The 56,137-nt window shown below is 72.2% G+C and carries 54 protein-coding genes; 23 read left to right on the forward strand and 31 right to left on the reverse strand.

Annotated elements, in window-relative coordinates; translation table 11 throughout:
• Positions 1-175: 175 nt before the first annotated feature.
• From ACFC1X_RS22590 to ACFC1X_RS22610, 5 genes are all read right to left on the reverse strand, one after another.
• Complete coding sequence (locus tag ACFC1X_RS22590) at positions 176-1,174, reverse strand: TerC family protein (protein ID WP_376356297.1); 999 nt, start codon at positions 1,172-1,174, stop codon at positions 176-178.
• A gap of 256 nt (positions 1,175-1,430) precedes the next feature.
• Positions 1,431-3,470 (reverse strand): TerD family protein, encoded by a 2,040-nt coding sequence (locus ACFC1X_RS22595; protein ID WP_376356299.1) that lies wholly within the window; start codon positions 3,468-3,470, stop codon positions 1,431-1,433.
• Between the two features lie 125 nt (positions 3,471-3,595).
• On the reverse strand, positions 3,596-4,174 hold the full coding sequence (locus ACFC1X_RS22600; protein ID WP_376356301.1) for a TerD family protein: 579 nt from the start codon (positions 4,172-4,174) through the stop codon (positions 3,596-3,598).
• 141 nt (positions 4,175-4,315) lie between these two features.
• Positions 4,316-6,457: an excinuclease ABC subunit UvrB gene (gene uvrB / locus ACFC1X_RS22605; RefSeq protein ID WP_376356303.1), complete on the reverse strand. Its 2,142-nt coding sequence runs from the start codon at positions 6,455-6,457 to the stop codon at positions 4,316-4,318.
• Positions 6,458-6,497: 40 nt separating this feature from the next.
• Complete coding sequence (locus ACFC1X_RS22610; protein ID WP_376356305.1) at positions 6,498-7,376, reverse strand: MHYT domain-containing protein; 879 nt, start codon at positions 7,374-7,376, stop codon at positions 6,498-6,500.
• A 290-nt stretch (positions 7,377-7,666) separates the two neighbouring features.
• Here ACFC1X_RS22610 and ACFC1X_RS22615 point away from each other — a divergent pair, with 290 nt between their 5' ends.
• Together ACFC1X_RS22615 and ACFC1X_RS22620 are read left to right on the forward strand one after the other, a co-directional pair.
• Complete coding sequence (locus ACFC1X_RS22615; protein WP_376356307.1) at positions 7,667-8,560, forward strand: glycerophosphodiester phosphodiesterase; 894 nt, start codon at positions 7,667-7,669, stop codon at positions 8,558-8,560.
• Positions 8,561-8,639: 79 nt separating this feature from the next.
• Positions 8,640-9,194, forward strand: coding sequence for a methylated-DNA--[protein]-cysteine S-methyltransferase (locus tag ACFC1X_RS22620; RefSeq protein ID WP_376356309.1), 555 nt, complete (start codon positions 8,640-8,642; stop codon positions 9,192-9,194).
• A gap of 33 nt (positions 9,195-9,227) precedes the next feature.
• On the opposite strand, the gene ACFC1X_RS22625 is transcribed toward ACFC1X_RS22620, so the two are convergent.
• Positions 9,228-9,656, reverse strand: coding sequence for a VOC family protein (locus ACFC1X_RS22625; RefSeq protein ID WP_376356311.1), 429 nt, complete (start codon positions 9,654-9,656; stop codon positions 9,228-9,230).
• 120 nt (positions 9,657-9,776) lie between these two features.
• Between ACFC1X_RS22625 and ACFC1X_RS22630 the strand changes: the two genes are divergently transcribed.
• Together ACFC1X_RS22630 and ACFC1X_RS22635 are read left to right on the forward strand one after the other, a co-directional pair.
• Positions 9,777-10,685 (forward strand): pseudouridine-5'-phosphate glycosidase, encoded by a 909-nt coding sequence (locus ACFC1X_RS22630; protein ID WP_376356313.1) that lies wholly within the window; start codon positions 9,777-9,779, stop codon positions 10,683-10,685.
• Positions 10,682-11,599 (forward strand): carbohydrate kinase family protein, encoded by a 918-nt coding sequence (locus ACFC1X_RS22635; RefSeq protein WP_376356315.1) that lies wholly within the window; start codon positions 10,682-10,684, stop codon positions 11,597-11,599. Before ACFC1X_RS22630 ends, ACFC1X_RS22635 begins: the two co-directional genes overlap by 4 nt.
• An 84-nt stretch (positions 11,600-11,683) precedes the next feature.
• Here ACFC1X_RS22635 and ACFC1X_RS22640 read toward each other — a convergent pair whose 3' ends face one another.
• Positions 11,684-12,478, reverse strand: coding sequence for a methyltransferase (locus ACFC1X_RS22640; protein ID WP_376356317.1), 795 nt, complete (start codon positions 12,476-12,478; stop codon positions 11,684-11,686).
• A gap of 247 nt (positions 12,479-12,725) precedes the next feature.
• Here ACFC1X_RS22640 and ACFC1X_RS22645 point away from each other — a divergent pair, with 247 nt between their 5' ends.
• On the forward strand, positions 12,726-13,853 hold the full coding sequence (locus tag ACFC1X_RS22645) for a magnesium and cobalt transport protein CorA (protein ID WP_376356318.1): 1,128 nt from the start codon (positions 12,726-12,728) through the stop codon (positions 13,851-13,853).
• Positions 13,854-13,885: 32 nt separating this feature from the next.
• Here the strand turns inward: ACFC1X_RS22645 and ACFC1X_RS22650 are convergent, their stop codons facing one another.
• Together ACFC1X_RS22650 and ACFC1X_RS22655 are read right to left on the reverse strand one after the other, a co-directional pair.
• Positions 13,886-14,329 carry a PPOX class F420-dependent oxidoreductase gene (locus ACFC1X_RS22650; RefSeq protein ID WP_376356320.1) on the reverse strand — a complete coding sequence of 148 codons (444 nt, stop codon included), beginning with the start codon at positions 14,327-14,329 and terminating at the stop codon, positions 13,886-13,888.
• Between the two features lie 66 nt (positions 14,330-14,395).
• Positions 14,396-15,028, reverse strand: coding sequence for a uridine kinase (locus tag ACFC1X_RS22655; RefSeq protein WP_376356322.1), 633 nt, complete (start codon positions 15,026-15,028; stop codon positions 14,396-14,398).
• Between the two features lie 163 nt (positions 15,029-15,191).
• Between ACFC1X_RS22655 and ACFC1X_RS22660 the strand changes: the two genes are divergently transcribed.
• Positions 15,192-15,671 carry a DUF1772 domain-containing protein gene (locus tag ACFC1X_RS22660; RefSeq protein WP_376356324.1) on the forward strand — a complete coding sequence of 160 codons (480 nt, stop codon included), beginning with the start codon at positions 15,192-15,194 and terminating at the stop codon, positions 15,669-15,671.
• 178 nt (positions 15,672-15,849) lie between these two features.
• Entirely contained in the window at positions 15,850-17,340 is a 1,491-nt protein-coding gene (locus tag ACFC1X_RS22665) for a glutamate synthase subunit beta (RefSeq protein ID WP_376356326.1), read from the forward strand.
• Between the two features lie 97 nt (positions 17,341-17,437).
• Here ACFC1X_RS22665 and ACFC1X_RS22670 read toward each other — a convergent pair whose 3' ends face one another.
• Positions 17,438-17,713, reverse strand: a complete 276-nt coding sequence (locus tag ACFC1X_RS22670; RefSeq protein ID WP_161330137.1) for a DUF397 domain-containing protein — start codon at positions 17,711-17,713, stop codon at positions 17,438-17,440.
• Positions 17,714-18,574, reverse strand: a complete 861-nt coding sequence (locus tag ACFC1X_RS22675; protein ID WP_122615049.1) for a helix-turn-helix transcriptional regulator — start codon at positions 18,572-18,574, stop codon at positions 17,714-17,716.
• 271 nt (positions 18,575-18,845) lie between these two features.
• Between ACFC1X_RS22675 and ACFC1X_RS22680 the strand changes: the two genes are divergently transcribed.
• The 3 genes from ACFC1X_RS22680 (at position 18,846) to ACFC1X_RS22690 (ending at position 22,151) form a co-directional block, all read left to right on the forward strand.
• Entirely contained in the window at positions 18,846-19,508 is a 663-nt protein-coding gene (locus ACFC1X_RS22680; protein ID WP_376356328.1) for an ATP-binding protein, read from the forward strand.
• Positions 19,499-19,939, forward strand: coding sequence for a hypothetical protein (locus tag ACFC1X_RS22685; RefSeq protein ID WP_376356330.1), 441 nt, complete (start codon positions 19,499-19,501; stop codon positions 19,937-19,939). The genes ACFC1X_RS22680 and ACFC1X_RS22685 overlap by 10 nt, the downstream gene beginning before the upstream one ends.
• 346 nt (positions 19,940-20,285) lie before the next feature.
• Positions 20,286-22,151, forward strand: a complete 1,866-nt coding sequence (locus tag ACFC1X_RS22690) for an ABC transporter ATP-binding protein (RefSeq protein ID WP_376356624.1) — start codon at positions 20,286-20,288, stop codon at positions 22,149-22,151.
• Between the two features lie 9 nt (positions 22,152-22,160).
• Here the strand turns inward: ACFC1X_RS22690 and ACFC1X_RS22695 are convergent, their stop codons facing one another.
• From ACFC1X_RS22695 to ACFC1X_RS22730, 8 genes are all read right to left on the reverse strand, one after another.
• Positions 22,161-22,346: a hypothetical protein gene (locus tag ACFC1X_RS22695; protein WP_355835515.1), complete on the reverse strand. Its 186-nt coding sequence runs from the start codon at positions 22,344-22,346 to the stop codon at positions 22,161-22,163.
• A 168-nt stretch (positions 22,347-22,514) separates the two neighbouring features.
• Complete coding sequence (locus ACFC1X_RS22700) at positions 22,515-23,204, reverse strand: DUF899 domain-containing protein (protein ID WP_376356332.1); 690 nt, start codon at positions 23,202-23,204, stop codon at positions 22,515-22,517.
• Positions 23,205-23,316: 112 nt separating this feature from the next.
• On the reverse strand, positions 23,317-24,681 hold the full coding sequence (locus tag ACFC1X_RS22705) for an amidohydrolase (protein ID WP_376356334.1): 1,365 nt from the start codon (positions 24,679-24,681) through the stop codon (positions 23,317-23,319).
• A gap of 53 nt (positions 24,682-24,734) precedes the next feature.
• Positions 24,735-26,591, reverse strand: a complete 1,857-nt coding sequence (locus ACFC1X_RS22710; protein WP_376356336.1) for an FUSC family protein — start codon at positions 26,589-26,591, stop codon at positions 24,735-24,737.
• Positions 26,592-26,740: 149 nt separating this feature from the next.
• Positions 26,741-27,049: a hypothetical protein gene (locus ACFC1X_RS22715; protein WP_376356338.1), complete on the reverse strand. Its 309-nt coding sequence runs from the start codon at positions 27,047-27,049 to the stop codon at positions 26,741-26,743.
• 370 nt (positions 27,050-27,419) lie between these two features.
• Positions 27,420-27,674 (reverse strand): hypothetical protein, encoded by a 255-nt coding sequence (locus ACFC1X_RS22720; RefSeq protein ID WP_376356340.1) that lies wholly within the window; start codon positions 27,672-27,674, stop codon positions 27,420-27,422.
• 41 nt (positions 27,675-27,715) lie between these two features.
• The gene (locus tag ACFC1X_RS22725; protein ID WP_376356342.1) at positions 27,716-28,342 is read right to left on the reverse strand and encodes a hypothetical protein; all 627 of its coding nucleotides are present in this window, start codon (positions 28,340-28,342) and stop codon (positions 27,716-27,718) included.
• Positions 28,343-28,354: 12 nt separating this feature from the next.
• Complete coding sequence (locus ACFC1X_RS22730; protein ID WP_376356344.1) at positions 28,355-28,903, reverse strand: hypothetical protein; 549 nt, start codon at positions 28,901-28,903, stop codon at positions 28,355-28,357.
• A gap of 186 nt (positions 28,904-29,089) precedes the next feature.
• Here ACFC1X_RS22730 and ACFC1X_RS22735 point away from each other — a divergent pair, with 186 nt between their 5' ends.
• Positions 29,090-30,208, forward strand: a complete 1,119-nt coding sequence (locus ACFC1X_RS22735) for a hypothetical protein (protein ID WP_376356346.1) — start codon at positions 29,090-29,092, stop codon at positions 30,206-30,208.
• Positions 30,209-30,300: 92 nt separating this feature from the next.
• Here ACFC1X_RS22735 and ACFC1X_RS22740 read toward each other — a convergent pair whose 3' ends face one another.
• Entirely contained in the window at positions 30,301-31,077 is a 777-nt protein-coding gene (locus ACFC1X_RS22740) for a nucleotidyltransferase domain-containing protein (protein WP_376356348.1), read from the reverse strand.
• Positions 31,078-31,228: 151 nt separating this feature from the next.
• On the opposite strand from ACFC1X_RS22740, the gene ACFC1X_RS22745 reads away from it, so the two are divergent.
• Together ACFC1X_RS22745 and ACFC1X_RS22750 are read left to right on the forward strand one after the other, a co-directional pair.
• Positions 31,229-31,642 carry a RidA family protein gene (locus ACFC1X_RS22745; RefSeq protein ID WP_376356350.1) on the forward strand — a complete coding sequence of 138 codons (414 nt, stop codon included), beginning with the start codon at positions 31,229-31,231 and terminating at the stop codon, positions 31,640-31,642.
• Positions 31,639-32,109, forward strand: a complete 471-nt coding sequence (locus tag ACFC1X_RS22750; protein WP_376356352.1) for a GNAT family N-acetyltransferase — start codon at positions 31,639-31,641, stop codon at positions 32,107-32,109. Before ACFC1X_RS22745 ends, ACFC1X_RS22750 begins: the two co-directional genes overlap by 4 nt.
• 61 nt (positions 32,110-32,170) lie before the next feature.
• On the opposite strand, the gene pip is transcribed toward ACFC1X_RS22750, so the two are convergent.
• A complete protein-coding gene (gene pip / locus ACFC1X_RS22755) occupies positions 32,171-33,136 on the reverse strand; it encodes a prolyl aminopeptidase (protein WP_376356354.1) in 966 nt (321 codons plus the stop codon).
• A 42-nt stretch (positions 33,137-33,178) separates the two neighbouring features.
• Positions 33,179-33,892: a uracil-DNA glycosylase gene (locus ACFC1X_RS22760; protein ID WP_376356356.1), complete on the reverse strand. Its 714-nt coding sequence runs from the start codon at positions 33,890-33,892 to the stop codon at positions 33,179-33,181.
• A 73-nt stretch (positions 33,893-33,965) separates the two neighbouring features.
• Between ACFC1X_RS22760 and ACFC1X_RS22765 the strand changes: the two genes are divergently transcribed.
• Positions 33,966-34,505 carry an RNA-binding S4 domain-containing protein gene (locus ACFC1X_RS22765; protein WP_376356358.1) on the forward strand — a complete coding sequence of 180 codons (540 nt, stop codon included), beginning with the start codon at positions 33,966-33,968 and terminating at the stop codon, positions 34,503-34,505.
• Between the two features lie 21 nt (positions 34,506-34,526).
• Here the strand turns inward: ACFC1X_RS22765 and ACFC1X_RS22770 are convergent, their stop codons facing one another.
• Together ACFC1X_RS22770 and ACFC1X_RS22775 are read right to left on the reverse strand one after the other, a co-directional pair.
• Complete coding sequence (locus tag ACFC1X_RS22770; RefSeq protein ID WP_376356360.1) at positions 34,527-34,949, reverse strand: DoxX family protein; 423 nt, start codon at positions 34,947-34,949, stop codon at positions 34,527-34,529.
• Between the two features lie 122 nt (positions 34,950-35,071).
• Positions 35,072-35,758 carry a class I SAM-dependent methyltransferase gene (locus ACFC1X_RS22775; protein WP_376356362.1) on the reverse strand — a complete coding sequence of 229 codons (687 nt, stop codon included), beginning with the start codon at positions 35,756-35,758 and terminating at the stop codon, positions 35,072-35,074.
• A 172-nt stretch (positions 35,759-35,930) separates the two neighbouring features.
• Between ACFC1X_RS22775 and ACFC1X_RS22780 the strand changes: the two genes are divergently transcribed.
• Positions 35,931-36,188, forward strand: a complete 258-nt coding sequence (locus ACFC1X_RS22780) for a DUF6343 family protein (RefSeq protein WP_376356364.1) — start codon at positions 35,931-35,933, stop codon at positions 36,186-36,188.
• 3 nt (positions 36,189-36,191) lie between these two features.
• Here ACFC1X_RS22780 and ACFC1X_RS22785 read toward each other — a convergent pair whose 3' ends face one another.
• From ACFC1X_RS22785 to rpsA, 4 genes are all read right to left on the reverse strand, one after another.
• A complete protein-coding gene (locus tag ACFC1X_RS22785; protein WP_122615035.1) occupies positions 36,192-36,572 on the reverse strand; it encodes a M48 family metallopeptidase in 381 nt (126 codons plus the stop codon).
• A 49-nt stretch (positions 36,573-36,621) separates the two neighbouring features.
• Positions 36,622-37,242, reverse strand: a complete 621-nt coding sequence (coaE, locus tag ACFC1X_RS22790) for a dephospho-CoA kinase (RefSeq protein ID WP_376356366.1) — start codon at positions 37,240-37,242, stop codon at positions 36,622-36,624.
• Positions 37,243-37,299: 57 nt separating this feature from the next.
• A complete protein-coding gene (locus ACFC1X_RS22795) occupies positions 37,300-38,238 on the reverse strand; it encodes a PAC2 family protein (protein ID WP_376356368.1) in 939 nt (312 codons plus the stop codon).
• 184 nt (positions 38,239-38,422) lie between these two features.
• On the reverse strand, positions 38,423-39,931 hold the full coding sequence (gene rpsA / locus ACFC1X_RS22800; RefSeq protein WP_376356370.1) for a 30S ribosomal protein S1: 1,509 nt from the start codon (positions 39,929-39,931) through the stop codon (positions 38,423-38,425).
• 225 nt (positions 39,932-40,156) lie between these two features.
• Here rpsA and ACFC1X_RS22805 point away from each other — a divergent pair, with 225 nt between their 5' ends.
• Positions 40,157-41,128 (forward strand): class I SAM-dependent methyltransferase, encoded by a 972-nt coding sequence (locus ACFC1X_RS22805; RefSeq protein WP_376356372.1) that lies wholly within the window; start codon positions 40,157-40,159, stop codon positions 41,126-41,128.
• A 67-nt stretch (positions 41,129-41,195) separates the two neighbouring features.
• Entirely contained in the window at positions 41,196-43,727 is a 2,532-nt protein-coding gene (gene hrpB / locus ACFC1X_RS22810; RefSeq protein WP_376356374.1) for an ATP-dependent helicase HrpB, read from the forward strand.
• A gap of 78 nt (positions 43,728-43,805) precedes the next feature.
• Here hrpB and ACFC1X_RS22815 read toward each other — a convergent pair whose 3' ends face one another.
• A complete protein-coding gene (locus ACFC1X_RS22815; protein ID WP_376356376.1) occupies positions 43,806-45,599 on the reverse strand; it encodes a lytic murein transglycosylase in 1,794 nt (597 codons plus the stop codon).
• A 269-nt stretch (positions 45,600-45,868) separates the two neighbouring features.
• Here ACFC1X_RS22815 and ACFC1X_RS22820 point away from each other — a divergent pair, with 269 nt between their 5' ends.
• On the forward strand, positions 45,869-46,723 hold the full coding sequence (locus tag ACFC1X_RS22820) for a DUF4184 family protein (RefSeq protein WP_376356378.1): 855 nt from the start codon (positions 45,869-45,871) through the stop codon (positions 46,721-46,723).
• Here ACFC1X_RS22820 and ACFC1X_RS22825 read toward each other — a convergent pair.
• Positions 46,644-46,991, reverse strand: coding sequence for a hypothetical protein (locus ACFC1X_RS22825; RefSeq protein ID WP_376356380.1), 348 nt, complete (start codon positions 46,989-46,991; stop codon positions 46,644-46,646). The genes ACFC1X_RS22820 and ACFC1X_RS22825 overlap by 80 nt on opposite strands.
• Before the next feature lie 644 nt (positions 46,992-47,635).
• Positions 47,636-50,362 (reverse strand): DNA polymerase I, encoded by a 2,727-nt coding sequence (polA, locus tag ACFC1X_RS22830; protein WP_376356382.1) that lies wholly within the window; start codon positions 50,360-50,362, stop codon positions 47,636-47,638.
• A 207-nt stretch (positions 50,363-50,569) separates the two neighbouring features.
• Here polA and ACFC1X_RS22835 point away from each other — a divergent pair, with 207 nt between their 5' ends.
• The 5 genes from ACFC1X_RS22835 (at position 50,570) to ACFC1X_RS22855 (ending at position 56,005) form a co-directional block, all read left to right on the forward strand.
• Positions 50,570-52,849 (forward strand): FdhF/YdeP family oxidoreductase, encoded by a 2,280-nt coding sequence (locus ACFC1X_RS22835; RefSeq protein ID WP_376356384.1) that lies wholly within the window; start codon positions 50,570-50,572, stop codon positions 52,847-52,849.
• A gap of 77 nt (positions 52,850-52,926) precedes the next feature.
• Positions 52,927-53,406 (forward strand): PaaI family thioesterase, encoded by a 480-nt coding sequence (locus ACFC1X_RS22840; protein WP_376356386.1) that lies wholly within the window; start codon positions 52,927-52,929, stop codon positions 53,404-53,406.
• 72 nt (positions 53,407-53,478) lie between these two features.
• Positions 53,479-53,883 (forward strand): hypothetical protein, encoded by a 405-nt coding sequence (locus ACFC1X_RS22845; protein ID WP_376356388.1) that lies wholly within the window; start codon positions 53,479-53,481, stop codon positions 53,881-53,883.
• Positions 53,874-54,482 (forward strand): Tat pathway signal sequence domain protein, encoded by a 609-nt coding sequence (locus tag ACFC1X_RS22850; protein ID WP_376356390.1) that lies wholly within the window; start codon positions 53,874-53,876, stop codon positions 54,480-54,482. Before ACFC1X_RS22845 ends, ACFC1X_RS22850 begins: the two co-directional genes overlap by 10 nt.
• A 287-nt stretch (positions 54,483-54,769) precedes the next feature.
• Complete coding sequence (locus ACFC1X_RS22855) at positions 54,770-56,005, forward strand: branched-chain amino acid ABC transporter substrate-binding protein (protein WP_376356392.1); 1,236 nt, start codon at positions 54,770-54,772, stop codon at positions 56,003-56,005.
• Positions 56,006-56,137: the final 132 nt, after the last annotated feature.

Consider the following 56,137-nt stretch of genomic DNA (forward strand, 5'->3'; position numbering starts at 1 on the left):
CCCGCGGGGTTTCGTTGTTCGTGGGGGCTTCGGTGTCTGGGGGGCGGGAACCCCTTTTGCTTGTCCCGGGGGCGGGCCCAGCTTTCGGGGGGGGGCCCCCCCCCCCCCCCCCCCGCTCCCGGTGGTGGTCGCCTACGACCGGCCTACGACCGACTGGGGATCGGACCGTGTCCGGTCAGGCTTCGACGCTGTCCTTCTTGGCGTCGTCGCTCCCGGCCACCGCTTCCGCCTCGGCCTGCTTCTTGGAGGCCCGCAGGCTGGTGATCGTGGTGATGATCAGGACGGAGCAGATCACGCCTAGCGAGACCGGGATGCTGATCTCGGGGACGTGGACCCCGGACTCGTGCAGGGCGTGCAGCACCAGCTTGACGCCGATGAAGCCCAGGATGACCGACAGGCCGTACGAGAGGTGGACCAGCTTCTTCAGCAGACCGCCGATGAGGAAGTACAGCTGGCGCAGGCCCATCAGGGCGAACGCGTTGGCCGTGAACACGATGTACGGGTCCTGGGTCAGACCGAAGATCGCCGGGATGGAGTCGAGCGCGAAGAGCACGTCGGTGGTGCCGATCGCGAGCATCACGACCAGCATCGGGGTCATGATCCGCTTGCCGTTCTCCTCGATCCACAGCTTGGTGCCGTGGTATCGGTCGGCGACACCGAAGCGGCGCTCGGCGGCCTTGAGGAGCTTGTTCTCCTCGAACTCCTCGTCCTCCTCGTCGGCCCGGGCCTCCTGGATGAGCTTCCAGGCGGTCCAGATCAGGAAGGCACCGAAGATGTAGAAGACCCACGCGAAGCTGGCGAGGATCGCGGCGCCCGCGGCGATGAAGATCGCCCTGAGGACCAGGGCTATGAGGACACCGATGAGCAGCACTCGCTGCTGGTACTGCGAGGGCACCGCGAACTTCGCCATGATCAGGACGAAGACGAACAGGTTGTCCACGCTGAGGGACTTCTCGGTGATGAAGCCCGCGAAGAACTCGCCGGCGGGCTGGCCGCCGCCGAAGATGAGCAGGCCGACTCCGAAGAGGCCCGCCAGGGCGATCCAGACGACCGTCCAGATCCCCGCTTCCTTGATCGATACGTCGTGCGGCTTGCGGCCGATGAAGAAATCGACCGCGATGAGGGCCGCGAGGCCCACGATGGTCAGGACCCACAGGGTCACAGAAACTTCCACTACGCCTCCGGCAGTGCGTCACACGGCAAATGTCAGCGTCGTCGCTGCCGGAGGTCTCTTCCACCCCGGGTGTCCGGAACGCGCGATGCGTCCGCGGAACCCACGGGCCGACGCCCCGGGATCTGGCCTGATCCGTATTGACGGGGTCGCCGCACAGACAGGGAGTACTCCCCTCCGTACGGACGACAGTACCCCATTCCCCAAGGGAAGGTAAAGAGATTTGCAAATTACGCTCAAAAGCCCAGCTCGGAGGCGTTTACCCGCCCCACGAACGGCGGGCCGCCGCGACCTGAGTGAGGACCTGCTGGAGCACCTGGCTGCCGGGCGGCACGAGCGCCGGTTCATACGTCCAGGCATGCCCGACCCAGGGGTCGGCGAGGTGGTCGTCGGGCACCGGAGTCAGCCGGAGCAGCGACCGCCACAGCGGGTCCAGCAGCGGCCCGTACCCCGCGGACTCCTCTCGGTCGGCGACCATCATCAGGTGGACGCCGACGGCCGGCCCCTCGTCGGCGAGGTAGCGCAGCTGGTTCACCGCCCGGTCGTCGAATCCGTGCGGGAAGTCGTTGACGATCAGGAGTTGCTGGGAGGTGTCGACACCGGGCGGCAGCGCGTCGGGAGCACCGCCACGCAACGCCATCTGCACCAGGTCGACGCGCTGAGTGAGGCGGGCGAGAACGTCCGCCGCCCCCGCCGCGCCGAGGGCGGGCGGAGCGGCGAGCACCCCGGTCTGCACGAGGGGTGCCAGAGGCTGCGCACCGGATCCGGCCGGGTCGATGACGTGCACGGTGAACTCGCCAGCCGGGTACACGGCGAGCAGCCGGGCCGCGTGCGCGACCGCCGTCTCCAGGCCGAGCCGCCGCGTCTCGTGGGAGTCCGCGACCGAACCGTCGAGCGAGGCGGAGCGCCCGCTGTCGATCCACAGACCGCGCTCCAGCGGCAGCCGCATCAGCAGCGGGATCCGTATGCGGTCGGCCTCCGGCAGATGGAGATCGCCCAGCCGCAGGGCCATCGGTATCTCCATGGGGACGCGGTAGGCGTGCCAGACCGGGTTGTCCCAGCGCGCGAACGCCGCGGGCAGGGCGGGCTCGACGACCTCGGCCTCGGCGACCAGCTGGGCGACGTCCCGGTCCAGGACCTCCCTGGCCTGGGACACCAACTGGTCGTGCCGGGCGCGTGCCGCCTCGCGGGCGGCGTCTCCCTGCCCGCCGATCCGGCTGCGCGGGTCGGAGAGGGCCTGGTCGAGTTCCTTCTCCATGCGCGAGTCGGCGAAGTCGACGGCGCTGCGGTACGCGGCCGTGGTGCGGGACAGGTCCTCGAACATGCCCCACACCTGGTTGTAGAGCCGCTCCTCCATGGACCAGCCGGTGGCGTCACCGGCGACGGGCCGGGCGGGCCGGCCGGGTTCGGCCGGGGGCGCGGCCGGCGGGGGCGGAGGCGGGGCAGCGTTCTGGCGGCGCGGGTGGCTGTAGTCGATCGGGCCGCCGCCGGTGGGCGTGGCCGCCTGACCGGCCGGTGCGGGGTCGCCCTGGCCGCCCCGGTACGGCTGCTGCGTCCCTTGCTGTCCCGGCCCGCCGGGCGTCTGCGGCCCGGCGGGGCTCTGGCCGTCGTACGGGGACACCGGCGGTACCGGGCCGGGAGTGCCCTGGGGTGCGCCGCCGTGGTCCGGACCGTGCGCCGGGGCGGCGGCCTGCCGGGGGCGGTCGGCGTCCGCGGCGCGGGCCGGAGGGGCCGGCACCGAACGGGCCAGTCCGCGCGCCACCGCCTCGTGGATGGTCCCGGCGAGCTGGTGGGCCTGGGGCAGGTTCTGGTCGGTGAGCAGTTCGGCGAGGCCGCCCGCGTAGCCCTGGCCGACGGCGCGCACCTTCCACCCGCCCTGGCGCCGGTAGAGCTCCAGGGCGACGACCGCGGACTCGCGGTCCAGGCCGGTGACGGTGTAGCTGGCGACTTCGTCGCCGTCGAGGTCCGTGACCGCCACGAAAGGTGCGGCGACGGCCCCGAAACGGACCGGGCCCTGCCCGCCGGCGGGCAGAGCGAGCAGCACGCTCACGCGGTGCACGGTGTCCGGGAGCGCGTCCAGGTCCACCGCGAGGCGGTGGTCGGCGGCCGCCTGCCGGGAGACCTCCAGGCCCGGCAGGGTGGGGGTACCCGGGTGGGCCACCCACTCGACCCCGTGGACCGCGCCCTTCTCGTCACCGAGCGTGGCTCCGGCCACGATCGGCGTGCCGGCCGAGACCCGGATCTCCAGACGGGTCCGGGGAAGCGGGTGGTTCTGTCCCCGCGTCAGCTCGGCCGTCATCGCCTGTCCCCCCGTGTCACTCGTGCGTCACTCGTGATGTGCCGTGCGGCGCTCGTCCGTCCCGCTCGCGGGACGGGGTGTTCGGCCGGCCCCTCGCGGGACCGGCATTCCGGCTTCGTCGCTCGTCAGAGGACCGGCAGGATCGCCGGCATCAGGTCCTGGAAGGTGCGGCCGTTGGCCGGGGTACCGATGGCGGTCATCGACCAGCCCTGGCCCACCCGGTGCACCTTGGCCATGATCTGCGCCGTGTAGGCGCCACCGCCGGCCAGCGTGTAGCGGGCGAGTTCCTGGCCGTTGGTCTCGTCGACCAGGCGGCAGAACGCGTTCTGCACTTCCTGGAAGGTCTGGCCGGTGAACGAGTTCACGGTGAAGACGATCTGGTCGATGTGGACCGGGATGCGCTGGAGGTCGACGAGGATCGCCTCGTCGTCGCCGCCCTGGCCGACACCGCCGACCAGGTTGTCCCCGGTGTGGCGCACCGAGCCGTCGTCGCTCACCAGGTGGCGGAAGAAGACGACGTCGACCGGCTGCTTGTCCGCGAAGAGGACCGCGGAGGCGTCCAGGTCGATCTCCCGGGTGCGGGAGCCGAACAGGCCGCGCCGGGGAGCCGCCTGCCAGCCGAGACCCATGCGCACCGACGTCAGGCTGCCGCCGTCGTTCTTCTGCAGACTGATGGCCTGACCCTTGGTCATGTTGACGGTCACGCGCTGATCCCCTCTCGAACTGTCCCCTGTTGCCGCGGAGCCCGCGGTTGACCTGAACCCTACGCAGGGGCACTGACAGTGCCCCACCCCGGTCCGCACTTTGTGTCGGTCTTGCAACACAGCCCGTGCCCGGTCGGGGGCTCAGGCCAGGCCCGCCTCCTTCATCTGACGCAGTTCCTTCTTCATCTCGGAGACCTCGTCGCGCAGCCTGGCCGCGATCTCGAACTGGAGGTCGGCGGCGGCCGCCCGCATGCGGTTGGTCAGTTCCTCGATCTGTTCGGCCAGCTCCGCGGCGGGACGGTCGGTCGGGACCGTCTCCTTGCTCTTGCCCCTGCCCTTGGCCGGTTTCGCACCTGCCGCCTGGCCGCCGAGGGAGGGCACGGGTGCCTTGGCGCCCTTCCCCTCCTTCACCTGGCGGTAGCCGGAGCCGAGCAGCTGCTCGGTGTCGACGTCCTCGCGGGCGATCTGCGCGACGATGTCGTTGATCTTCTTGCGGAGCGGCTGCGGGTCGATGCCGTTCGCCTTGTTGAACGCGACCTGCTTCTCGCGGCGGCGGTTGGTCTCGTCGATCGCCTTCTCCATCGCCGGCGTGATCTTGTCGGCGTACATGTGGACCTGGCCGGAGACATTGCGCGCCGCGCGGCCGATGGTCTGGATCAGCGAGGTGCCGGAGCGCAGGAAGCCCTCCTTGTCGGCGTCGAGGATCGCCACCAGGGAGACCTCGGGCAGGTCGAGGCCCTCCCGCAGCAGGTTGATGCCGACCAGGACGTCGTACTCACCGGCGCGCAGTTCACGCAGCAGTTCGACGCGGCGCAGGGTGTCGACGTCGCTGTGCAGGTAGCGGACCTGGATGCCCAGTTCCAGGAAGTAGTCGGTGAGGTCCTCGGCCATCTTCTTGGTGAGGGTGGTGACCAGGACGCGCTCGTCCTTCTCGGTCCGCTTGCGGATCTCGTGCACCAGGTCGTCGATCTGGCCCTCGGTGGACTTGACGACGACCTCCGGGTCGACGAGGCCGGTGGGGCGGATGATCTGCTCCACGGCGCCGTCCGAGCGGGAGAGCTCGTAGGCGCCCGGGGTCGCGGACAGGTAGACGGTCTGTCCGATACGCCCCTGGAACTCCTCCCACTTCAGCGGGCGGTTGTCGAGCGCGGAGGGCAGCCGGAAGCCGTGGTCGACCAGGGTGCGCTTGCGGGAGGCGTCGCCCTCGTACATGGCGCCGATCTGCGGCACGGTGACGTGCGACTCGTCGATGACGAGCAGGAAGTCGTCCGGGAAGTAGTCAAGGAGCGTGTTCGGCGGGGAGCCGGGGAGGCGGCCGTCGAAGTGCATCGAGTAGTTCTCCACCCCGGAGCAGCTGCCGATCTGGCGGAGCATCTCGAGGTCGTACGTCGTACGCATCCGCAGTCGCTGGGCCTCCAGGAGCTTTCCCTGCTTCTCCAGCTCGGTCAGGCGCTCGGCCAGCTCCTTCTCGATGTCGTTGGCCGCCCGCTCCAAGCGCTCGGGGCCCGCGACGTAGTGGGAGGCGGGGAAGACGTACAGCTGCTGGTCGTCGCTGATGATCTCGCCGGTGACCGGGTGGAGGGTGGACAGGGCCTCGATCTCGTCACCGAACATCTCGATGCGGACGGCGAGCTCCTCGTAGACCGGGAAGATCTCGATGGTGTCGCCGCGCACGCGGAAGGTGCCGCGGGCGAAGGCCATGTCGTTGCGCGTGTACTGGATGTCGACGAAGCGGCGCAGCAGCTCGTCCCGGTCGTGTTCCTCACCGACCCGGAGGGGGACCATGCGGTCCACGTACTCCTGGGGGGTGCCCAGACCGTAGATGCAGGAGACGGAGGCGACCACGACGACGTCGCGGCGGGTGAGCAGTGAGTTGGTCGCGGAGTGCCGCAGCCGCTCCACCTCCTCGTTGATCGAGGAGTCCTTCTCGATGTAGGTGTCCGACTGGGGGACGTAGGCCTCGGGCTGGTAGTAGTCGTAGTACGAGACGAAGTACTCGACGGCGTTGTTCGGCAGCAGTTCGCGGAACTCGTTCGCCAGCTGGGCGGCCAGGGTCTTGTTCGGCGCCATGACCAGGGTGGGCCGCTGGAGCTTCTCGATCATCCACGCGGTGGTGGCGGACTTGCCGGTGCCGGTCGCGCCGAGCAGGACGACGTCCTTCTCACCTGCTTCGACTCGCCGGGCCAGCTCGGCGATGGCCGCCGGCTGGTCGCCGTTCGGCTGGTAGGGGCTGACGACCTCGAAGGGCGCCACCGTGCGTTCGATCTGGGAAACGGGCCGCATGGGTTCCACCGTACGACCCCCCACTGACAACGGGTCCGGATCAGCGGTTCTGCGGGGTGCGGGAGCGCCGGTGGACGAGGGGGCGGCGCAGGTGGCGGGCGGGGTGGTGGGCCGGATGGCGGACCGTGCGCGGGACCTCGGTGTGGGCGGGGATGCCGGGCTTCCGCTCGACGGGGTGCGCGGCGGGCCTACCCATGACCATCAGCGGGTCGAGCAGGACGACGACGCCGGCCAGGACGAGGAAGGCGAGGGGCCCGATCAGCATCGGGGCGAGGAGCTCGGCGGGCGATCCTCCGACGCTGGGCTCGGACGTGCCGCTGACATGGACGTCGAGGGCGGCCATGCCCGTGTAGTGCATGCCGGTGACGGCCAGCCCCATGATCAGGGCGGCGCCCACGCTCCACAGGAAGCCCCGGACCTGTCCGGCCGCCCACAGTGAGGCGGTGGCGGCGGCCATGGCGATGACGACGGACGCGGACACGGTGAACGTGTTGTAGGTCAGCTGTCCGTCCAGGTGCATCCCGGCCATACCCAGGTAGTGCATGGAGGCGATCCCCAGGCCGGTGATGGTGCCGCCGGTGAACAGGGCGGTCCCGCGGGCGCCGCGGTAGCCGACGATGAAGATCCCGATCCCCACCATGACGACGGCGACGGCCAGGCTGGCGAAGGTCATCAGCCAGTCGTAGCGGATCGGCGTGTGTTCGATCGTGAACCCCATCATCGCGATGAAGTGCATGGTCCAGATGCCGGAGCCGATCGCCGCCGAGCCCAGGGCGAGCCACCCGGGGCGCCAGGAACGGGTGACCAGCATGGCCCTTGTGGTGCAGCGCAGACCGAGGGCACCGCCGAGGCACGCCATGAGGTAGGCCACCAGCGGTGTGACGAGTCCGTAGTTGAATCCGTCGACCGTGCCTTGCATCTGCGGCTGCCCTTCCGCCTTCTTACGCCCCGGTGGAGTCCCGGATTCTCCTGATGTGCACCCTCTCGCGGGCCTGAGCGAACGACCGGGGCCGAGGCAGAGAGTATGACGTCCACCGGAATGGTCGAACGATTCTCCGGCAAAGAATCACGGCCTCGCCCCACTTGTGCCGCCCTGGTGAGCGTAGTTGAGCAACTCCATTCAGCCAGTGGCCATTCTGTACCCCTCTTCCGTTGACTCTCCGGTGTCACAGTGGAGCTGTCCGTGATCGCTCGATGCGAGGAGTACGCATGCACGTGGGCACAGTTGCCGTCACGACCACCGCGCTTCTGGGAGTCGCCCTGACGGCCCCCCTCTCGCACGCCCGGGACACCGGGGCCGGCGACGACGGGCCCACGGTCGTCGCGCACCGGGGCGCTTCCGCCTACGCGCCGGAGAACACGCTGGCCGCCGTCGACAAGGCGGCCGATCTGGGCATCCGCTGGGTGGAGAACGACGTCCAGCGCACCAAGGACGGCGAACTCGTCGTCATGCACGACGACAACCTGCGGCGTACCACCGACGTGGAGGAGGTCTTCCCCGACCGGTCCCCCTGGAAGGTGAAGGACTTCACCGCCGCGGAGATCGCGCGGCTGGACGCGGGGAGCTGGTTCGGGTCCAAGTACGCGGACGCGCGCGTGCCGACGCTGAAGCAGTACGTGGACCGTGTGGAGCACAATCACCAGAAGCTGCTGCTGGAGCTGAAGAGCCCCGGCCTGTACCCGGGCATCGAGCAGCAGACCCTCAAGGTGCTCGCCAACGAGGGCTGGCTCGACCGCCGCCATGTGGCCGGCCGGCTGGTGGTGCAGAGCTTCAGCGCGGACAGCATCCGGACGGTCCACGAGCTCAAGCCGGCCGTCAAGACGGGCTTCCTCGGCACGCCTCTCGTGTCGGACCTGCCCGAGTACGCCGAGTTCACCGACCAGATCAATCCCTCGCACGGCTCCCTCTCCATGGCCTACGTGTCCTCGGTGCAGGCGTTCAAGGGGCCGCACGGCAAGCGGATGGAGGTCTTCACCTGGACGGTGGACACCGCTGCCGCCGCCCGGCGGGTGGCGGGGTACGGCGTCGACGGCATCATCACCAACAAGCCGGACGTGGTGCGGGACGCCGTCGGCGAGGACGCGGACTCGTCCGCACGCTGACCCTGTTCGTGCCCGGGACGGGCCGGCCGCGCAGGCCGCTGTCCCGGGCATTGTCAGTGGCCGGCCGTACCGTGGGCGCATGGACAGCCATGGGCAGTACGAGCAGCGGGTCGTGTGGACCGTCGTCGGCACCGACATCGGCCCGCTGTTGCTGGCCGCCACCCCCGACGGCCTGGTCAACGTCGTGTTCCACGCCACCGACGCCGCCCGCGACCAGGCGCTCGAACGGCTCGCGGCCCGGCTGGGCACGGAGCCCGTCGAGGCGCCCGGCTCCCCGCTGCTGGCCGAGGCGATACACCAGGTGGCGGCGTACTTCGCCGGGGCCAGGCAGGACTTCGACCTGCCGCTGGACTGGTCGCTGATCTCGGGCTTCAACCGGGAGGTACTGCGCGAGCTGGCCTCCGGCGTCCCCTACGGCTCGGTCGTCGGGTACGGCGACCTGGCCGGCCGGGTGGGCCAGCCGGGCGCGGCCCAGGCGGTCGGCATGGCCATGGGTGCCAATCCGCTGCCGGTCGTCGTGCCCTGCCACCGGGTGGTGGAGAGCGACGGGGGCATCGGCGGGTTCGGCGGCGGGGTGGAGACCAAGCGGCGGTTGCTCGCGCTGGAGGGCGTGCTGCCCGAGCCGCTGTTCTGAGCGCCGACCCCGCGATGCCGGTGGCGGGCGGAGCTAGTCGTAGTGCCGGGCCTCGATGATGTTGCCGTCCGGGTCGCCGAAGTAGAAGCTGCGCCGGGCCATGCCGCGGGCGCCGTAGGAGTCGTGGGAGAGCTCCGAGACCGGGACGGACTGCTCTTCCAGGCGGGCGCGCAGTGCGTCGAAGTCGTGCGCGGGCAGGGACAGGCAGATGTGGTTGACGGGATGCCCCGCGCTCTCGTCGGCGCCGGGGACGACCCGCATGCGTGGTGCGAGGGAGTGCGGGGCGAGATCGAGGATGGTCTCTTCGTTGAGCCGCACGGAAGGGAAACTCACGGTCCCCGCGGCGTACTCGGTGAGGCGCAGGGGCTCCAGCCCCAGGTTCTTCTCGTAGAACCCGGCCGCGGCGACCGGGTCGCGGACCCAGAGCACCACGTGGTCGAGACGTGTCGTGTTGTCCGTCATGGTTCCCAGGCTGGTGCCCTCCCCCGGGACCCGCAAGAGCCCGGTGCGATCACATCGGGGGTTTGGCCCGGTCCCCCGCCCGCCAGGGATGAGGGAGACCGTCGGACAGGAGGCAGGCGCGTGATGCTGGTGGTGTCGGAAGAGGTACGGGCCGCGATCGACGCGCGTGAGCCCGTGGTGGCCCTGGAGTCCACGATCATCGCGCACGGGCTGCCGCGCCCGCGCAATCTCCTGGTGGCCCGCGAGCTGGAGGAGACGGTGCGTCAGGAGGGCGCCGTCCCCGCGACGATCGCCGTCCTGGACGGGCGGCCTCATGTGGGCCTCGACAAGGAGCAGCTGGAGCGGGTCGCCAACGAGGACGGCATCCGCAAGCTGGGCCACCGAGACCTGCCGCTCGCGGTGGCGGCCGGAGCGAGCGGCGCGACCACCGTGTCGGCGACCGCCCTGCTGGCGGCCCTGGCAGGCGTACGGGTCTTCGCGACCGGTGGGCTGGGCGGCGTGCACCGGGAGTGGACGGTGACGCAGGACGAGTCGGCCGACCTGGGCCTGCTGGCACGCACCCGGATCACGGTGGTGTGCGCGGGGGTGAAGTCCATCCTGGACGTACCGGCGACCCTGCAACGGCTGGAGACGCTCGGCGTCTCGGTGGCGGGCTACGGCACGGCCCGCTTCCCCGGCTTCTACCTGTCCGACTCCGGGCACCCGGTGGACTGGACGCTGGACAGCCCCGAGCAGGTGGCGGCGGTCATGCGGGCGCAGGACGCGCTCGACGGGCCGCGGTCCGCGTTCGTGGTCGCCAACCCGGTCCCCGAGGAGGAGCAGCTCGATCCCGCGCTGCACGCACGCGTGCTGGCCGACGCGCTGCGCGCGTGCGAGGCGGAGGGGGTGACGGGGCAGGCGGTCACACCGTTTCTCCTCGACCACTTGGTGCGCCACACCGACGGCGCCTCGCTGAGCGCCAATCTGGCGGCGGTGCGCGGAAACGTACGGCTGGCGGCCCGTATCGCGACGGCCTGGGCCCGGGCATGACCGTGCGGCCGGACGGGGCGTTGCTGGTCGTCGGCGACGTCGTCACGGACGTGGTCGCCCGCCACCGGGGGCCGCTGGCCGCCGGTACGGACACGGCCGCCTCGATCCGTCGGCTGCCCGGCGGTGCGGGTGCCAACGTGGCCTGCTGGGCGGCCTGGGCGGGGTACGGGGAGGTCCGGCTGCTGGGCCGGGTCGGCGCCGACGCGGCCGGCTGGCACGAGCGGGAGCTGACGGCCTGTGGGGTGCGTCCGCTGCTGGTGGTCGACCCGTCGGCGCCGACGGGGACGGTGATCTGCCTGGTCGACACGGGCGACTCGGCCGAGCGGACCTTCCTCACGGACAGCGGGGCTTCGCTGCGGATCGGGCCGGACGACTGGTCGGACGCGCTGCTCGACGGCGTCGCCCGGCTGCATCTGTCGGGCTACCTCCTGTTCGCGGAACCGAGCCGCGCTCTGGTGTCGGTCGCCCTGGCCGCGGCACGCGCGCGCGGGGTGCCGGTCAGCCTGGACCCGGCCTCGGCGGGGTTCCTCGCCGGGCTGGGCGTCGACCGTTTCCTGGGTCTCGTCGAGGGGGTGGACGTCCTGCTGCCGAGCCGCGACGAGGCGTGCCTGCTGACCGGGCTGCCCGACGCCGCGGACGCGGCGGCGAAGCTGAGCCGGCACGTTCCGCTGGTGATCGCCAAGCAGGGGGCGGAGGGGGCCCTGGTGGCCCGGGCCGGTGCCGTGTGCGCCCGGGTCCCCGCAGCTCCTGCTTCGCCGCGGGACAGTACGGGCGCCGGTGACGCCTTCACCGGCGCGTTCCTCGCCGAGCTGCTCGCGGGCGCGACGCCCGAGGAGGCGGCGGCCGCGGGGTGCCGGGCGGGAGCGACGGCGGTCGAACGGGTGGGCGGGAGACCTCCGCGGGCGGCCGGCTGACACCTGGGCCGACGGGCCGTGGGGGCTGACGGGACGGACCAAGCCGATGAGGGGCGGGGCGGCGGCGCCGCCGGTACGTGCTCCTTACGCCTTGCGTCCCCACGCCGAGATCATCGGGGCCGTCGCCAGGTCCATGCTGCCGGACGCGACGTTGGCGAGATGCCGGTCGATGTCGTCGTGGGTGGCCACTCCCCCGCTGACCAGCTCGTCGCGGATCTGGCGGACGGTCGCCGACTCCAGGGCGGCGCACGCGGGCGAGGTGACCGGGAAGTAGGCGTCGGCCTCCACGCGGCGCAGTCCGGCCTCCCGGAGCAGACGCGGCAGCCGGCGGCCGTAGGAGAGGTCGGCGCCGCGGCGGGACAGCAGCTGGCGGAAACCCTGCCGGAGGCGGTTCGCCAGTTGCTGCTCGGGGCCGTGCTCGTCGGGGCAGAGCAGGGGCTGCAGGGCGGGATCGGCGTCCTCGACGAGGAGGCGGCCACCGGGGCGCAGGGCCTTGACCATCGACCGCAACGCCTGCTCCCGGTCCGGGACGTGGACGAGCACCAGCCTCGCGTGCACCAGGTCGAACCCCTCCCCCGGCGGTTCCTGCGCGCCCACGTCGTGCACGCGCACCTCGACCGGCGGGCGCCCGGCCGGAGCGACCCGCGAGGTGTCGATGTCCGTCGCGAGGACCCTGCCGGTCGGCCCGACCTTCTTGGCCAGCCACGACACCACGGAGGTTCCGCCGGCCCCGACCTCCCAGCAGCGCCAGCCGGGTCCGACGCCCAGCGTTTCGAGGTGCCGGAACGTGGTGGGGTCGAAGAGCTTGGCGAAGGCGTCGAAGCGCTCCGCAGCCTCGGCCTGCCGGTTGTCGAGGAGGTATCCGTCGGTTCGCGTCATGCTGCGATCATCCCAGTTGTCCGGCTTGCCGGAAGGGGGCGACGCTCCGGCGCGAGGGCCCCGGACGGCCTGCCGGGGCGGCTCCGGCGGTGTGCGGCCGACGGTTCGTCCACGGTTCGTCCACAGCCGGGAAGGAAGCGGAATGCTCCGTTTCCACAGGCCCGAACGGCGTTCGCGCAGGACTGGCAAACTGGCCTGCCAAGGCGCGGGAAGCACGGCGCGAGGGGACCCACACGAGGAGATTCGGATGACCATGGCAGGGAATCTGCGCAAGGTCACCGGCCTGGGAAAGGTCGGCGGCCTGCGCAAGGTGGCACAGCTGGGCCGCCGTCGACGGCGGGTGGACCTGAGCCACCCGGCCCGCTCCCCGCTGGGTTCCTCGGTGGTGAACTGCGTGACCTACCGGGACGGTGTCCGCACCCCCGAGGGCGGCGATCCGGTCGACGTCGTGGCCAGGATGCGCAGGCGCGGAGCGGGATTCGTCTGGCTCGGCCTGCACGAGCCGACGGACCAGGAGTTCGCCGGCGTCGCGGAGCTGTTCGATCTGCACCCGCTGGCGGTGGAGGACGCGATCGAGGCCCACCAGCGGCCGAAGGTGGAGCGGTACGGCGAGACGCTCTTCGCCGTCTTCAAGACCGTCTGCTACGTGGAGCACGAGGAGCTGACGGCCACCAGCGAGGTGGTGAGCACCGGCGAGATCATGGTGTTCGTCGGCCAGGACTTCGTGATCACCGTGCGCCACGGACGGCACGGCTCCCTGGGTCCGCTGCGCGAGGAGCTGGAGTCCGAACCCGCGCAGCTCGCCAAGGGGCCGTCGGCGGTGCTGCACGCGATCGCGGACCACGTGGTGGACGACTTCCTGACCGTCATCGACTCGGTCCAGGCGGACGTCGACCATGTGGAGACGGAGGTGTTCGCGGAGAACGGCGCGCGGGTCGACCCGGGGCGGATCTACCAGCTCAAGCGTGAACTGCTCGAACTGAGGCGGGCCGTGGTACCGCTCAGCCGGCCGCTGGAGGAGCTGGCCACACGGCCCTTCCGCGTGGTCGACCAGGAGATACAGGCGTACTTCCGTGACGTCTCCGACCACCTGCTGCGGGCCACCGAGCAGATCGCGGCGTTCGACGAGCTGCTCAACTCCATCCTCCAGGCGCACCTCGCCCGCGTGACGGTCGCGCAGAACGAGGACATGCGGAAGATCACCGCCTGGGCCGCGATCGTCGCCGTCCCCACGATGGTCTGCGGGGTGTACGGCATGAACTTCGACCACATGCCCGAGCTGCGCTGGCGGTACGGCTACGGCCTGGTCATCGGGGTGATAGCCGTCGCCTGCCTGGCACTGCACCGCGGCTTCCGGCGCAACGGCTGGCTCTGAGGGCGGAGTGGGCGGTTCGGGCACCGGGCGGTTCAGGCCGAGAAGCTCACGATCTTCCGCGGCACGACGCGGATGATCACACGGGTCTCCTCGTCCTTCTCCGCAGGCGGGTCGATGCCGAGGTACTTGTGCGAGAGGTCGCGCGGAAGTCTCTTCCCTTCGTCGGGGACGATCTCGGCGGTGCCGCGGATCTCCACCGAGGTGTACGGGTTGGCGAGGTCGTAGACCGACAGGCTGAGGCGCGGATCCCGGTGGAGGTTGCGCACCTTCTGCCGTCCGTCCACGGAGGAGAAGAGCACCGTGTCGCCCTCGCGTTTGATCCAGACCACGGAGTTCTGCGGGGCGCCGTCGGGGCCGAGCGTGGCGACCGAGGCGAAGTTCTTGCCGTCCAGGAGGGCGCGGACCGGCTCGTCGAAGGAGGGGGCGGAGTCGCGGGCGTCGGTGGTGACGGCGGCATCGCCGGAGTGAGTGGTCATGCCGACAGCCTAGTTACATGCACACGCATATAAAAGCGTATCGGGAGAACTGACGCCCCGAACCGGTCAGCCGCTCCACGCGGGATGCCGTGGATCGTCGGCCCGCACCAGGACGTCGGCGGTGCCGGCGGGGTCGGTCTCCTCGTCGTAGCGCTCGAAGGCGGGCAGGGTCCACTGCTCGGTCTCCGCGGTCCGGCGGCGCAGCGCTCCGGGGGTGAGGACGAGATGGACGCTCAGATCGAGGGGGAACCAGTGACGCAGCAGGAACGGGCCGTGCAGCAGCAGCACACCGCCGGGAGGGAGTTGGACACGGGGACTGCGGGTGGCGCGGTCGGTGACGGGGTCCCACAGGTCGGGCAGGGCTCGCCCGTTTCCCTCGGGCCCGAGGGGGTCGAAGACCTCGCGCCACAGGGCACCGATGTCGTACCAGCCGTTGTAGTAGGACTCGGTGTCCCGGTGCCCGTACTCCAGGCGCAGCGAGGCGGGGCGCAGGAAGCCCTCCGTCCCGACGACGAGGGAGGGTCGGCCCCGGACACGCAGCGCCTCGGAGACGCGTTCGGCGAGGTCGCCGGGGCGGGCGGCCGGGGCGCCGTCGAGGGCGACGCGGGTCCAGGCGCTGCCGTCCGCGGGTTCGAGGTCGAGCAGGCGCTCGGCGAGCCGGTCGCCGAGCCGGTCCCAGGTGATCGCTTCCAGTCGCACCCGCCCATGATGCGTCACTCGCCGGTGCGCCCGCGTGGACGCTCGCGCATGGGCGGGCGCGGGTCGGCCATGGTCACCGCCCTCGCGCGGCGGTTGACTTGGGGTGACCGACGGCGGACGGCGCCGGGCGGGCGACTGCTCGACGGGTGGGAGTTGACACGACATGATCGACGGACCGTACTTCGTGCTGACGGTGCTGGGTGTGCTCGGGGCCGGTCTGACGGCCGGGGTGTTCTGCGCCTTCTCGACCTTCGTCATGCGGGGGCTGGCCGCGCTGCCGCCGGCTCAGGGGGTCGCCGCGATGAACTCGATCAACAAGGCCGCGGTGCGGCCGCCCTTCATGGCGGTGTTCCTCGGGACGGCGGTGCTGGCCGCGGTGATCGCCGTGGTGACGTTCGTGCTGTGGCCGGAGGAGGCCGCGGTCGAGCTGCTGCTGGGCAGCGCGCTGTATCTGATCGGGTCGTTCGGGGTGACCGCGGCCGCCAATGTGCCGCGCAACACCGCCCTGCTCGAAGTGGAGCCGGGCTCCGCGCAGGCGGACGACCGGTGGACGGCGTACGTGCGCGAGTGGACGGCGTGGAACCACGTCCGGACGATCGCCTCGGCCGCGGCGGCGGTGGCCTACGTGCTCGCCCTGCGCTGAGGGAGCGGGCGCCGCCGCCGCGCGGGGCGCGGCCGGGGGCGGGAAGGGCGTGCGGCGCTCTGCGTCCGAGGCGGGCCGGACGTATCGTGGGGCGCAAGAGCGCCGCCCCGAACGCAGAGCGCCGCCCCGAACGCAGAGCGCCGCACGGCCAGCCACCCCGCACGCAAGGGAGAGGGCCATGGCCGATCCGAAGGGTTTCCTGACGACCCCCCGCGAGGAGTGGCCCCGCAGGCCGGCCGAGGAGCGGGTTCAGGACTGGGACGAGGTGTACGTCCCGGGCGCGCTGCTGCCGATCGTCAGCGCGCAGGCCGACCGCTGCATGGACTGCGGCGTCCCCTTCTGCCACGAGGCCTGTCCGCTGGGCAACCTGATCCCGGACTGGAACGACCTGGTGTCCCGGTCGGACTGGCGGGCGGCGAGCGAGCGGCTGCACGCCACGAACAACTTCCCCGAGTTCACCGGCCGGTTGTGCCCCGCGCCGTGCGAGGCGGGCTGCGTCCTCGCCATCAACCAGCCGGCCGTGACCATCAAGAACGTCGAGTGCGCGATCGCCGACCGCGCCTGGGAGGAGGGCTTCACCCCGCCACGGCCGCCGGACCGGCTCTCCGGGAAGACGGTGGCGGTGATCGGCTCGGGACCCGCCGGTCTCGCGGCGGCGCAGCAACTGACCCGGGCGGGGCACACGGTGGCGGTGTTCGAACGGGACGACCGGATCGGGGGGCTGATGCGGTACGGCATCCCCGCGTTCAAGATGGAGAAGCGGCACCTGGAGCGGCGCATCGAGCAGATGCGGGCGGAGGGGACGAAGTTCCGGACGTCGACCGCGGTCGGCCGGGACGTGGGAGCGGCGGAGCTGCGGAGCCGTTACGACGCCGTGGTGGTCGCCGCTGGGGCGACCGCCTGGCGCGAGCTGTCCGTGCCCGGGCGGGAGCTGGCGGGGATCCACCAGGCGATGGAGTACCTGCCGCTGGCCAACCGGGTGTGCGAGGGAGATCTGGAGCGCTCCCCGCTGTCCGCGGCGGGGAAGCACGTGGTCATCGTCGGCGGTGGCGACACCGGCGCGGACTGTCTGGGCACGGCGGTGCGGGACCGGGCCGCGTCCGTGACCCAGCTGGACATCTACGCGCAGCCGGGCGCGGAAAGGGACGAGGAGGCGGAGCCCTGGCCGGTCTATCCGCGGCTCTACCGGCTGTCGGCGGCGCACGAGGAGGCACGCGATCTGCGGTCCGCGCCGGCGGCGGACGCGGACGCGCGGCTGTTCGCGGCGTCCACGCTCCGCTTCACCGGGGACGACGAGGGGCATGTGCGGTCGCTGCGCCTGGTCGGCGTGGACGCGGGGCGCCGCCCGCTGCCCGGTACCGAGCGCACGCTCCCCGTGGACCTGGTCCTGCTCGCCCTCGGTTTCTCGGGGCCCGACCGGGAGGACGGGCTGGTCGACGGGCTGGGGCTGAAGTTGGAGTCCCGGGGCACGATCGCCCGGGACCGGGACTTCGCGACCGGCGTCCCGGGGGTGTTCGCCGCGGGGGACGCGGCGCGCGGGCAGTCGCTCATCGTGTGGGCGATCGCGGAGGGACGGGCGGTGGCGGCGGCCGTCGACCGCCACCTGTCCGGCGGCCGCACTCGGCTCCCCGCCCCCGTGGGGCCCTACGACCGGCCGATGAGGGTCTGACCGGCCCGCCGGAGACGGGCCGCGAGAGGCAATCAGGTCAGGTCAGGTCAGGTCAGTGCCAACAAGCTTAAGAACAACAAGAAACAAGACACGCGTCTCAGGACAGCAGGAAGTCCGCCTCTCCCGCCTTCGCTCCCTCGATGAAGGCCGTCATCTCCGCGGAGGTGTAGATCAGCGCCGGCCCCTCCGGGTCGGTGGACTGCCGGACCGCGATCCGGCCGTCGGCGAGCTTCATGGCCTCCAGGCAGTTGCCTCCGTTGCCGCCGCTCCACGGCTTGTGCCAGCCCTCGCTGCCCAGCTCACCGGCGGGCATGCCGTTGTAGATCCGCTCACCGCGGGTCCGTGGCGAGCGCTGGGGTTTGATGCGGTTCATTCACAGCTCCTTGCGGAGATCCCGGAGGATCTCCTTCGTGCGGTGTGCCGTGGCGGCCTGCGCCGCCATGCGGTCCATGACCTCGAGATGGGTTGCCACCTCGGCGCGCGCGTCCAGATAGACGGCGCCTGTCAGGTACTCGCTGTAGACCATGTCCGGCAGTTCCGGCATGGCGAATCGGAACAGCACGAAGGGCCCGTAGGTGCCGGGGTGCGGCCCGTTGGAGAACGGGGCGACCTGCAGCGTCACGTTGGGCAGCTTCGTGGCCTCGAGCAGCCTGTCGATCTGGGCACGCATCACCTCCGGGCCCCCGACGGGGCGGCGCAGCGCGGTCTCGTCCATCACGACCCACAGCCGGGGCGCGTCCTTGCGGGTGAGCAGTTCCTGGCGTTGCATGCGCAGGTCGACGTGGCGCTCGATGTCGTCGGGCCTGGTCTGCCCGATGGCCCCCGAGCGCAGCACGCCACGCGCGTAGTCCTCGGTCTGGAGCACGCCGGGGACGAAGTGCGGCTCGTAGGAGCGGATCAGGGCGGCGGCGCCCTCCAGGCTGACGTACAGCGAGAACCAGCCGGGCAGGATGTCGTGGAAGCGCTGCCACCACCCCGGCTTGTTGGCGTCCTCGGCCAGTCGCACGAAGGCTTCGGCCTCCTCGTCCCCGACGCCGTACGCCTTCAGCAGGAGCTGGAGGTACGGGATCTTGAGGGCGACCTCGGCCATCTCCATCCGGCGGACGGTGGCGGGGGCGACACGCAGGATGCGGGCGGCTTCCTCACGCTTGAGGCCCGCGCGTTCCCGCAGGTCCAGCAGGCGCCGGCCGAGTACGACCTGGCCGACCGTCGGCGCGGACCGCGGCTCACTCACCGCCCACCTCCTGAAGAGTCCCGAAGAGTCCTTGCGTCCCTGTGCCCTGGCGCCTGTGCCCGAGTGCTGTGCCCCGGCGCCCGTGCCTGGTGCAGACAGCCCGGCGGCGCCATCCGAAGACCTGTTCGAAAACCCGTACAGGCCTTCGACGGACTGAAGTGGCGCCGCTCGACGTGCTGTTGCGAGCAGTGTGCCACGGCCGTCCAGAACGTCACACAGCACTCTGCATTTTTCAGAGTGACACTTGCCAAGTGTTCACGGCGGGGCGATAGTGGCAAGCGTGATTCCGTCCGCGCCCTTAGGAACAGACGCCACCGCGGGCTCCCTGGGCCTCGGTGCCGCCATGGGAGCCGGCCCTTCGGGGACCGCAGCCGCCGAGCGCCGGTTCCGTTTCGAACTGGCCGCACATCCGAGTTCCCCCGCGCAGGCGAGACGCCTGACCCGGGCTCGGCTGAACGGCTGGTCGGTGTGCGAGGACACCTGCGACACCGCGGCCCTGGTCGTCTCCGAGCTGGTGACCAACGCGATCGTGCACACCGCGAGCAGACACATAGTCTGCGAGCTGCACGACGGCGACGAACTGGTCCGCATAGCCGTGCGCGACGAGGGCTGCGCCCCCGGCCAGCCCCACCCCGCGGACGATCAGCAGCCCGAGGACGAACACGGCAGAGGACTGCTCCTCGTCGACGCCCTGTGCGACGCGTGGGGCGCCCACGAGCACGGCCCCGGCCTCCTGGTCTGGGCGGAGCTGCCGCGCAAGGCCGACACCCCGCGCGACCCGTCGGAGCCCCGCAACGACCTCGGCTGGGGCGCCCGCCCGAAGCCCGGCCCGGCCGACGACACGGGCGACGAGGGCGAGGCGGAGGGCCACCGTCGGGAGTCGCCCCGCGGTACGGGCACCGAATGGCGCGGAACGGGGACCGAATGGCTGTGAGGGCCGCATCCGGCATCCGACCGCTCGGTCTGGACACGATGGTCCGCCTCCAGCGCGGACGACGCGCCCCCGGGACACCCCTGCGACTCCCCGTGCCGGACGGCATGACGGTCCCGCTGGGCTGCGACGCGGTGGCGGTACCCGCCGACCTCGCCCAACAGGTGCTGCCGCGGCTGCCGCGCGTCGGGTGCATCTACGCCGATGAGACGCACTGGTGGTGGATCGTTCCGTCCGACTCCGACTACGCCCTGGAGTGGCCCGCGCCCGCGCGGTACGCCACCGGAGCGGTCGTCCCCGACGCCCCGGGCGTCCCCGGCCTCATCCACCGCCCGGACGGCACGGTTCCGTACACCCCGCCCATCCCGCTCTACCTGGCGCTGTGCAGGCTGACGAACACGACGCCCACCTGGTCCCGGCCGGTGAGCGCGTAGGCCCCACCGCGCCCTTTCGGCCCACCACGCTCCGCCGGCCCACCACACTCCCTCCTCCCCGGCCCCAGCCCGCCCCGCACGCCCGCACGCCCGCACGCCCGCACGAACCGCTCCGGGATCCGGCCGCTTCGCCCCGCGCGCCCCCTTCCGGCTCCGCCGGGTCCGGCGTGCGCCCGCGCGCTCCGCCCTCCCCCTCCCGCGCCCTGCCCCCTGGCGTCCCGCCCCGCGATAGTGGCCGTCCGTCCACGATCGGGGGAGGCCGACGGTGCGCAGGAAGGGCGGCACGGAACCTGCCGGGGTGTCGGAGTCGGAGCGGCTGCTCTTCGGCGGCCCCCTGCGCTACGACATGGGCTGGAACCAGCACGCCGACGCGTTCCTCGAGCTGGGCTTCCGCGCGATGCTGACCCGGCTGCCGTCCCTGCTGGCGTCCAGCCTCCGGCTCGCCCGGCAGGCCGACCCGCGGGCGGCGCGGACGGTGCTCGCGGCCGAGGTGGGCCGGGGCCTGGCGCAGGCGGTCAGTCTCCTCGCCGTCAACAGCGCGCTGGCCGGGCTGATGGCCGCCGGTCCGATCGAGGAGCGCCTTCGCGGGACCGTCCCCGCACTGGTCACGGTGGCGGCGGTGATGCTGGTCGCGGCACTGCTGCGGGCGGCGTCGACGTACGCGACCGGGCGGCTGGAGCCGAAGGTCGAGCGGGTGGCCACCGAGCGGTATCTGGAGCGGGCGGCGGCCGTGGAGCTGTCCGCGATCGAGGACCACGCCTTCCACAAGCTCCTGGACACCGCCCAGTACGGCGCGGCCTCCGCGCGGCGCATGATCTCGTACGGCACCCGCGTGGTAAACGCGATGATCTCGCTGATCGCGGCGGCCGGAGTCCTGACCGTGCTGCACCCGGCGCTGCTGCCGCTGCTGGTGACGATGACGCTGCCGAGCGCCTGGAGCGCGCTGACCCTGGCCCGTCGCCGGTACGAGTCCTTCCACGCCTGGGTGCAGCACGAGCGGGCGGGGCGGCTGCTGGGCAGTCTGCTGATCGAACCGGCCGCGGCCCCCGAGATCCGGGTGCACTCGGTGGGCCCGTTCCTGCTGCGGCACTTCCGCGCGATGGCGGAGACCGCGGAGGCCGAGCAGGCCAGGCTGGCCCGGCTGGCGGCCCGTACGGGGCTGATCGCGTCGGCCTGGACGGGCGTGGCGACGGCGGCGACGTACGCGACCCTCGGCGGGCTGCTGCTGGGCGGCGCGATGGCCCTGTCCGTGGCGGGCACCGCGGTGATCGCCATCCGCACCGGCTCGCAGAGCCTCGGCACCCTGGTCGTCGAGGTCAACGCGCTCCACGAGGAGGCACTCTTCGTCGGCGACCTGGACCGGCTGCACGTGGAGGCGGCCGAGCGGGCCATCCCGCTGGGCGGCGCGGCGCTCCCCGAGGCCCCCAAGGAGATCCGCTTCGAGCACGTCACGTTCAGTTATCCGGGCGACGCGACCCGCCCGGCGCTCGACGACGTGACGCTCTCCCTGCCGCTGGGCCGGATCGTGGCCCTCGTCGGCGAGAACGGCTCGGGCAAGACCACACTGGTCAAGCTGCTCGCCGGCCTCTACACACCGGACCGGGGCCGCGTCACCTGGGACGGTGTCGACGCGGCGACGGCGGACCGGCACGCGCTCGCCGAACGGGTCGCGATGGTGGCCCAGGACTTCAAGCGCTGGCCGTTCACCGCGCGGGTGAACGTCGCCGTGGGCCGCTCCTCCGTGCCGCTGGGCGACGAGCGGGTGGCCGACGCGGTCGCCGAGGCGGGCGCCGAGGACGTGGTCGCGGATCTGCCGCGCGGCCTGGACACCCTGCTGGCCCGCAATTTCAGCGGGGGGCACGAGCTGTCCGGCGGCCAGTGGCAGCGGGTGGGGATCGCGCGCGCGGCGTACCGGCAGGGCCGCATCCTCATCGTCGACGAACCGACGGCGGCCCTGGACGCCCGCGCCGAGCTGGAGGTCTTCGAGAAGATCCGCGCCCTGGCCGGCAGCGGACAGACCGTCGTCCTGATCACCCACCGGCTGGCCTCCGTGCGCCACGCGGACCTGGTGCACGTCCTCGACCAGGGCAGGCTGGTGGAGTCCGGGACCCCGGACGAGCTGCTGGCCACCGGCGGGGTCTACGCGGAGCTGTACTCGCTCCAGGCGGAACAGTTCACGAAGGCGCCGGTACCGGCCCCGGAGGCGGGCTGACCGGGGGCGTCAGGCCGCCGCGTCACTCGCGGCGACGGCGCCGCGCACCACGACCAGGAACATGTCCGTGGCGAGGTCCATGACCACTTCGGCGGGCTGGCCCTCCAGCCGCCGTGCCTGTGCGAACTCCTCCGCCGGCCAGGATCCTCGCGGTCCACCTGCGGGAAAGCGTTCGAGCACTGTTCGCCCGTTCACTCCGCACCTCCATGTCGCGCTGTACTCGTAGAGAGTTAAACGCCAACCATGGAGCGAAAGCCTCGCGCGGTGATGGTACTGAGACATAGTTGACACTCGTTCACCGCAAAGTGTGAGCCGTGACGCAGCCGTTCGGCCGTTTCCGCTACGGAGAGTCCACGGAGCGTTTCAGTCGTCGTACTCGTCGTGGTAGCGGACTCCCTCGCTGCCCGCGGGCGCGCCGAGAGCCGTCGCGCGCCCCTCCGGTTTCTCCCACGGCTCCTGGCGGCCGAGCGCGGTCAGGTCGAGCAGGCTGGTGGTGGAGCCGATCCCGTCGAGGCCGCGCTCGTACGTCGAGTAGGTGTGGAAGACCCGCTCGCGGTCGCGCAGGAAGCAGCTGAGGCCCGGCCGCTCGACCAGCTCGCCCTCGTGTTCGAGGGTGACCTCGAAGTCGGCGTTGAAGTCGCTGACGTACGACGAGTACCAGGGCAGCGTCCAGCCCATCCGCGCCTTGAACGGCAGGATCTTCGGGTACGGCGCCCGGGAGACGGCGGCGAAGGACGTACCGCGGGCCCTCAGGTGCGCGAGGTGGCCGATCTGGTCCAGGAACGCCGAGCAGCTGCGGCAGCCGGCGTCCCACTCGGGCGCGAACATGAAGTGGTAGACGACGAGCTGGTCGCGGCCCTCGAAGAGGTCGAGGAGGGTGGCCTTGCCGTCGCCGCCCTCGAACACGTACTCCTTGTCGACCTCCACCATGGGCAGCCCGCGCCGTTCGGCGTTGAGGGCGTCACGCGCGCGGGTGGCCGCCTTCTCCTTGGCCAGTAAGGCCGCGCGCGCCGCGCGCCAGTCCGCGCGGGTCACGATCTCGGGCAGCGTCATGGCTCCAGCTCCTCCATTGCGACGGAACGTCGAAGGGTGGTGACTGCCGGGAGGAGAAGAACTCATCGCGGCTCGGAGAACTTTCTTTTCCGGGCCGCCGCGCGGATGCGGTTCAGGTGTCGTACTCCTGGACGCGCCGCCCGTGGCCGCGGTCGGTCAGGGCGGGCAGCCGCTCCTCCAACTCCCGCACCACGGCGGGCACGTCGAGGGTGAGCAGCACGCGGTCCCGCATGAGGACGCGGCCGTCGACGATCGTCGTGCGCACGTCGGCGGAGCGGGCGCTGTGCACCAGGGTGGCGGCGTGGTCGTGCACGGGCTGGGTGTGCGGTCCCGTGAGGTCGACGAGGATCAGGTCGGCCCGCAGCCCCGGCGCGACGCGGCCGACGGTGCCGGCGAGCCCGACCGCGTCGGCGCTCTGCAGGGTGGCGTGGTGGAGGGCCTGACGGGAGGTCAGCCAGCGGGGGTCGCCCTCGGTGGACTTCTGGATGAGGGAGGTGAGCGCCATCGACTCCCACACGTCGAGGGAGTTGTTGGAGGCGGCGCCGTCCGTGGCGAGGCCCACGGGGATCCCGATGTCGCGCAGGGCGCGCACCGGGGTGGTGTCGGGCCAGGCGAACTTGAGGTAGCCGCGGGGTGCGGTCGCCACGGCCGTACGGCCCTCCGCGCGGGCGAGGAGCGGCAGATCGTCCCCGGTGATGCCGGTGCCGTGCGCGATGAGCACGTCGGTGCCGAGGATGCCGGTGCGCTCCAGGACCTGGATCGGGGTGACCCCGTGCCGGGCGAGGCTGGTGTCGGTCTGGTCCCGGTTCTCGGCGGCGTGGAGGTGCACGGGCAGTCCGTGGTCGCGGGCGAGCGCGGCGGTGGCGGCGAGGTCGGCGTCGGTCACCGTGTAGGGGGCGTGCGGGGCGAGGGCGGTGGTGATGCGGCCGTCGGCGGAGCCCCGGTGCCGCAACGCGAACTCCAGTGAAGCCTCCCGCCCCTCGGGGCCCTGCGAGGAGAAGTACGCCTGGCCCAGCTGCGCCCGCATCCCGCACGCGGCGACGACGGCGGCCACGGCGTCCATGGCGAAGTAGCTGTCCGCGAAGGTCGTCACCCCCGCGCGGATCATCTCGGCGCAGGCCAGCCGGGCCCCCAGCGTCACGTCGCGTTCGGTGAGGTTGGACTCGACGGGCCAGACGACGTCGTTGAACCACTCCTCGGTGGGCAGGTCCTCGGCGAGGCCCCGCAGGGCGACCATCGGCGCGTGCGTGTGGCAGTTGACCAGCCCGGGGAGGGCGACCTGGCCGCGGGCGTCGATGCGGTCGGCGGCGGCCAGGCCGGCGACGGCGGCGGCGGTCGTCACGGAGTCGACGGCTCCGTCCCGTACGACGATCGCGGCGTCCTCCTCGAAACCGATCCGCTCCCGGTCGTCGTGGACGAGGACGGTGCAGCCGGTGATGACGAGATCCGCGGGCTTCCCGTGCGAAGAAGGCGTCATCACGCCAACCTACGGGGGCGGGCGCCGCCACGGCACCGGCCCGCCGGGGACACTCACCCCGCGAGCGGCAGTTCGGGGCGGTCGCCGCCCACGCGGCCGCGCCGCTGGGCCAGTTCGTCCCCCAGCTCGGCGAGCCGGGCGGTGTGGCGGGGCGTGAGCCGGCCGGTGTCGTCGAGGTGGACGGCGCAGGCGGTGGTGGTGTCGACGAGCCGTTCGAGGACCGCGGCGACCTCGTCCGTGCCCTCGGAGTGGCGGGCGAGGGCGGGCAGTTCGGCGGCGGCGCGGTCGATGGCTGCGCGCGCTTCGGCGAGCGTGCGGTAGGCCTCGCGGCGCAGCGTCCACCGGGTGGCGCGGTCGCCGGACCCGCTCAGTACGTGCGCGAGGTAGGCCTGCGCGGCGGCGTCGGCGGCCCCGATCCGGGCCCGGACGCCGCCGCCCCGCTGTCCCGGCATCGGCAGATGCCCGACGACCAGCACGATCGCGCAGGCCAGCAGCGTCTCCCCGATGCGGCCGGCGGAGGCCTGGGGTTCGCCGCCGACCATGACCAGGGCGAGGACGAGGACGGTGACGACGGTGGTCTGGGCGGCGAAGTGCCGTGCGGCGACCGGCACCAGGGCACCGCACACGGCGACGAGCGCGACCAGCCCCTCGGGCTGGGGCAGTACGGCCGCGAACCCGGCGAACAGCAAGGCCCCGAGCACGGTCCCGGCCGCCCGGCACAGGACCCGGGACACGAGCGGACCGAGATCGGGCTTGACGAGGAAGACGGCGGTGGCGGGCAGCCAGTACCAGTGCTGGTGGGCGCCGTACCAGTGGCCGTGGTGCAGCGCCTGGGCGACGGCGGCGCTTACTCCGAAGCACAGCCCGACCCGCAGCCCGTACTCCCGCCCTCCCGCACCGAGGACGTCGCGGGCGAGCGCGGCGGCCGACCGCCTGCGGGTGTGCAGGTCCTGGCCCCTGCCCAGGTCGAAGGCGACCGCGGCGTGCAGGAGGGCGTCGTCCAGGGCGCGCAGGGCGGGGTCGGTGCGGTGGGGCGCGGGCAGTGGTCCGGCGTGGGCGTTGCCGCGTACGGCGGCCGCGAGCCGCCGGGGCCCTTCCGAGGCACGGGCGGGCACGGGCCGCTCGGCCCACGCGAGCGCGGTCGCGGCTTCGCCGAGGGGCAGCGCGGCCGCGTACTGGGCGCGCAGCCGGCGTTCGGCCGCGGTGGAGGCGCGGCGCCGCAGCCGGGGTCCGGCGAGCGCGTCCTGGGCGTGGTCGAGGGCGGCGGTGAGCGCGGCCCGGCGGGCCACGGCGTGCTCGGTGCCGACGGCGTCCAGCAGCGCGGCCACGGCGTTGTACACGTCGGCGACGGCCGCGCGCTCCCCGTCGAAGCGGAAGCCTCCGGTCAGGGACCCGGGAGTGGGCAGGACCAGCCGCAGCAGGAGCAGCCATCCGGCGCCGGCGAGGAAGGCCAGCACGCTCTGCCACCCGGGGTCGGGCAACAGCATCCCGGCGCCCACCGCGCTGCCGACCAGCAGCTGCGTCCCGGTCTGGGACGCCACGGGCCCGACGGCACTGACGCCGCCCGCGACCAGCCCGAGCCCGGTCAGCACCAGGGTCAGCGGTACGGCGCCCAGCTGCTGTCCGGCGTACGTCCCGACGAGCAGCCCGGCCGCGCCCGCGAGCGCGGGTACGCCGATCCGCCGCACGGACGTACGGCGGCTGCCCGGCCGGTCGTTGATGCCGGCCAGCATGGCGGCGATCGCGGCGACGACCCCGAGGGAGGCCCGCCCGGCGACCAGCGCGGTGATCAGCAGCGGCCCACCGGCCAGCGCACCGCGCGTGACCGCGTTCCAGGGCACGGGACCGCGCTGGGCGTTCAGAGCATGGGCGAGCCACGGCGGGAGCACACGGGCGGCGGTGCGGAACAAGGGGCGCGGCCTCCTGTCGTCCGGTCGAGGGCGATGACGAGCCTTCGGGCGACGGTGGCCGGGCTGGGCGATGCGCTGTCAAGCGTACGACGGAATGCCGCGGGGGCGGAAACGGGCGTGTTTCCGGAGGATGACGGCGGCCTCGGCGCCTACGCCAGGCCCACGAGGGAGGCAAGGGCCCTGCCCCAGACTCCGGCGGGGCCCGGCCAGTCGAGCGGCGTGAAGAACGCGGCCGGAGAGAGCACGAGAAGGACGAGGAGGGCAATGATCAACCCGTCGATTCCGGGCTTCTGCTCAGACTCCCTCGACAGGAACACGTCGGCGAAGAATGCCAGACACCCGGCAGCGGCCAGGAGCACCAGCGCGCCTGCCACGACGCTGCCGCCGGTGAACAGCACCTGGACGAAAATGTTCGCGTCCGCCCCGTACGCTGCCCGGTTGGCGGTCACGACCAGCATGGGAATGGTCGCCGGGTACGGCGGTACTCGAGCCGACGGTGTCCGGTTCTTCCGGCTCCCCGTCGTGCCGTACCGACCATTCCCCCTGAACCACCTGCGCGGTGTCCCCGTCGATCTCCTCCCCGAGCAGGCGTAGTTCCTCGCGCACCACGCCGAGTTCGGCCTCGGCCTGTTCCATGAGCTCGGAGAACTGCTCGGTGTCCTGCCGCTCCTGCGACAGGCCGGGGTATTCGGACAGGGGGACGCGTCCCGTTCCGCGTCCCGACGCCGACGGGCCAGCTCCTCCTGTGCCTGGGCCAGCAGCGCCTCGGCCTTGGCGCGTTCCGCCTCGGCCTGGCGCATGGTCGACTGGGCGCGCTCGACGCGCAGCTCAGCGTCCGACAGCCGCTGCGCGAACTCGGCCTATGCCTCGGCGTGCCCTTCCGTCCTGGCCCTGCGCGCGGCCGTTGCCCTCTGCCCGGGCCTCCATGCGCACGTCGCCGCGGATCTGCTGGCCGCCGGCCGCTTGCCGCTGCCAGCCTTCCACCAGGTCCCGCAGCTCGTCGGCGGCCTCGGGGTGCTCGCCGAGCAGCGTGACCAGGGACGTACCCGCGGTACCGGCCAGTGTGAGCAGAGTGGGATCCACCGCAGCCCAACCTTCGCTGTGAGCAACGCCGTTGGCAGAGCTCAGCCGCTGTGGGATCCCAGGGGCTCCAGGTCGTTGAAGTGAAGAGGGCTCCGGATCACGGGCTTGTCCGAGAGTCGGTTTTCCTCCACAAGGTAGTAGCCCTTCTCACGGCCGCGCCCCTGCGCCCATTCCGCGAGGCTCCGCAAGGCCGCCGATCCGTCCGACACACCCCTCCAGGCCATCCGCCCGGCCCCGAGTCCGAGCATGGCGGCGCTGGTGCCGTCCTTGATCCGGTCCTTGGCGTGGTAGGAGTACCCCGAGGGCTGGCCGGTCCCGAGGTCGGTGACCCTGAGGCCGTTCAGCTTCCGCCGGTCGCTCACCCGCGCGAAGAGGCCACCCAGCTGGCAGGAGTAGTACACCGTCAGCGCGATGTCCTCAGCGGTGTGCCCCGCGCGAGTCGCCAGACCGGGATGGTAGGCGACCTCCAGCCGGTCGTGCTCGCGCGGCACGAAGAAGTGCTGGACGACTGGATTCCGCTCTCGCAGGAAGGGGAGCGCCACCTGGTGGGGAGGGTAGAGGAACTGCGCGTCCTCAATGTGCAGGGTTCCCTGCTCGCCCGACGCGAGCTCCACCCTCGCCAGGTATCTCCTGTGTGCCGTCAGGAAACCCGGAACCACGTTGCTCATTTCCCGCCCCCTCTATCCTCTGCTGTGGTGAAAGTTGACCACCGCGGCCCGGGTCCCCTTCGTCACGACCAAGACCTCGTACACGTCCGCTCCGGACTCGAATTCGAATCGATAAGCGGACTCACTCACTTCGTATTCCTGTTCGCGCACCTTCAGCGGTTCGTCGGTCGGGAGATCGAATTCCTCGATCAGTTCCCGGCGGGCCAGGTCCAGCAGGACGGAACGCTTCAGCCTGGGCTCGCCGGTCCCGGTGTTCATGTCCTTCGCGGCCGACGTGTCCGTGGACGCCGCCCCCGTCGAGGCGAGTTCCCTGCCGCCGGCGCCCGCCGCCGCACCCCCGGCGCCGGCGCGCTGCTTCTTGCGCCACCAGGACCTCGCGTCCTGCACCGACCGCCAGCCCATCCACGCGACCGCCGCGGCGCCGACACCGTCCGCCGCCGTGTGCAGCCCGTCACGCCATCCGGAGGAATCGTCGCCAACGCCCCCGTCCGATACGTCAAGTCCCGCCACCTGACCCACCCGAACAAAATCGAGCACAACCGGATCGACTTCGCTCAACATTTGCCTGAGTCTTTCCGACGCCATGACGCCGCCCCCCCTCTTCGACCGGCCACACCGCGGATCCGCTTGGAGTTCGTTCCCATACGTATGATGGGTTAATCGCCTTATGCTGCGGGCACATTTCCTTTCCCGTGAGGAGCACAGCCCACTCTCAGCACATCAAGAACCTTTCTCCCAGGGAGTTGCATGACAGCACGGGAATACCGAGCCCAGCTGGAACAGACAAGGAGAAGGCAGGCGGACGCGGAGCGGCGGGCGGCCTCGCTCCGGCAGAGGGAGGCGACGGCCCGCGCCTCCGCCACGCAGCAGCGTTCCTCGGCGGCCCGGACGCACAGCGCCGGCATCCGCGACAGCAGACTCCGCAGCGCCGCCCGGCGCGAGAAGGAAGCCAACAAGGCGGCACGCGACGCCGCTTCGTGGGAGGCACGGGGCGCGCGCCTCGGCAGGCGGGCGGCAGCGCTGGACGTGCTGTGGGCCGAGGCGGACGCGGAGGAGCGCGAGGCCGTGGAAGCGGTGCTCCGGCATGAACGGCGGGAGGCGATGCTGCGGATCACCTCCGAACAGACACGGCTCGACACCCGACTGACCCTGACGGAGGGAAAGATGAACGACGTCATCAGGCACCTGCGCGCACCAAGGCCCGAACCCCTGCGGGTGCTGATGCTCGGCGCGGCGGCGGGCGGCGATCTGCGCATCCCCCGTGAACAGGCCCGTATCCGCGCGGCGGTGGAGCGGGCGCTGCACCGCGATCTGGTCGAGTTGGACGCACACCCCGCCGCGACGGCCGACCACCTCCTCGACGGCCTCACGCGCTTCAGGCCGCACGTCGTGCACTTCTCGGGCCACAGCGCGTCGGACCTCGTCGTCTTCGAGCAGGACACCGACCGCTTCCACGACGGGGCCGTGGTCTCCGCCCGGGCCTTCGCCCGCGCCATCGCCGCCGTGGACGAACAGCCGCTGCTGGTCCTGCTCAACTCGTGCGACTCAGCGCCCCAGGCGGCCCGACTGGTGGACACCGTCCCGCTGGCGATCGGAATGTCGGCGTCCATCGGGGACATCGACGCGATCACCTACGCGGCGCGCTTCTACGCCGCCGTCGCGGACGGACAGTCGATCCGTTCCGCCCACGCCCAAGGCCGGGTGGCGATCGAGATGGCGGGCCTTCTCGACCACGACCTCCCGACCCTGTTCCACGCCGACGACGTGGACCCGTCCACGGCCTTGCTCGTCTCGCCCCCGCCCACTGCCCCGCCGCCTCTGCCCACCTCGACCGACGACAACTCCGAGCCGGTGGCCGGCCCATGAGCGCACCGCGTGCCGGGCGGCAGGGCTCCGGCCTACTCCTACGGCCCGCGGGGCAAGCCGGTCCGCGTCAGGCCGCCTGATGTCCGAAGGTCTCAGCGCGCCTCCAGGGCGACGCGCAGGAGTGTCTCGGTGTGCGCCACCGAGCGGGTCAGGGAGTGCGGCTCCGGGGTCAGTTCGGCGACCAGTTCGTCGATCCCGCCCAGGCCGGCGCGCTCGACGATGCCCTTCTCGTTGGTGACCCACTCCCCCCGTGCCGCCAGCACCGCGTGTGCCGTCTGGGTGGTGGCGAGGGCGATGGCTCCGGCGACCTGGGTGAGGGCGCCCTTGGGGGCGTGGCCGGTTCTCGCGTAGGCGAGGGTGGCCATGGCCGCGCCGTGCCAGTGGGCGGGGGCGGTGGCGCGCAGGGCGTCGGGGTAGGCGGGGCGGGGCAGTTCGCCGCGTAGCGTCCGGTTGATCGCCAGTTCCGCGACCACCAGGTACGTCGGGATGCCCGCCAGGTGGAACATCAGCGGCTCGACGCGGAAGCGGCCCGCCTCCGCCTCAGTCACCTGGTGCTCGACCACGTCGAGGTCCCGGTAGTGCACGTCGACGCGGCGGCCGTCGATCGTCAGCCAGGCGCCGCCGTTGAAGACGCCGCCGCCCCAGGCGCCGATCTCCGAGACCTCACCGGCCCAGCCGACGGCGCGGAGGTCGTCGGGGTCGAAATCGCCCCGGTAGTAGACCGCCATGTCCCAGTCGCTGTCGGGCCTGTGCGTGCCCTGTGCCCGGGAGCCGCCGAGGGTGACCGCCCGGACGGCGGGCAGGGCGGCGAGCCGGTCGGCGGTGGTGTCGAGGAAGGCCTCGTCCGTGGGATCCGTGAGGGAGGGCACTGCGGTGGGCTCCTGGCGGTGACGAGGTGACGGAACGGGCACCGGAAGCCTAGGCGGGCAGGGGCGCGGGCCGCGAGGGAAAATCGGGTGCGCGAGGTGGGCCGGGAGGCGGACGATCGGGAGGTTGTCCGTCCAGCTTTCAGGAGCCCACGTGATTCAGCGCGTCACCGTGTCCGGTCTCTTCCCGCCGCCCACCTACTCCCACGCCTCCGTCGTCGAGGCCGGCACCAGGCTCGCCTTCCTCGCCGGGGCCGTTCCGCTCGACGCGGACGGGAAGCTGGTCGGCGAGGGCGACGCGGTCCGTCAGGCCGAGCAGGTCGTCGCCAACCTCACCGAGCAGTTGCGTGCCGTCGGCAGCGACCTGGAGCACGTGCTGTCGACCGACGTGTACGTCGTGGGTACCGAGCCCGCCGAGCTGTCCGCCGTCTGGGACGTCGTCGAGGCGTCGGGGCTCAGTACCGGCCCGCACTCCTCGACGCTCCTCGGGGTGAGCTGCCTCGGCTACACGGGACAGCTGGTGGAAATCACGGCGACGGCGGTCGTGCCCGACGAGCCCCGTCCGTGAGCCCGGACGCGGGGGCCGGAGCGGTCGTCCTGCGGCGCGCGTCGGCCGCCGACGCGCGTGCCGCCGCCGACGTGTGGCTGCGCTCCTTCGCCGCCGCGCTGCCGACCGTGGTCCGGCCCCGGACCGACGACGAGGTCCGGGCGTACTTCCGGCACGTGGTGGTGGAGCAGCACGAGGCGTGGGTGGCCGAGGAGACCGGTGGTGCGGTGGCGGGGGTGATGGTGCTGGAGGGCGAGGAGTTGTCGCAGCTGTATCTCGCCCCCGAACGGCGCGGGTGCGGGCTCGGCGACCGGTTCGTCGCCCTGGCCAAGGAGCGCAGGCCGGCCGGGCTCGAGCTGTGGACGTTCCATGTCAACGCGTCCGCGCACCGCTTCTACGAGCGGCACGGATTCATGGCCGTTGAGCGGACGGACGGCGCCCGGAACGAGGAGCGGGAGCCGGACGTGCGGTACGTGTGGCGTCCGTAGGCGGCGTCCGTAGGAAGGGCATCTGGCACGCCCGGCCGCCGCACCCTCGTCCGTACGCCGCTCAGGCTTCGCGCCGGGCGTATTTGTCGGTCGCCGCCACGAGTGCCTCGTCCCCGATGGCTCCGGCGTCGTGTCCGGCCTCGTCCACGACCACCAGCTCGCTGTCCGGCCACGCGTGGTGGAGCCGCCATACGATGCCCAGCAGGTTGCCGAAGTCGAGGCTGCCCTGGACCAGGGTGCCGGGGACGCCCTTCAGCAGGTGCGCGTCCCTGAGGACCACGCTCTCGTCGTTGCCCTCGCCGAGGAAGTGGTCGTTGCCCCAGTAGTGCGTGACGGTGCGGGCGAAGCCCAGGCGGAACTCCGGGTCCTCGAACCGGGCGACCGAGCGTGGCGGCGCCGGAATGGTCGCCGTCTCCCAGTCGGTCCAGGCGCGGGCGGCCCGCTCCCGGACCGCGGCGTCCGGCGACTCCAGCAGCCGGTTGTAGGCGGCGGCCGGATCGCCGTCGCGCTGGTCCGGGGGCAGTTCTGCGAGGAACCGCTCGAAAGCCTCGGGGAAGATCTTGCCCATCCCTCGGGTGAGGAGGGCCACTTCGGCGTTGGAGCCGGTCGCGACACCGGTCAGCACCAGCTCGGACACCACGCCGGGGTGCGTCTGCGCGTACCGCAGGCCCAGGGCCGATCCCCACGACATGCCCCACACCAACCAGCGCTCGATGCCCAGGTGGGCGCGGAGCCGTTCCAGGTCCGCCATGACGTGGGCGGTCGTGTTGACGCTCATGTCGGTGTCGTGGGCGCTCGCGCCGGGCAGCGACCGTCCGGCGCCGCGCTGGTCGAGGAGGACGATCCGGTAGGCGGCGGGGTCGAAGTACCGCCGGTGCCCCGGGCGTGCGCCGCTGCCCGGCCCGCCGTGCAGCACCAGCGCGGGCTTGCCGCGCGGGTTGCCGCAGGTCTCCCAGTAGACGCTGTTGCCGTCGCCGACGTCGAGCATGCCGTGGTCGTACGGTTCGATCTCCGGATACAGGCCCATCGGAGCACCGTAGCGCCGCCGCACCGGGGCGCTCATCCGCTTTTACCGGGTGGGCAGGCCCGCCGCGTCCGCCGCCGCGCGCAGCACGTCGCGGAGCATCTCGGGAGTGAGCCGGCCGGTGAAGGTGTTGCGCTGGCTGACGTGGAAGCAGCCGAAGAGGCGCAGGCCGGGCCCGTCGGTCGCGTCCAGCGTGACCTGCCCGCCGTGCGCGAAGGACGGACGGGGGCGGGGCACGGTCCAGCCCGCGTCGGCGAACGCGGGGAGCGCCGCCTGCCAGCCGAAGGCGCCGAGCACGACGACGGCCCGCAGCGTGGGCCGCAGCAGTTCCAGCTCCTGGACGAGCCAGGGACGGCAGGTGTCGCGTTCGGCGGGGGTGGGCTTGTTGGCGGGCGGGGCGCAGTGCACCGGCGAGGTGACGCGCACACCGAGCAGTTCCAGGCCGTCGTCGGCGGAGACCGCGGTGGGCTGCGAGGCGAGGCCCACGTCGTACAGGGCCTGGTACAGCACGTCCCCGGAGCGGTCGCCGGTGAACATCCGGCCAGTTCGGTTGCCGCCGTGGGCCGCGGGGGCGAGTCCGACGATCAGCAGGCGCGCGTCGGGTGGTCCGAAGCCCGGCACCGGACGGCCCCAGTACGTCCAGTCGGCGAAGGCCGCCCGCTTCGTACGGGCCACCTCCTCCCGCCAGTCGACCAGCCTGGGGCAGGCACGGCAGTCCGCGATCCGCTGGTCGAGCATGGAGAGGCCGCCGGTGTCCATACGTCCACCGTAGAACGATTCTCCGGTGGAAATTGCGGTCCCTCCCGCCGGGCCGGGCGGCTAAGGTCGGAGCATGGCTTCCGAGCATGACGAGGGCAAGGTCCCGGCGGACGGGGCGGCCGTCCCGCAGGACGCCCCCGGGGCCCCGGAACAGGACCCGAAGACCGCCGCCGCGATCGCCGCCGCCGAGGCGGCCGGGCCGCAGAGCGGCGAGAGCGTCCGCGTGGACAGCTGGATCTGGGCCGTCCGCCTGATCAAGACCCGCTCCCTCGGCGCCACCGCCTGCCGGGGCGGCCACGTCCGGGTGAACGGTGACCGTGTGAAGCCCGCGTACTCACTGCGCGTGGGCGACGAAGTGCGCCTGCGGCACGAGGGCCGGGAACGCGTCGTCATCGTGAAGCGGCTCATCCGCAAGCGCGTCGGTGCCCCGATCGCCGCCCAGTGCTACGTCGACAACTCCCCGCCGCCCCCGCCCCGCGAGGCCGTCGCCCCGGCCGGCATCCGCGACCGCGGCGCCGGCCGCCCGACCAAGCGGGACCGCCGTGAGATGGAGCGCCTGCGCGGACTGGAGAGCCTGGCCCGCGCCCGCAAGGACGCCGAGACCAGGCCCTGATCCCGTCCTCGGACCGCTCGCTCAGCCGCGCCGGGCCCGGATCAGCCGGAGCAGTTCCCCGTTGTGCTCGCGGCGGGCCCGGGCGATGACCAGGAGCGGCACCAGCAGGATGAGCGGTGTCAGCGCGTTCTCACCGTCGAAGTAGGTCAGCTGGACGACGAACGCGCCGACCATCAGCGCGCCGAGCGCCGTCGCCGCCACCGACTGGAGCACCGGGATCAGCAGGGCGACCGCCCCGGCCAGCTCCAGGACGCCGATCGCGTACATGCCGGCGTCGCCCCAGCCCATCGTGGCGAAGCTGTCGGCCGCCGAGGGGTGTGCGATGAGCTTGGGGAGGGCGCTCGCCACGGCGAAGAACAGCGCGACGAGCACCTGCACCACGCGCAGGGTGATCCGGGCGGTGCGAGCCGTGGGGGCGGCGGTGGAAGCGGCGGTCTCGGCCATGGCGGTCTCCTGAGCTGGGTGGTCCGTGCTGCTGTCGGGTGGGTAGACCGCCCGCCGGACCGGAACTCATCGCCGGATCCCTACTCTTGTGGCATCACTCCTGTGGCGTCGCTCCTGTTGCATCACTCCTGTGGCATCGCGATCGCCCTCACCCACGTCCCGTCGTCGGTCAGGTACCGGTCCACCCGGAGTCCCGCCTCCGCCAGTGCCTGCTCGAACTGTTCCTTCGTCAGCGGCCGGGCCAGGAAGGTCTGGGTCCAGACCGCGTCCGGGAACTCGTACTCCGCGCGCACCGAGTTGACCCCCTCCGCGACCGGGTCCGCCGACAGGATCCGCACGGTGAAGCCGCTGGGGTCGACCCGCTCGCGCGGCAGGTTCGTGTGGTAGTCCGCGCCCTCCCGCTGGATCAGTACGCAGCCGTCGTCCGCGACGTGCCGCGCGCAGGTGCGCAGCAGTCCCCGCCGCACCTCGACGTCCCCGGTGTGGACGAGGAACGACGCCATCATGACCACGTCGAAGCGCTCGTCCAGGTCGAGGTGCTCGATCGGGCCGCATATGGTCCGTGCGCCGCGCACGTGCTCCAGCATCTCGGCGGACTCGTCGACCGCGGTGACGGAGAAGCCGCGCTCCAGGAGCGGATGGGTCATGCGGCCCACCCCACTGCCCAGCTCCAGGATGCGCGCACCCCCGGGTACGGCGGCGGCGACGATGTCGGGCTCGGGTCCCGCGGGCAGCCGCGAATACAGCTCGACGGCACAGCCGTCCGGGGTGATGGCCCCGGGTCCCGTCCCCTGGTGTCCCTCTCGCATTCTCAGTTCCATGTCCGTCCAACGGCCCGCCACCGCACACCCGTTCCCACGCGACGCCGGTTCACCCGACCGAGTGAACGCACGCGGTCCGGTGGTGCGGCGGGACCGCCGACGCGGTGCGTTTCCCCCTCGTGGCCCGCCGGAGTACGTTGCTTACAGGAGTGGTGATCCGATGCGTACGGGCAGTGAACCGGCCACCGCGCGCAGTGCCCTGCGGGCGCGGTTCTGGCTGAGCCTGTGGGGGCTGGTCTGGGCGATCTTCGGTACGGCGGCCTTCGCGCTCACCGGCCGTATCGGATGGGCCGTGGCCTGCGGGGCGCTCTGGCTGGTCGCGACGGTAGACCTGACGGTGGTCCTGCGGCACCTGCGCCAGGGCCCGCACTACCAGCCGGGCCGGGACATCCCGCCGTACCCGCCGCCGAGGAGCTGACCGTCAGGAGTCGAAACGCGCCTGCTGGAGGTACTCCGGGTTCGGATCCAGGGCCGCCGCCAGCCGGAAGTGCCGCCGGGCCTGGTCGGGGCAGCCCCGGCGCTCGTAGGTGCGGGCCAGCGCGAAGTGCGCGAACGCGTTGTCCGGCTCGCGCTCCAGGACGATGGTGAACTCCAGCTCGGCCGGTCGCAGTTGCGCCGCGGCGAAGAAGGCACGCGCGCGCAGCAGCCGCGCGGCGGTGTTCTCGGGGTGGGCTCCGATGACCGCGTCGAGCAGCTTCACCGCGCCCCGCGGGTCCCGCGCCGCGAGCAACTGCTCGGCGGCACGGAAGTCGATGACATCCGTCTCCGGGGTACGTCCGGTCGAACCGCTGATCTCGGGCACGGCAGAGTCCTTCCCTCACTGGAAGGGATCAACGCCCGCGCGGGGCGCCCTATTCCTGTGCCGTCCGGCGCCGGGCGTGTGCTCGGCGGGCCAGCTCGGCCCACACCTCCGCGACGCGGCGTCGCAGCTCGTCCAGCGGTACGTCGTTGTCGATGACCACGTCCGCGATCTCCCGGCGCTGCTCGCGCGTCGCCTGGGCGGCCATGCGCGCCCGCGCGTCCGGTTCGGTCATGCCGCGCAGCCGGACCAGCCGGTCGAGCTGGGTGGCCGGGTCGGCGTCCACGACGACCACGACGTCGTACAGCGGTGCCAGGCCGTTCTCGGTGAGCAGGGGGACGTCGTGGACGACGACGGCGTCGTCGTCGGCCGCCTCTTCGAGGGCGCGGGAGCGGTCGCCCACCAGGGGGTGCACGATCGCGTTCAGCGCGGCGAGGCGCTCCGGGTCGGCGAAGACGATCGAGCCGAGCTTCGGCCGGTCCAGGCTGCCGTCCCCGGCGAGCACGTCCTCGCCGAAGGCCGCCACGACCGCCGCGAGTCCCGGCGTCCCGGGCGCGACGACCTCGCGCGCGATCCGGTCCGCGTCGATCAGTACGGCGCCGTGCTCGACGAGCAGCCGCGACACCTCGCTCTTGCCGGCACCGATCCCGCCGGTCAGGCCCACCTTCAGCATGAGCGGAAGCTTAGGGCCTGCCGGTGACAGCACAGTCCGCGGGCCGGTCGGGCGACGTCAGTTGTCGCCCTCCCGGTCCGCCAGGAACTGTTCGAACTCGCGGCCGATCTCGTCCGCCGAGGGGATCTCGACGGGCTCGGCGAGCATGTTGCCGCGGGTCTCGGCGCCCGCGGCCGCGTCGTACTGGTGTTCCAGGCCCTGGACGAGGGCGGTCAGCTCCTCGTCGCCCTCCTGGATCTGCCGGTCGATCTCCGTCTGGGTGCGGTGGGCGTCCGTGCGCAGGGAGTGCGCGATGCCGGGCAGGACCAGGCCGGTCGCCGCGGTGATCGCCTCCAGGACGGTCAGCGCCGCGTCCGGGTACGGGGAGCGGGCGATGTAGTGCGGGACGTGCGCGGCGACGCCCAGGACGTCGTGGCCGGCCTGCGTGAGCCGGTACTCGACGAGCGCCTCGGCGCTGCCGGGGACCTGCGCCTCCTCGAAGGGGCTGCGGTGGCCCGGTACGAGGTCGGTGCGGGTGCCGTGCGGGGTGACGCCGACGGGGCGGGTGTGCGGTACACCCATGGGGATGCCGTGGAAGCTCACCGCCAGGCGGACGCCCAGGCGCTCCACGATCTGCGCCACGGCCGCGGCGAAGCGCTCCCACTCGACGTCCGGCTCGGGGCCGGACAGCAGCAGGAACGGCGCCCCGGTGGCGTCCTGGACGAGCCGCACCTCGATGGTGGGGTCCTCGTACTCCGTCCAGCTGTCCCGCTTGAAGGTCAGCAGCGGACGGCGCGCCCGGTAGTCGACGAGCCGGTCGTGGTCGAAACGGGCGACGACCTGGTGGGGCAGCGTGTCGAGCACGCGCTCGACGATCTGGTCGCCGGTTTCCCCGGCGTCGATGTAGCCGTCGAAGTGGTACAGCATGACCAGTCCGGCCGACTCCTGCGCGAGCGCCATGTCGACGACGGCCAGGCCCTTCGGCTCCCATGCGTACAAATCCTGCGGATCAAGCACAGTGACCGCTCCCCTCCTCGTGTTCGTACGTCACAACGCCGGGACGGGGGCGGGCATTCCCGGGAGGGCGAGGACCGCGATCTTGGGGGCCGCGTCGGAGGGGCACTGTCCAGGGCAACGCCAAGGGGCCGCACCTCGAAAGGTACGGCCCCTTGGTCTACGGCTTGGCCTCAGCGGCCTGCGCTCAGCTCTGGCCGCCGGCCAGCTTCTCGCGCAGCGCGGCCAGCGCCTCGTCCGACGCCAGAGCGCCGGAGTTGTCGCCACCCTCGGAGGAGTACGAGCCGCCGCCACCGCCGCCGGACGCGGCCGGAGCCGCACCCGCGGTGTCGGCACCCTCGGCCGCGGCCTTCTCGTCCGCCTCGCGGGACTTGATGACCTGGGCCTGGTGCTGCTCGAAGCGCTGCTGCGCCTCGGCGTACTGCGTCTCCCACGCCTCGCGCTGGGTCTCGTAGCCCTCGAGCCAGTCGTTGGTCTCGGGGTCGAAGCCCTCGGGGTAGATGTAGTTGCCCTGGTCGTCGTAGGACGCGGCCATGCCGTACAGGGTCGGGTCGAACTCGACCGTCGACGGTTCGGCACCGAAGGCCTCGTTGGCCTGCTTCAGCGAGAGGCTGATGCGACGGCGCTCGAGGTCGATGTCGATGACCTTGACGAAGATCTCGTCGTTGACCTGGACGACCTGCTCCGGGATCTCCACGTGGCGCTCGGCCAGCTCGGAGATGTGGACCAGACCCTCGATGCCCTCGTCCACGCGGACGAACGCACCGAACGGCACCAGCTTCGTGACCTTGCCGGGCACGACCTGGCCGATCTGGTGGGTGCGGGCGAACTGCTGCCACGGGTCTTCCTGGGTCGCCTTCAGCGACAGGGAGACACGCTCGCGGTCCATGTCGACGTCGAGAACCTCGACGGTGACCTCCTGGCCGACCTCGACAACCTCGGAGGGGTGGTCGATGTGCTTCCAGGACAGCTCGGAGACGTGGACCAGACCGTCGACGCCACCCAGGTCCACGAAGGCACCGAAGTTGACGATCGAGGAGACGACGCCGGAACGGACCTGACCCTTCTGGAGGGTCGTGAGGAACGTCTGGCGGACCTCGGACTGGGTCTGCTCCAGCCAGGCACGGCGGGACAGGACCACGTTGTTGCGGTTCTTGTCCAGCTCGATGATCTTCGCCTCGAGCTCCTTGCCCACGTAGGGCTGGAGGTCGCGGACGCGGCGCATCTCGACCAGGGAGGCCGGGAGGAAGCCACGGAGGCCGATGTCGAGGATGAGACCACCCTTGACGACCTCGATGACGGTACCGGTGACGATCCCGTCCTCTTCCTTGATCTTCTCGATGGTGCCCCAGGCACGCTCGTACTGGGCGCGCTTCTTCGAGAGGATCAGGCGGCCTTCCTTGTCCTCCTTCTGGAGAACAAGGGCCTCGATCTCGTCACCGACGGCGACGACCTCGTTGGGGTCGACGTCGTGCTTGATCGAGAGCTCGCGGCTCGGGATAACACCTTCGGTCTTGTAACCGATGTCGAGCAGGACCTCGTCCCGGTCGACCTTCACGATGACGCCGTCGACGATGTCGCCGTCGTTGAAGTACTTGATCGTCTCGTCGATCGCGGCGAGGAAGGCTTCCTCGTTACCGATGTCGTTGACCGCTACCTGCGGGGTGGTGGCGGTGGTCTCGGTGCTGCTCGTCATGTGGGAAAGGGCTCCGGTACGGACATTGAAGTCGTAGGTACTGCTTACGCCGGGAGCCCGTTTCGCTCTGCAGAAGCCGGACAGCCAAGGAAGCGTCACCGAAAACACTGGTGACGCCTCGAGAACCGAGGGGACATACAACAGATGCGAGCGCGGCCTACTACGTCTGAGGCGCGCAGGCCCGCAGCGCAACTTGTAGCATACGGGGGCAGCCGGGCAGGGTCAATGCGCGAAGCCGCACACCCGGGGCAGATCACCGCATACCCGGCACAAAAGCTGTCTCCCGAGGCCACGTGGACCCCTGAGCGTCCCTTGCGTGACCCGGGGCCGGCGGCACGGAAGAGCCCGCAGACTAGTACGAGGGAGCCGGTCATCCAAGAGCCCGTAACGTCCGAGGCCGCGACAGCGGAACCCGAGGCCACCCGGCGTGCCGCCGGTGTCACGGAGAGTTCGCGCGCAAACCGGGGCTGGTGGGACCGGAACGCGGACGAGTACCAGACCGAGCACGGCACCTTCCTCGGCGACGACCGCTTCGTGTGGTGTCCCGAGGGCCTGGACGAGGTGGAGGCCGAGCTGCTCGGCCCGCCGGAGGACCTGAAGGGAAAGTCGGTCCTGGAGATCGGCGCCGGCGCCGCGCAGTGCTCGCGCTGGCTGACCGCCCAGGGTGCCCGTCCGGTGGCCCTCGACCTCTCCCACCGCCAGCTCCAGCACGCCCTGCGCATCGGCGGCGGCTTCCCCCTGGTCTGCGCCGACGCCACCGTGCTGCCCTTCGCGGACGGCTCCTTCGACCTGGCGTGCTCGGCGTACGGGGCGCTGCCGTTCGTCGCCGATCCGCGGCTGGTGCTGCGGGAGGTGCGCCGGGTGCTGCGCCCGGGGGGCCGCTTCGTCTTCTCCGTCACGCATCCGCTGCGTTGGGCGCTGCCGGACGAGCCGGGCCCCGAGGGCCTGTCGGTGTCCGCGTCGTACTTCGACCGCACGCCCTACGTCGAGCAGGACGACGAGGGCCGCGCGGTGTACGTCGAGCACCACCGGACGCTCGGTGACCGGGTGCGGGACGTGGTGACGTCCGGGTTCCGGCTGGTGGACCTCGTGGAACCGGAGTGGCCGGACTGGAACACCTCCGAGTGGGGCGGGTGGTCGCCGCTGCGCGGGCACCTGATCCCGGGGACGGCGATCTTCGTGTGCGAGCGCGACTGAGCCGTAGGTCCGGCGCGTGCGCACGCGCGCGTGGAGGCCGGTTTCGCGGGCGTACGACACTGGGGGCGTGATCCGTTACGACGCCCTGGACGCGCTGCCCGTGCGCGGTGCCCTGCCCGCGCTGCACGACGCCCTGGAGGGGCACGGCACGGCGGTGCTGGTCGCGCCGCCCGGCACCGGCAAGACGACGCTGGTGCCGCTCGCGCTGGCCGGGCTGCTGGGCGAGGGACCCGCGCGGCGGGTGATCGTGGCCGAGCCCCGGCGGATCGCGGCGCGGGCGGCGGCCCGGCGGATGGCGTGGCTGCTGGGTGAGAAGCCCGGCGCGCGGGTCGGGTACACCGTGCGCGGTGAGCGGGTCGTCGGGCGGCACACGCGCGTGGAGGTCGTCACGACCGGTGTGCTCCTGCAGCGGCTCCAGCGGGACCAGGAGCTGACGGGCGTCGACGTGGTGGTGCTCGACGAGTGCCACGAGCGGCACCTGGACGCGGACACGGCGGCGGCGTTCCTGTGGGACGTGCGCCAGGCGCTCCGCCCGGAGCTTCACCTGGTGGCCGCGTCGGCGACGACGGACGCGGAGGGCTGGGCCCGGCTGCTGGGCGGGGCGCCGGTCGTCGAGGCCCAAGGCGTGTCGCATCCCGTGGAGGTGGTGTGGTCGCCACCCGGGCGTCCGGTACGGCCCCCGCACGGGACGCGGGTGGATCCGGCGCTGCTCGCGCACGTCGCCTCGGTGGTGCGGCGGGCGCTGGCCGAGCGGGACGGGGACGTGCTCTGCTTCCTGCCCGGCGTCGGGGAGATCGCGCGGGTCGCCGGCAAGTTGGGGGGCCTCGGGGACGTAGACGTGCTCCAGGTGCACGGGCGGGCGCCCGCGGCGGTGCAGGACGCGGTGCTGGTGCCCGGGGCGCGGCGCCGGGTGGTGCTGGCGACCTCGGTGGCGGAGTCGTCGCTGACGGTTCCGGGCGTGCGGGTGGTCGTGGACGCCGGACTGGCGCGGGAGCCGCGCGTCGACCACGCGCGCGGGCTGAGCGCCCTGGCGACGGTACGGGCCTCGCGGGCGGCGGCGCGGCAGCGGGCGGGGCGGGCCGGGCGGGAGGCCCCCGGCGCGGTGTACCGCTGCTGGGCGGAGGCGGAGGACGCCCGGCTGCCGCGGTTCCCGGCGCCGGAGATCAAGGTGGCCGACCTGACCGCGTTCGCCTTGCAGGCGGCCTGCTGGGGGGATCCGGACGCGTCCGGCCTGGCGCTCCTGGATCCGCCGCCGGCCGGCGCGATGGCGGCTGCGCGGTCGGTCCTGACGGCGGTCGGCGCGCTGGACTCCACCGGTCGTGCCACGCCCCGGGGCACCCGGCTGTCCCGCCTCGGCGTCCATCCCCGCCTGGGGCGGGCGCTGCTGGACGCGGCCGGATCGGCAGCGGGTCGCTCCGGTGGAGGCGGCGGTGGTTCCGAGGTGGTCGCCGAAGTGGTCGGGCTGCTCAGCGAGGAGGCGCCGCGGGAGTACGGGGACGAGCTGGTGTCCGTACTGCGGGCCGCCCGGCGTGGGGGTGACGGCTACGCGGCGCGGTGGCGGGCCGAGGTGCGGCGGCTGCGGGGCGCAGTGGAGGCGGGGGACGGCCGACGGGGGCTGCCGCTCGCCGAGGACGCTCTCGCCGGGTTGGTGGCCGCCCTGGCCTTTCCCGAGCGCGTGGCGAAGAAGGACGGCGGTACCTATCTGATGGTCTCCGGCACCCGGGCCGAGCTGCCGGAGGGGTCGGCGCTGCGGGGTGCGCCGTGGATCGCCGTCGCCGTGGCCGACCGGCCGGTGGGGCGGGGCCACGCGCGCGTGCAGCTCGGTGCGGCCGTCGACGAGGAGACGGCGCGGCTCGCGGCGGGGGCGCTGCTGGCGGAGCGGGACGAGGTCCACTGGCGCGACGGCGACGTCGTGACCCGGCGGGTGGAACGGCTCGGGGCGGTGGAACTCGCGGTCCGGCCGCTCACCGGCGCCGACCCCGGTCTCGTACGGGACGCGCTGCTCGAAGGGCTGCGGCAGGAAGGGCTGGGGCTGTTGCGCCGTACGGCCGACGCGGACGCGCTGCGCGCGCGGCTCGCGTTTCTGCGGCGGCATCTCGGTGAGCCGTGGCCGGACGTCTCCGACGACGCCCTCCACGCGCGCGCGGACGAGTGGTTGGAGCCCGAGCTGAGCCGGGCGCGGCGGCGGGCCGACCTGGGCCGGATCGACGCCGTGGAGGCGCTGGCGCGGCTGCTGCCCTGGGCGTCCGGGGAGGCGGCGCGGCTCGACGAGCTCGCGCCCGAGCGCATCACGGTCCCCAGTGGGTCCAGGGTCCGGATCGACTACGGGGACCCGGAACAGCCGGTCCTCGCGGTGAAGTTGCAGGAGATGTTCGGGTTGCAGCGGTCGCCCCGGGTCGCCGGGGTGCCCCTGCTCGTCCATCTCCTCTCCCCCGCCGGGCGCCCCGCCGCGGTGACGGCCGACCTGGCCTCCTTCTGGCGGGACGGCTACAAGGGCGTACGCGCGGAGCTGCGCGGCCGGTACCCGAAGCATCCGTGGCCCGAGGATCCCGCCACGGCGGAGCCGACCCGGTACACGAAGGCCCGGCTCGCGAAGTGACGCGGGGGCCTGGGGAGACGGCGAGGGCGCCCGCCGCGGAAGCGGAGGGCGCCCTCGGTCGTCCGGTCGGGATCGCCCTTATGCCTTGGGCTCGGTGGAGGGGCTCGTGGTCGGCGCGGTCGACGGCTCCGTGGACGGGTCGGGCGTCGGCTCGGCGGCCTCGGCGACCTTCAGCTGGACGTTGAGCGCGGCGCCGCCCGCCGTGGTGACGCGGAGCATGTACGTGCCGCTGGTGTCGTCGGCGTACAGCTTCGGCAGCTTGAGCATGCCCTTGGCGTCGGTCTTGAGGCCGGTCAGGGTGCGGACGGTCTTGCCGTCGGCGTCCTTGAAGTAGGGGCCCTTGTCGGCCTCGGTCGGGTCGAGCACCGACTTGATGAGCGTGGCGGTGACGGCGACCTTGTCCGCGGCGGCGCCCTTGTGGGTGGCCTTCACCTCGACCTGGTCCGCGAACTCGCCGCCCGGCGCGCAGGTCAGCTCGGTGTCACCGACGCGGGCGAGGGCGTCGGCGACGCGTTCGGTGACGGTGGCCTTGTAGTCGAGGCCCACGGTACGGCCGATCACGGTGGCGCGGACGGTGAAGGCGCCGGTCTTCTCGCCCGCCACCAGCGCGGGCGCGACGGCCACGCCGGAGGCGTTGGTGGTGACCGCGGCGACCTTGTCGCCACCGGTGAAGGCGGCGTCGGTGTCGCCCACCACGGTGAAGCGGACGCGCACCTTGCCGACGGCCTTTCCGGCCTTGGTCTCGGCGCGGGCGCTGAGCTTCTTGGCGAAGGTGTCCCCCGCGATCGCGGTGAGCCCGGTGGCGCCCGCGTTCTCCAGGTGGTGCACCGTGTCGGTGGGCGTGGGAGGCCGGGTGCCGGTGGGCGGCTCCGGTTCGGTCGGCGGCTTGGGGGTCGGTGAGCCGGTGCCGGGGTTCGAAGGCTTGCCGGGCTCGCTCGGGCGGTTCGGCTTGTCGGAGCCGGGCGACGTGGAGCCGGAGGCACCGGGCCGCGTCGTCGGACCCGTCGCGCCGGGCGAGGGGCCGGTGCCGGCGCCGATCGGGTCGTCGCTGCGGCCCACCGGGAGGCTGCCGGAGCCGTCGGGGATCTCGTGGGTGCCCTTGCGGTAGTGCTCCAGCCAGGACAGGACCGTGTGCAGGTAGTCCTGCGAGTTGTTGTAGCTGAGGATCGCGCTCTTGAGGTCGGCCTCGTCGGAGAGGTCCCAGGTGAAGCGGCACAGGTAGTGACCGGCGGCGAGCGCGGCGTCGTAGACGTTGTTGGGGTCGTCCTTGCCGTCGCCGTTGCCGTCCCGGCCCGCCCACGACCAGGTGGAGGGGATGAACTGCATGGGGCCGACGGCGTTGTCGTAGCTGCTGTTGCCGTCGTAGACGCCGTTGTCGGTGTCCTTGATGAGCGCGAAGCCGTTGCCGTCGAGCTGGGGGCCGATGATCTTGCCGATGGTGGTGCCCTGGGCGTCGACGCGGCCGCCGCGGGCCTGGCCGGACTCCACCTTGCCGATGGCGGCGAGGAGTTGCCACGGCAGGTTGCAGCCGGGCTTGGCCTGGCGCACCGCCGCCTCGGCCTTCTTGTAGGCGTCCAGGACGGTCGCGGGTATGCCGGCCTCGGCGGCGGCCCGGGAGTCGGGGGTGCCGATGGTCGGCGCGGGACTCGGGCTGTTGAGCGGCGGCAGGTCCGTGTAGTACGGCGAGTTGCCGGTCGCGCTCTCCTGGGAGGGGGTGTCGGACGTCGGCGCGTTGTCCGCGGTGGTCTGTCTGCCGTTGGCGTCGGCCGTCACGTCCGGGGCCTGGGACGCGGACAGGGCCGCGACCACGACCGCCGCCACGGTGGTGGTGACCGCCGCCTTGCGGAGCCTCCGGTCGAAATGCGCCGCCATAGAGTGAACCCCTCCCGTGGACGCCCGCGCGTCCGTCTCCGTCCGTGTCCGGCCGCGGTGTCCGGCTGCCGTGTCCGGCTGCCGTGCCCGCCCGTTGTTTCCGCCCTGTTGTGACGATCGGTCCGCGCCGACGGTTGCACCGCAACCTTCCGAGCGCGGTGTCCGTCTGTTCGACCGGCACGGTGCCGCAGGCGACCCTACGGCAACTTGCTTTGCACGGGCACCCGTTCGCGCCCGATATTCACCGGTTGGCCATAAGAGGAGTTCAGTTGCCGTTCACTCTCAGTCATGCCGCCGCTGTGCTGCCCGGAGTGCGGGGCGACGGGACGGGTCGTGGACGGCTGGTGCCGGCCGTGCTGGTGGCGGGGTCGTTCGCGCCCGACATGACCTATTACGCGGCGAGTTTCCTGCCGGAGGCGATGGAGTTCGGGGACGTCACGCACTCGTTTCCCGGTGTCTTCACGGTGGATGTGGCGGTGGCCTGGGCGCTGGTGGGGTTGTGGCTGGTGGTCCGCGAACCGCTGGTGGCGCTGCTGCCAAGGGCCCGCCAGGGACGCGTCGCGCCTCTGTTGCGCTGCGGGGCGCCACGCGCGCGTGTGCTGCCCTCGCTGGTGGCGTGGTGGTACGTGTCGGCGGTGCTGGGGGCGCTGACGCACGTGGTGTGGGACGCGTTCACGCACCTCGACCGCTGGGGGATGCGGGTGTTCCCGGTGCTGGGACGGGAGATCGCGGGCTCGCCGCTCTACTGGTACCTGCAGTACGGCGGTTCCGCGGTGGCCACGGTCGTCATCGTCGTGTTCCTGACGCGGGCGCTGCGCCGGACGCCCCGGAGCGGGACGCCGGCGGTTCCGGTCCTCTCGGTACGGGACCGGTGGTGGGCCGCGGCGCTGCTCGGCGGCTGCGCGGTGGCCGGGGCGGTGCGGCGGGCGACGCGGTGGTGGGACTACTGGGGTCACATGGCGAAGCCCTGGGAGCTGATCCCGACGGTGTGCTTCGGGGCGGGCGCGGGGCTGGTCCCGGCGCTGCTGCTGTACGCCGTGGCGGTCAGGGTGTGGCGTCCGGTCCCGGCTCCCACCAGCCGTGCCGGTGCCGGTACGGAGCCGGACCGCCGGGTCGCCCGCTGAGGGTGTCGGCGGTCGCGACGAACACGGTGAAGGTGCGTGCGGGGCGGGGCCGCGGCACCAAGGAGAGGGCCAGCGACAGGTAGCCGCGCGCCAGGTCGGCCCACAGCCGCCAGGCCGGGGCCTCGCGTGGGGTGGCGGTCGCCGGGTCCCGGCGGGCGAGTCTGCGGCGCAGGCCGGTCGCGGTGCGGCGCAGGGCCGTGGTGAGGGTGGCGGGGATGCGGCCGGTACTCGCGCCTGGCGCGAGGGCCGGGACCGGTAGCAGTGGCACGCGAGCGGGTCCTTCTGTGCTTGCCCGTGCCGGTGTCGTCCGGTGGTGGAGCATGCGTATACCCATGCCCGCATCCTCACGGGAGACGACCGCGGGCGGCGCATCCGCGGGGGCCACCAGAGTGACGGGCCCTCCGGGGGTTGGGGGCGCGGCGGGGTGCGCGCGGACACCGGTTACACCGCTGGGCGGCGACGCCCTGGGGGCTGCCCTGCAGAGGGCGAGCGAACCACGCCGAGGACGCGCCGCCCCTGGCCGGGAGGAGCACACGCGGCGCGCGAGTCGGAGCGCGGGTGCCCAGCCCGGCGGGGTGCCCGCTGGCCGCGCCGGCACGAGCCCCGGGCCGCGCCAGGCGGAGCGGCGGCCGCGCCCGGCAAGCACCCGGGACAGTGTCTGGCGGGAGCCCGAGGACGCGGGCGGAGAGCCGAGCGGAGGCGGAGCCGGCCCTTACGGACACACACTGCGGCGACGGCCCCAGCCGACGGGCCCCTGCTGCCACTGCCGGTGTGACGACCTATCCGGGCATACGCCCCAGCCAGACGGACGGGCGTTCGACTCCCCGCAAGGCATCGGGCAGCCGGCACGCCGGGCGCGGGCGGGTGGGCGCCCTGGCCCCGCGCTCCCCCGCACCGCCCAACCGCCGGAGGCTAGTGCGCTGCCGACTCCCAGTCCGCGCCCGAGCCCACCGAGACGCCCAGGGGGACGCTGAGCTGGACCGCGTTGGACATTTCGCGGCGGACCAGTTCTTCCGCTGCCGCGCGCTCGCCGGGGGCGATCTCCAGGACGATTTCGTCGTGGACCTGGAGCAGCATGCGGGAGGAGAGACCGGCCTCGCGCAGCGCCTTGTCGACGTTGAGCATGGCGATCTTGACGATGTCGGCCGCGGTGCCCTGGATGGGGGCGTTGAGGGCCATCCGCTCGGCGGCCTCGCGGCGCTGGCGGTTGTCGCTGTTGAGGTCGGGCAGGTAGCGGCGGCGGCCGAAGAGGGTTGCCGTGTAGCCCGTCGCCCGTGCCTCGTCGACCACCCGGCGCAGGTAGTCCCGTACGCCGCCGAAGCGCTCGAAGTAGGCGTCCATCAGGCCGCGCGCCTCGGCCGCCTCGATGTTCAGCTGCTGGGAGAGGCCGAAGGCCGAGAGGCCGTACGCCAGGCCGTAGGACATGGCCTTGATCTTGCGGCGCATCTCCGCGTCCACGGCCGACTGCTCGACGGAGAAGACCTGCGCGGCGGCGGTGGTGTGCAGGTCCTCGCCCGAGGTGAACGCCTCGGTCAGGCCCGCGTCCTCGGACAGGTGGGCCATCACCCGCAGCTCGATCTGGCTGTAGTCCGCCGTCATCAGGGACTCGAAGCCCTCGCCGACCACGAAGCCGCGGCGGATGGCGCGGCCCTCGTCGGTGCGGACCGGGATGTTCTGGAGGTTCGGGTCCGTGGAGGAGAGGCGGCCGGTCGCGGCGACCGTCTGGTTGAACGTGGTGTGGATGCGGCCGTCCGCGGCGATCGTCTTGATCAGGCCCTCCACCGTGACGCGCAGCTTGGCCTGCTCGCGGTGGCGGAGCATGATCACCGGCAGTTCGTTGTCGGTCTGGGCCGCGAGCCAGGCCAGGGCGTCGGCGTCGGTGGTGTAGCCGGTCTTGGTCTTCTTGGTCTTGGGCAGGTTCAGCTCGCCGAAGAGGACTTCCTGGAGCTGCTTGGGCGAGCCCAGGTTGAACTCGCGTCCCGCCGCCGCGTGCGCCTCCTTCACCGCCTGCTGCACGGCGCCCGCGAACATCTGCTCCATGGCCTCCAGATGGGCCCGGTCGGCCGCGATGCCGTGCCGCTCCATGCGGGCGAGCAGCGCGGAGGTCGGCAGCTCCATGTCGCGCAGCAGGTCCGCGGCGCCGACGTCCGCCAGGCGGCCCTCGAAGGCCTCGCCGAGGTCGAGGATCGCGCGGGCCTGCACCATCAGCGCCTCGGCCTCGGCACCGTCGTCCGCGCCGAAGGCCAGTTGGCCGTCGGCCGCGGCGGCCGGGGCCAGCTCGCGGTGCAGGTACTCCAGGGACAGCGCGTCCAGGTCGAAGGAGCGGCGGCCCGGCTTGACCAGGTAGGCGGCGAGCGCGGTGTCCATGCCCACGCCGGCGACGCTCCAGCCGTGCTCGGCGAAGACGCGCATCGCGCCCTTGGCGTTGTGGAAGACCTTCGGCCGGTCCGCGTCGGACAGCCAGGCGGCGAACGCCGTCTCGTCGGCCTCGTCCAGCGCCGTCGGGTCGAACCAGGCGGCCTTCCCGTCGGACGCGGCCAGCGCGACCTCGGTGACCGAGCCGGTGCCCAGGGCCCAGGTGTCGACGGTGGCGACGCCCAGGGGCTGTGCGCCGTGCTCGGTGAGCCAGCCGGCCACCTCGCCGGTGCCCAGCACGACGCCGTCCAGCTCGACCCCGTCCGCCACGACCGGGGTGGCCTCGGCCTCCTCGGCGCCCGGGTCGACGGCGTAGAGCCGCTCGCGCAGGGAGGGATTGCGGATCTCCAGGGTGTCCAGGATCATCGCGACGCCCTTGCGGTCGTACGCGGGACGCTCCAGGTCGGTGACGGCCTTCGGCAGCTCGACCCGCCGCTCCAGCTCGGTGAGCCGGCGGTTGAGCTTGACGGACTCCAGGTGGTCGCGCAGGTTCTGCCCGGCCTTGCCCTTGACCTCGTCGACGCGCTCGACCAGGTCCGCGAAGGATCCGAACTGGTTGATCCACTTCGCGGCCGTCTTCTCGCCGACGCCCGGGATGCCCGGCAGGTTGTCGGACGGGTCACCGCGCAGGGCGGCGAAGTCGGGGTACTGGGCGGGGGTCAGCCCGTACTTCTCGAAGACCTTCTCCGGCGTGAAGCGGGTCAGCTCGGAGACGCCCTTGGTCGGGTAGAGGACCGTGGTGTGCTCGCTGACCAGCTGGAAGGAGTCCCGGTCGCCGGTGACGATCAGCACGTCGAAGCCCTCGGCCTCGGCCTGCGTGGCGAGCGTGGCGATGACGTCGTCCGCCTCGAAGCCGTCGACGGCGAAGCGGGTGACGTGCATGGCGTCGAGCAGCTCGCCGATCAGCTCGACCTGGCCCTTGAACTCGTCGGGGGTCTTGGAGCGGTTCGCCTTGTACTCGGTGAACTCCTGCGACCGCCAGGTCTTGCGGGAGACGTCGAACGCCACCGCGAAGTGCGTGGGCGCCTCGTCACGCAGCGTGTTGGCCAGCATCGACGCGAATCCGTAGATCGCGTTGGTCGGCTGGCCCGTCGCGGTCGTGAAGTTCTCCGCGGGCAGCGCGAAGAACGCGCGGTAGGCCAGCGAGTGCCCGTCCATGAGCATCAGCCGCGGGCGGGCGCCGCCGGAGGTGCGTTCGGTCTTCTTCGATGCTGTCTTCGCCACGGTTCCGATCCTGCCATGCGCCACTGACAGTCGGTGCCGGGTGCGCCTGCGGCACGAGCGCGGTGACGCGGCTGCGGGTACGTCGTGGCTTGTCGCGCCGTTCCCCGCGCCCCTTTGGGGCGCCGATCGCGACCGGCGTCCGTACCTGTCGGCGGCGCGTGCGAGGATCGGAGACGTACCTCACACGCGTCAGCGAAGGAGCGCGCGATGGCCACCAAGCCGCCCAAGGGTGATCCCGTCCAGGACGCGCCGCAGGTGACGCAGCCCCAGCACGCGGCGGCCGGCATCCCGGCCATCGGCCACACCCTGCGGATGGCACAGCGGCAGATGGGCGTGAAGCGGACCGCGCTGACGCTGCTGAGTGTCAACCAGAAGGACGGCTTCGACTGCCCGGGCTGCGCCTGGCCCGAGCCGGACCACCGACACAAGGCGGAGTTCTGCGAGAACGGCGCGAAGGCGGTGGCCGAGGAGGCCACCCTGCGCCGGGTCACCCCGGAGTTCTTCGCCGCGCACCCCGTGACCGACCTCGCCACCCGCAGCGGGTACTGGCTGGGCCAGCAGGGACGGCTCACGCACCCGGTGTACCTCCCCGAGGGCGGCGAGCACTACGAACCGGTCACCTGGGAGCGTGCCTTCGGCATCGTCGCGGAGGAGATCGCCGCCCTGGACTCCGCCGACGAGGCGGTCTTCTACACGTCGGGACGCACCAGCAACGAGGCGGCGTTCCTCTACCAGCTCTTCGCGCGCGAGCTGGGCACGAACAACCTGCCCGACTGCTCCAACATGTGCCACGAGTCGTCCGGCTCCGCCCTGTCCGAGACCATCGGCATCGGCAAGGGCAGCGTCCTCCTGGAGGACCTGTACAAGTCCGACCTGATCATCGTGGCGGGGCAGAACCCGGGCACCAACCACCCGCGCATGCTCTCCGCCCTGGAGCAGGCCAAGGCGAACGGCGCGCGGATCATCAGCGTCAACCCCCTGCCCGAGGCCGGGCTCGAGCGCTTCAAGAACCCGCAGACCGCGAAGGGGCTCACCGCGGGCGCCGCGCTCACCGACCTGTTCCTGCAGATCCGCCTCGGCGGCGACCAGGCCCTGTTCCGGCTGCTGAACAAGCTGATCCTGGAGACCGAGGGCGCGGTCGACGAGGACTTCGTCGCGGAACACACGCACGGCTACGAGGAGTTCGCCGAGACCGCGCGGGCCGCCGACTGGGACGAGACGCTGGCGGCCACCGGGCTCACCCGCGCGGAGATCGACGAGACGCTGCGCATGGTGCTCGCCTCCGAGCGCACCATCGTGTGCTGGGCGATGGGCCTGACCCAGCACAAGCACTCCGTGCCCACGATCCGCGAGGTCGTGAACTTCCTGCTGCTGCGCGGCAACATCGGCCGCCCGGGCGCGGGCGTCTGCCCGGTGCGCGGCCACTCCAACGTGCAGGGCGACCGCACGATGGGCATCTTCGAGCGGCCCGCGCCCGCGTTCCTGGACGCCCTGGAGAAGGAGTTCGGCTTCGCCCCGCCGCGCGAGCACGGCTACGACGTCGTGCGGGCCATCCGCGCGCTGCGCGACGGAGAGGCGAAGGTCTTCTTCGCCATGGGCGGCAACTTCGTGTCGGCCTCGCCCGACACGGAGGTCACCGAGGCGGCCATGCGCCGGGCGCGCCTGACCGTGCACGTGTCGACGAAGCTGAACCGCTCGCACGCGGTCACCGGCGCGCGGGCGCTGATCCTGCCGACCCTGGGCCGCACCGAACGCGATCTTCAGGATGGTGGCGAACAGTTCGTCACCGTCGAGGACTCCATGGGCATGGTGCACGCCTCCCGGGGCCGGCTGGAGCCCGCGAGCGGGCAGCTGCTGTCCGAGCCGGCGATCGTCTGCCGACTGGCGCGCCGGGTGCTGGGCGAGGACAGCCGCACGCCGTGGGAGGAGTTCGAGAAGGACTACGCGACGATCCGCGACCGCATCGGGCGGGTCGTCCCGGGCTTCGAGGACTTCAACGCGCGCGTGGCGCACCCCGGGGGCTTCGCCCTCCCGCACGCCCCGCGCGACGAGCGCCGCTTCCCGACGGCCACCGGCAAGGCCAACTTCACCGCCGCTCCGGTCGAGTACCCGGAGCTGCCCGAGGGGCGGCTGCTGCTCCAGACGCTGCGCTCGCACGACCAGTACAACACCACGATCTACGGCCTGGACGACCGCTACCGGGGCATCAGGAACGGCCGCAGGGTCGTCCTGGTCAACCCGGAGGACGCCCGGAGGCTGGACGTCGAGGACGGCTCGTACGTCGACCTGGTCAGCGAGTGGCGGGACGGGGTGGAGCGGCGGGCGCCCGGTTTCCGCGTCGTGCACTATCCGACGGCCCGGGGCTGCGCGGCCGCCTACTACCCGGAGACCAACGTGCTGGTGCCGCTGGACGCCACCGCGGACACCAGCAACACCCCGGCCAGCAAGTCCGTGGTCGTCCGTCTGGAACAATCGGCGACCGACTGAGCGTTTGCTCAGTCAAGCCGACACGCCCCACCGGGCGGCGGCGCCAGCCAGACGGAGCGACGAGACGGAGCCGGCCCATGGGCGAGCAGCAGCAGACGCAGTTCCCGGAGGAAGTCATCGACGAGTACGCCGCGCTCGGCGTCGACCTGCCCGCGCTGTTCTCCGCCGGGCACCTCGGGACGCGCATGGGCGTGCAGATCGTCGAGGCGTCGGCCGAGCGGGTCGTCGGCACGATGCCGGTGGAGGGCAACACCCAGCCGTACGGGCTGCTGCACGGCGGTGCCTCGGCGGTGCTGGCCGAGACGCTCGGGTCGGTCGGCTCGATGCTGCACGGCGGCAGTTCCAAGATCGCCGTCGGCGTCGACCTGAACTGCACGCACCACCGCGGGGCCCGCTCCGGCCTGGTCACCGGGGTGGCCACGCCGGTGCACCGGGGCCGGTCGACGGCGACGTACGAGATCGTGATCAGCGACGAGCAGGACCGGCGGGTGTGCACCGCCCGCCTGACCTGCCTGCTGCGGGACGTGAACCCGGGCGACGCGGCCCCGACGGGCTGAAGGCCGGGGAAGCCCCACAGCCCCTCCGGCAGAGGCATTGCCCCCGGCCACGCGCCGTCCTAGCGTCGGGGCATGGGACGGGGAGAGGCCCCCTGGCCGGGGCCGGCGGCTCGGCGGTTCCTTCTGGGCGCCCTGATGGCCGTCGCGGCGGTCACCACCGTCGCCTGCGGCAACTCCGGTGACCAGGAGGCCGGTTCCGGCACCAGCAGCGCGACGACGGAGCCGCCCTCCCCCACGGAAGCCTGTGTCGGCGCCGTCGGCTACTGGGCGCGCGAGCTGCTGGCCGGCGGCGAGCCCTACGGCGACTACCAGTCGATGGGGCTCTCCAATCGTCAGTACGGCATCCTCCGCGAGGTCGTGGCGGCCGCGCAGGCCCAAGGCGACCGCGCCGCCCGCGAACTGATCGACCGCCAGGTGCGCGAGGCGTGCGAGGAGCAGTACGCCGGCGGCGGTCCGAGCGACGGCCCGTGGCAGTGACGGGCGGCATCGGGCCCGTCGAGCCGGGCGAGGACACCCACCCCCGGGACGTGACCGCCCACGCCCGCCCGCGCGGCCGTCTCGCCCGGTCCTACGAGCGTCACCGCCGGACCGTGCTCACGACCGCCGCCGCCCTCCTCCTGCTGCTCGGCGGCGGCTACCTGTACGCCGACCGGGCCCGGGAGCCGGCGGCCGATCCGCCGCCCTACCCCTCCCAGGCGGTCACGCTCGAATACCTGGACGCCGTGCCCGGCCCGAGCGGGGCGAAGGGCGGCGGCTTCCGCTTCGCGGTGCGGCTGAGCGTCCGGTCGGGACCGCCCGTCACCGTGGAGCGGATCGCCCAGCCCTCGGCCGGTCTCTCGGTGACCTCGTCGCCCGCGGCACCTTTCCAGACAAAGGCGCATTCCGCCAGCAAGATCATTGTCACGCTGCGGGTGACGGAATGCGATAAAGCGCCCCGGAACCCCGGATTCCCTTTCCTGGATGTAACGCTGCGTAATGCGCGCGCAATACAAGCCCACAGTTTCATCCTCGGGTCACGCTATGCGCGGCAGCTCTCCCAGGCACTTCAGGTCGCCTGCAGCAACGATTCGCGGTAATCACCAAAACGCTCCAGACGCCTGAACACAGGCGGCGCGTCCTGCGAGTTCTCAGCATGCGGACAGGGCGAATCGGCCTGAATTCCGCCCTTCTTCCCAGCCAGTACCGCTCTGCATTACCCGGTGTCATAACAAGAGCGTCACAGCATGAGTCAGACCCTCCTCCACGTTCCCCACACACGCTTAGAGTCACGGCCAGTCACCGCGCCGTCGGATTGTCACTTCGGCCCAGCGCTCGACTCGGCCGTCTCCACGGGGAAGCGGCTGTGCCAGGGAAAGGACTCATCGTGCGTCAACGTTCGCTCATCGCCATCACCGCCGCTCTGGCGGCGGGAGCGCTCACCCTCACCGCCTGCGGTTCGCGCGACGACGACGGCGGCTCGGACTCCGGAAGCGGCGGCGGCGGAACCACCGTCGTCATCGGCGTCGACGCCCCGATGACGGGCGACCTGTCCGCGCTGGGCCTCGGCATCAAGAACTCGGTCGACCTCGCCGCGAAGACCGCCAACAAGGACAACTACGTCGACGGCGTCAAGTTCGAGATACAGGCGCTGGACGACCAGGGCCAGCCGTCCGTGGGCCAGCAGAACGCCACCAAGCTCGTCGCCAACGACGACGTCCTCGGTGTCGTGGGCCCGCTGAACTCCTCGGTCGGCGAGTCCATGCAGAAGGTCTTCGACACGGCCAAGCTGGTCGAGGTCTCCCCCGCCAACACCAACCCGGCGCTGACGCAGGGCGTGGACTGGCAGACGAAGAAGGTCCGGCCGTACAAGTCGTACTTCCGCACCGCGACCACGGACGCCATCCAGGGCCCGTTCGCCGCGCAGTACGTCTTCAACGACTCCAAGAAGAAGAAGGTCTTCGTCATCGACGACAAGAAGACCTACGGCGCCGGTCTGGCCGCCACCTTCACCAAGGAGTTCAAGAAGCTCGGCGGCCAGGTCGTCGGCACCGAGCACATCAACCCGGACAGCAAGGACTTCAACGCCGTCGCCACCAAGGTCAAGAACTCCGGCGCCGACGTCGTCTACTACGGCGGTGAGTACCCCCAGGCCGGTCCGCTCAGCAAGCAGATCAAGGCGGCCGGCGCGAAGATTCCGCTGGTCGGCGGTGACGGCATCTACAGCGCCGACTTCATCAAGCTCGCCGGCGCCAGCGGCACCGGTGACCTCGCGACCTCCGTCGGCGCGCCGGTCGAGGAGCTGCCCTCGGCCAAGGAGTTCGTCGCCAACTACAAGGCCCAGGGTTACAAGGAGGCCTACGAGGCGTACGGCGGCTACTCCTACGACTCCGCCTGGGCGATCATCGAGGCCGTCAAGGCGGTCGTCGAGGCCAACGACGGGAAGCTTCCCGACGACGCCCGCGCCAAGGTCGTGGACGCCATGCAGAACGTCTCCTTCGACGGTGTGACCGGCAAGGTCTCCTTCGACGAGTTCGGTGACGCGACGAACAAGCAGCTCACCGTGTACGCCGTCGAGAACGGTGCCTGGAAGTCGGTGAAGTCCGGCACCTACACCGGCTGATCAACCGCACGCACCACTGATCACGTGATCACGAGCCGCGGGGGGGGGGGGTGGCCACGCGCCCCCCCCCGCCCCGCCTACCGCCACCAAACACGATAATTTCGTAAAAATAGGAGGGAAGTAGGTGGTAGA

This window comes from Streptomyces sp. NPDC056128, assembly GCF_042263835.1.
Classification (GTDB): domain Bacteria; phylum Actinomycetota; class Actinomycetes; order Streptomycetales; family Streptomycetaceae; genus Streptomyces.

Coding starts and splice junctions, on each gene's coding strand:
- ACFC1X_RS22595 (WP_376356299.1), bottom strand. CDS start 3,470: ATGACGGCCGAGCTGACGCGGGGACAGAACCACCCGCTTCCCCGGACC.
- uvrB (WP_376356303.1), bottom strand. CDS start 6,457: ATGCGGCCCGTTTCCCAGATCGAACGCACGGTGGCGCCCTTCGAGGTC.
- ACFC1X_RS22610 (WP_376356305.1), bottom strand. CDS start 7,376: ATGCAAGGCACGGTCGACGGATTCAACTACGGACTCGTCACACCGCTG.
- ACFC1X_RS22615 (WP_376356307.1), top strand. CDS start 7,667: ATGCACGTGGGCACAGTTGCCGTCACGACCACCGCGCTTCTGGGAGTC.
- ACFC1X_RS22620 (WP_376356309.1), top strand. CDS start 8,640: ATGGACAGCCATGGGCAGTACGAGCAGCGGGTCGTGTGGACCGTCGTC.
- ACFC1X_RS22625 (WP_376356311.1), bottom strand. CDS start 9,656: ATGACGGACAACACGACACGTCTCGACCACGTGGTGCTCTGGGTCCGC.
- ACFC1X_RS22635 (WP_376356315.1), top strand. CDS start 10,682: ATGACCGTGCGGCCGGACGGGGCGTTGCTGGTCGTCGGCGACGTCGTC.
- ACFC1X_RS22640 (WP_376356317.1), bottom strand. CDS start 12,478: ATGACGCGAACCGACGGATACCTCCTCGACAACCGGCAGGCCGAGGCT.
- ACFC1X_RS22645 (WP_376356318.1), top strand. CDS start 12,726: ATGACCATGGCAGGGAATCTGCGCAAGGTCACCGGCCTGGGAAAGGTC.
- ACFC1X_RS22650 (WP_376356320.1), bottom strand. CDS start 14,329: ATGACCACTCACTCCGGCGATGCCGCCGTCACCACCGACGCCCGCGAC.
- ACFC1X_RS22660 (WP_376356324.1), top strand. CDS start 15,192: ATGATCGACGGACCGTACTTCGTGCTGACGGTGCTGGGTGTGCTCGGG.
- ACFC1X_RS22665 (WP_376356326.1), top strand. CDS start 15,850: ATGGCCGATCCGAAGGGTTTCCTGACGACCCCCCGCGAGGAGTGGCCC.
- ACFC1X_RS22670 (WP_161330137.1), bottom strand. CDS start 17,713: ATGAACCGCATCAAACCCCAGCGCTCGCCACGGACCCGCGGTGAGCGG.
- ACFC1X_RS22685 (WP_376356330.1), top strand. CDS start 19,499: ATGGCTGTGAGGGCCGCATCCGGCATCCGACCGCTCGGTCTGGACACG.
- ACFC1X_RS22690 (WP_376356624.1), top strand. CDS start 20,286: ATGGGCTGGAACCAGCACGCCGACGCGTTCCTCGAGCTGGGCTTCCGC.
- ACFC1X_RS22700 (WP_376356332.1), bottom strand. CDS start 23,204: ATGACGCTGCCCGAGATCGTGACCCGCGCGGACTGGCGCGCGGCGCGC.
- ACFC1X_RS22705 (WP_376356334.1), bottom strand. CDS start 24,681: ATGACGCCTTCTTCGCACGGGAAGCCCGCGGATCTCGTCATCACCGGC.
- ACFC1X_RS22715 (WP_376356338.1), bottom strand. CDS start 27,049: ATGCTGGTCGTGACCGCCAACCGGGCAGCGTACGGGGCGGACGCGAAC.
- ACFC1X_RS22725 (WP_376356342.1), bottom strand. CDS start 28,342: ATGAGCAACGTGGTTCCGGGTTTCCTGACGGCACACAGGAGATACCTG.
- ACFC1X_RS22730 (WP_376356344.1), bottom strand. CDS start 28,903: ATGTTGAGCGAAGTCGATCCGGTTGTGCTCGATTTTGTTCGGGTGGGT.
- ACFC1X_RS22735 (WP_376356346.1), top strand. CDS start 29,090: ATGACAGCACGGGAATACCGAGCCCAGCTGGAACAGACAAGGAGAAGG.
- pip (WP_376356354.1), bottom strand. CDS start 33,136: ATGGGCCTGTATCCGGAGATCGAACCGTACGACCACGGCATGCTCGAC.
- ACFC1X_RS22760 (WP_376356356.1), bottom strand. CDS start 33,892: ATGGACACCGGCGGCCTCTCCATGCTCGACCAGCGGATCGCGGACTGC.
- ACFC1X_RS22765 (WP_376356358.1), top strand. CDS start 33,966: ATGGCTTCCGAGCATGACGAGGGCAAGGTCCCGGCGGACGGGGCGGCC.
- ACFC1X_RS22770 (WP_376356360.1), bottom strand. CDS start 34,949: ATGGCCGAGACCGCCGCTTCCACCGCCGCCCCCACGGCTCGCACCGCC.
- ACFC1X_RS22775 (WP_376356362.1), bottom strand. CDS start 35,758: ATGCGAGAGGGACACCAGGGGACGGGACCCGGGGCCATCACCCCGGAC.
- ACFC1X_RS22780 (WP_376356364.1), top strand. CDS start 35,931: ATGCGTACGGGCAGTGAACCGGCCACCGCGCGCAGTGCCCTGCGGGCG.
- coaE (WP_376356366.1), bottom strand. CDS start 37,242: ATGCTGAAGGTGGGCCTGACCGGCGGGATCGGTGCCGGCAAGAGCGAG.
- rpsA (WP_376356370.1), bottom strand. CDS start 39,931: ATGACGAGCAGCACCGAGACCACCGCCACCACCCCGCAGGTAGCGGTC.
- ACFC1X_RS22805 (WP_376356372.1), top strand. CDS start 40,157: ATGCGCGAAGCCGCACACCCGGGGCAGATCACCGCATACCCGGCACAA.
- ACFC1X_RS22815 (WP_376356376.1), bottom strand. CDS start 45,599: ATGGCGGCGCATTTCGACCGGAGGCTCCGCAAGGCGGCGGTCACCACC.
- ACFC1X_RS22835 (WP_376356384.1), top strand. CDS start 50,570: ATGGCCACCAAGCCGCCCAAGGGTGATCCCGTCCAGGACGCGCCGCAG.
- ACFC1X_RS22840 (WP_376356386.1), top strand. CDS start 52,927: ATGGGCGAGCAGCAGCAGACGCAGTTCCCGGAGGAAGTCATCGACGAG.
- ACFC1X_RS22845 (WP_376356388.1), top strand. CDS start 53,479: ATGGGACGGGGAGAGGCCCCCTGGCCGGGGCCGGCGGCTCGGCGGTTC.